Here is a 54827-nt window from a genome sequence, read left to right on the forward strand (position 1 = left end):
GGCGGCGGGCGGCGGAGGACTCGAACGCCTCCAGCCGGCGCTGGGTCTCGGCGGGCGCGGCGTCGCAGATGGCCTGAAGGACCACCATCGCCAGGGTCATCGGTGCGGTGTGCAGGTCGAACACGAGGTCGGTGCCGACGGCGGCCGGGAGCACCACCTCGGCGTGCTCGGTCGCGGGGCTGACCGGCGAGTCGGTGATGGCCACCACCGTCAGCCCGGCGGCCCGCGCCTCGGCCAGCGCGTCGAGGGTCTCCCGGGGGTAGCGGGGCAGCACGAAGGCCAGCAGGGCGGTCGCGCCGGCCGCCGCGGCCTGCTCCAGGCGGTCGGCGAGCAGGCTGCCGCCGTCGTCGAGCACCCGCACGTCGGGGTGCACCTTGGCGGCGAAGAACGCGAAGTACGCCGCCAGCGGCGCGGCGGCCCGCAGCCCGAGCACCGGCAGGGGGCGGCTCGCGGCGAGCAGCTTGCCGACGGCGGCGATCCGGTCGGTGTCGGCAAGCTCGCCGGCCAGTCGCTCCAGGTTGGCCACCTCGGTGCCGACGGCGCGTTGCAGTTCGTTGCCGCCGCCGGAGGGCTCGCCGGCACCGGCGGCGCCGGTCAGCTCCCGCAGCCGGCGGCGCAGCGCCGGGTAGCCGTCGTGGCCGAGCGCCACGGCGAACCGGGTCACCGACGGCTGGCTGACGCCGGCCAGCTCGGCCACCTCGGCCGCCGAGAGGTACGCCGCGGCGGCGGCGTGCTGCACCAGGCTGTGCGCGATGCGCCGCTGCGTCGGGGTGAGCCGGACGCCCTGGAAGAGGTCGAGCACCCGGTCGGCGGACGCCCCGACCGTGCCTCCTTCATTCATGGCCCGACCCTATGCATGAAAACTTTCAGGGGCAACCCCGCGACGGCCTCCCGCGTCGTGCCGCCTCGGTACTATCCGCACGGCGGGTGAACAGAGGAGTGGGGCATGCAGCCGGAAGGTCCGTACAGGTTCACCGAGGCGTCGGGCGTCTGCCAGGTCGGCAGCGCCTGGTGGGCGGTGGACAGTCAGGACCGGCTGCTGACCGTCGCCGTGCTGGAGGGCGCCGCCGCCGCCGACCAGCCCTGGCGGGAGGCGTTCACCAACGCGGCGGACACCCTCGCGCAGACCCCGGGCGGCCCCCGCTACGTCAACGCCGACTTCGCCGCGGCCCGCCCCTGGGTGGCCTATCCGGCCGAGGTGGAGAACGCCGCCGACAAGCTCTTCGGCCTGCTCGGCATGCCGCTTCGCTCGCCCCACCTGGAGCCCGTCGGCGACCTGGCCACCCGGGCGATGCCGGCGACCACCCCGGTCGCCCCGGCCACCCCGACCTCGGGCGTGCCCAGCTCGGCCGTGCCCGCCTCCGGCCAGCCCGCCTCGGGCGTCCCTGCCTCGGGCGTCCCTGCCTCGGGCGTCCCGGCTTCCGGCGTCCCCGCCTCGGGCGTCCCGATCTCGGGCCCGCCCGGCTCGGGGATCCCCAGCTCCGGGGTGCCCGTGTCCGGGGCGCCCAGCTCGGGGGCGCCGCCGGTCTGGGCGGCGCACGCCACCGGTTCGCCGGTCGTCGCGACCCCACCGGCGGACCCGCCGGCCGCCCACCCCGGGCCCGCCGACCCCGGGCCGCCGCACGACCCGTTCGCGTCGCCCGCCCGGCGCATCCAGCCGTCCCCGCCGCCCCGCCCGCGCACCGGGCTGCGGCTCGGCGTCGCGGCGCTGGCCCTGGCCGTGCTCGCCGCGGGCGGCGGGCTCGCCGTCTGGGCCGTCACCCGGGGCGCGGACGCCCCGCCGCCGGCCGGCCCCGCCGGGGCGTTCCCGACCGCCACCCCCGCCGCCGGCTTCCGCCCGTGGAGCCAGGCGGCCCCCTACAGCGCGCAGGAACGGGCGCTCGCCACCGCCGCGCCGGGGCTCGTCTTCGTCGAGGCCGTCTTCAACGGATACCTGCGCGACGGGCGGACCGGGGCGCTGCTCAACCCGACGCCCGTCACGTTCCAGCGGCGGTGCAGCGGCTTCGTGGTCGACCCCGCCGGGCACGTGCTCACCAACGGCCAGTGCGTCGCCCCCGACGAGCCGGTCGCCCGGGAGCGGGCCCTCTACACCCTCGGCCGCATCCTCGTCGCCGGGAAGAAGCTCACCCCGGGCGCGCTCGACGGCTGGGTCCGGTCGCGGACGGCCGGCACCCGGTTCACCGGCAAGGAACCGGACCGCCCCCCGTCGAGCCAGGTCTTCGTGCAGCTCAACCAGGCCACCGGCGGGCTGACCGGCACCCCCGCGATCGCCGGCGAGGTGGTCCGCACCCGCGCCGCCGACGCCGGGGACCTGGCCCTGGTCAAGGTCGCCCGGCCCGACCTGCCCGGCGTCGAGCTGGGCGACGCCGCCGCGCTGACGCCGGGCGGCGTGGTGGTGGTCGCCGGCTACCACACCGTCGACGCCGACTTCCGCGACGCCACCTACACGCTGCGCTCGAAGACCGTGCAGGTCACCGCCACCGACACCGGCCAGGGCGCCGTGCCGCTGTTCCGGATCGGCGACGACATCGGCATCTACTCCCACGGCGGCGTCGCCCTCGACCCGGCCGGCCGGGTCGTCGGCGTGCTCACCAACGACCGGTCCGGGGCGGGCGGGGCCAACCGGGCCGTCGTGCCGGTCACCGCCGCCCGGGAGCTGCTCGCCGAGGCCGGGGTCGCGCCCACGCTCGGCGACGCCGACCGGCTCTACCGGCGCGGGCTCGACGCGTACTTCACCGGACGGGACGCCACGGCGGTGTCCCAACTGGACGCCGTTGCCCGGGGCGGCAACGGCAACGAGCTGGCCGAGGCGTACCGGCGGAGCGCGGCCGACCGGCAGCAGCTCACGGCGGCGGCACCGGAGCAGTCCAACCTGCCCACGGTGCTGTTCTCGGGGCTCGGCGGCGCCCTGCTCGCCACGCTCGCGATCGGCGTGGTGCTGCTGGCGAGGCGCCGATCGCGCCGCTGATCCGCCGCCGCGCCGGGCGCGCTCCAGGCCCGCCGCGCCGCCGTGCCGGCCGCGCCCCGTGCCGTCGCGCCGGGGCGGTCAGCGGGTCGAGGCGTCCCGGCCCCACGCGCCGCGCGGGTGCCGGCGGGCGCGCAGCGCGGCGGCGAGCGTGACGGCCACGTAGACCACCGCGGCCGGCGCGAGCCAGGGGCGGGGCAGCACCACGTCGCGCAGCCAGGACGACGGGACCGACGGCCGGATCCCGGCATGCGAGGCGCGCAGCATGGCGTTGCCGGCCCGCACCCGGGCCAGCGTGCGGACCAGGTCCCGCAGCGTCCGGGGGGTCTGCACGAGCGACGCCACCGACGACACCTCGCGCTTCTCGGCCGAGGCGAACCGGGAGTCCAGGAAGAGGTCGTCGGCGATCTCGGCCGGGAACCGGTCGAAGCGCTCCCGTCCCGCCGCCGACACGCCCAGCACGCCCCGGCCGAACAGCGCGTCCGCGAAGATCGGCAACCGGGTGTTGATCGCGTAGTAGGCGCGCACCAGCAGCGGCCGGCCGGTGGTGACCATCTCCCGGCGGGGCGTCACGGCCAGCGGCGGGTCCACCGGGGCGGTCAGCGTGGCGGCCATCGCCGGCAGCGCGCCGGGGCCGAGGACCACGTCGGCGTCCAGATAGAACCGGGGGAAGCCGCGCACCACCGCGTCCCCGGCGTTCAGCGCGCCCGCCTTGCCCGCCTCGGCCAGCTCCACCACGCGTACGCCGGGCCGCGCGGCGGCCACCCGCGCCGTGTCGTCGGTGCAGCCGTTGGCCACCACGACGACGTCCAGCTCGACGCCGGCGTCGATGCCCGCGTCGGCGAGCAGCGCGTCCAGGCAGCCGCCGATGACGTTCGCCTCGTCGTGGGCGGCGATCACCACACCGATCGGGCCGGGGCGGGGTGGGGGGCTCGACACGGCTGACCAGCTTGCCGGACGGGACACCGCGCCGCAAGGCGGGGTCGCGCCGCCCGCGCGCCCCGCCGGGCGGCCGTGGGGTCAGCGGGCGGGGCCCCCGCGTTGGTATCGTCCTGGTGTTTTGCTCCTTACCGACGGTTGGACAAGGTGGACAGTCCCGCGCCGCTCACCGCCCCCGGCACCCGGCTCGGGGGCGGCGCTCCGGAGCGGCTCGACCGGGCCGCCGGCCACCTCGCCACCGCCGCGCTGGCGCTGATCGCGGTCAAGCCCCTGCTCGACATCGGCGAGCGGGACGCGGGCGGCGGCGTCGACCTGGGCGTCCTGCTCAGCGCCGTCGGGGCGGGCTGCATGCTGGCGGCCCTCACGGCGGCGGTCCTCGCGGCCCGCCGGCTGCCGCCGCGCCCCGTGCAGGCGATGCTGCTCGCCCTCGCCCTGCTGCTGGTCGTCTCCGGATTCAGCTACCTGGCGGCCGGGCCGCGCGCCGACCTGCTGGCCCTGTTCGACATCCGTCGCTACCCCATCTACGGCCCGCGGCTCGACCCCGCCACGGCGATCCCCGCCGAGGCGGTGCGCCTGCTGGTCAGCTTCGCCCCGGTGGCGCTGATCGGGATGGCGCTGATGCGCCCGGCCCGGTTCCCCGTCCGCCGCCTGGCCGTGGTGGCGGCCGTCGTGCTGGCCGGCGCGGTCGGCCATTGCGCGCTGGCCTGGCTCCAGGTCGCCGGCGTCGTGCCCTACTCGTTCTACTTCGAGCTGCCGGGCCAGAAGATCGGCCGGGCGTCGGGGGGCTACTACCACCCGATGTCGCTCGGGCGGCTGCTGATGTTCTCGGTCTTCCTCTGCTATGTGCTCGGCGACCGGCTGCGCCTGCCCGGCGACCGGCTGCGCCTGACCCCGCTGCGCCGGTACGCGCTGGTCGGCCTCTTCGTGGCCACCGGCGCGGTGTCGCTGCACCGGCTCACCATCGGCTGCCTGCTGGTGATCGTGGCCGCCTTCGAGGCGCGGCGGCTGGGGGCCCTGCGGGCCACGCTGCGCACCCGCGTCGGCCGGCGGCGGGTCGTGGCCGTGGCCGCCGGCCTGGTCGCGGCCGGCGGGGTCGCCGTCGCGCTCGCGGGCGACGCCGTCCGGGAGCGGGCCGGGGTGGCGCTGACGGAGGTCGGCTCGCTGGACGTGCGCTCCGACACGTTCATGCACGGCCGGGGTGCCATCTGGAACGACGTCGCCCGCGTCCTGCACCGGTCCACGCCGGACGTCTGGCTCTTCGGGTTCGGCTACGAGCCGTGGGACATGCACAACGACCTGCTGCGCGTCCTCGTCGTCTGGGGCGTCGTCGGCCTCGTCGCGGTCGTCGGGACCGTCGCCGGCCTCCACGTCGTCGTCCGGCGGCGGTGCGCCGATCCGGCGCAGCGCTGGGCGCTCGGCGTGCTGTACGCGGTCTTCGTGCTCTTCGGGCTCACGCAGAAGCCGATGGCGTACCCGTACTTCATGTGGCTGTTCCTCTTCGGGCAGCTGGTGATCCTGTCGCTGGGCGGCGCGCCGGGCGACGACACGGTCACGGCCGATGTCGAACGGGGGGAGGAGGGGCGGCTCGATGAGGCATCCACTGCCGGCGTCCGTCCAGGGTGAGCAGGACGCGGACGGGGCACCGCACGCGGGCGACGACGCGGCCGTGGTGCCGACGTTCTCGGTCTGCATCGTGGTCCGCGACCGCGCCGAACTGCTGATCGACGCCGTGCGCAGCGTGCTCGCCAACCATCACCGCGACTTCGAGCTGGTCGTCGTCGACGACGGCTCGGCCGTCCCGGTCACCCGGGTCCTGGCGGAGGCGGGCGTGTCCGCCGACCGGCGGGTCCGGGTGCTCAGCCTGCCGCCGAGCGGCATCGCCCGCGCCCGCAACGTCGCCCTGCGCGCCGCGACCGGCCGCTACATCACGGTGCTGGACTCCGACGACGAGCTCTCCGCCGACGCGCTGGGCCGGCTGCACGACCTGCTCACCGCCACCGGCGGCGCCTGGGTCTACGTCGACTACCACGAGGTGCGCGGCGACGCCTCCCGGCGCATCCGGCTGCCCGAATACACTTCGGCGCGCACCATGCTGCTGGGCGTGCTGACCCGCCCCCGGCTGCCGTTCAAGCACTCCGGCACCACCATCGACCGGCGGGTGCTGGAGCACATCGGCGGGTACGACGAGAGCTTCCGCCTCTTCGAGGACGTGGAGCTGATGCTGCGGGCGCTGCGCGCCGGCGTGCACCCCCGGCACCTGCCCCACCCGGTGGTCCGGTTCCGCCGGCACGACGGCAACATCACCCGGGGCCGCCTCGGCGGGCTGGTCTTCTGGTTCCGGCTGGTCGACATGTACCGCCCGTCGCGGGCGCCCGGCGTGGCGCTGGGCATCAAGGCGCTGCGCACCCTCAGCGAGACGGGCAAGTGGCTTGTCAGCCTCGGCCGTTGACGCCGGGCGCGGCGGCGAACCGCGGCGCGGGCGGGAGCCGGGCTCCGGCCCCGGGCCGCACCCGAAGCCCGGGCGCGGGCCGGGAGAACGGCCCGGGCGCGGGCGGGCAGCCACCATGCTGGCCCAGGTCGGCCTGCTGGGGCTGAGCCAGGCCGGCGTCACCGTCGCCGCGTTCGGCAGCCAGGTCCTGCTCGCCCGCACGCTCACCCGGGAGGACTTCGGCTCGTTCACCGCCGTGCTGGCCGTGGTGTCGTTGACCGCTCCGGTGGCCGTCTTCGGCGTGTCCGAGCTGTGGTTGCAGGTGTTCGGGCAGGAGGGCGCGCGGGCGTACCGCTGGGTGGGGCCGTCGCTGCGGCTGGCCGGCGCGGTATGCGCGGCGCTGCTGCTCGGCGTGCTGGCCTGGAGCGCCGCCGAGCTGCCCGACACCACGGCGGCGGCGGTGCGGGCCCTGCTCGCCACCGTCGTGGTGGCCCAGGCGGCGCTCGCCCTGGCCGGTGCGGTGCGGCAGCTGCGCGGCGACTACCGGGGGCTGTCCGCCCTCCAGCTGGCCCCCCACCTGGGCCGGGTGCTGGTCACCGGCGCGGTCTGGGCGGCCGGGCTGTCGGTCGTCGCTGCGGCGGCCGGGTACGCGGTCGTCGCCGTGGCGACGGTCGCCGCCTGCCTGCTGGCCTCCCGCGAGTTCCGGCGCGGCGCGATGCCGCTGGAGGGCCACCCGGCCCCCACCGCCCGCGCCACCGCCCCCGCCGCCCCCGCCGCCCCCGCGGACGTCGACACCGGCCCCCGGCCGCGCGAGCTGCTGGGGGCGGCCACCCCGTACGTGCTCGGCAACGTCTGCTACCTGCTCGGCATCCACTTCGGCACGGTGCTCGCCGCCGAGCTGCTCGGCGGGGCGGAGGCGGCCCTGCTCGCCGTGCCGATGGCCGTGCTCACCGCCGTCTACCTGGTGCCCCGGGTCGTCTACCAGCAGTATCTGCTGGGCAAGCTGCACCGCTGGGCCGGCTCGGACGCGGAGGCGGTGCTGCTGGCGTACCGCTGGGGCAGCGCCGGGATGGTCGCGCTCGGCGCGGTCGTCGCGGCGGCGGTGGCGGTCGGCGGCCTGGTGGCCCTGCCGCTGGTGTTCGGCCCGGCATACCGCGACGCCGCGCCGGTGCTGGCGGTGCTGGCGCTGGCGGTGCCGTTCCGGTTCGGCGGCGCCGCCGTGGCCGCGCTGCTGACCAGCGGCGGGCTGCTGCGCCGCAAGGTGATGTACCAGGCCGTGGGCGCCGTGGTGCTGCTTGCGGCGCTGGCGGTGGCCGTCCCGGCGTGGGGCGTGCGCGGTGCCGCCGGGGCGACCGTGCTGGCGGAGGCGGTACTCTGCTGCCTGCTCTGGGTCGCCGCCCGGCGGGGCGTCGTGGGCGACGCCCCGCTGCCCACCTGGCGCGACCTGCGCAGGCGCCTGAGCAGGGAGGCTCCCCGTGCGTCCTGAACCGGCACCCACCCGTCCCGCGCCGGCCGCCGTGGCCCGCCGGCCCCTGGTCGTCGGCTACTACGGCATGGAGAACGTCGGCGACAACGCGTTCTGCATCGTCATGGACTGGGCGACGCGGGTCTACTGGGGAGCCGAGGAGCCCGTCTTCGCCGCACCACCCATGGTGGACCTGCCGCCGGAGCGCACCGGCATGGACCCGCGCTGGTACCGCTCGCGGGGCACCGCCGACCGGGCCGGCTGGGTGCTCAACAAGGCCGCCCTGCTGCGCCGCTCCACCATGCTGGTCTTCGGCGGCGGGTCGGTGTTCCGCGAGATGGGGCCGCTGAGCGAGAAGAAGGTCTTCTCGCTGTTCTCCGGGGTGTCCGGGCACCCGATGGCCGCCGTCGGGGTCTCCGTCGGCCCGTTCGTCTCCGCCGCCTCCGAGCGCCGGCTGCTGCGCGTCCTGCGCCGGGTCGCCTTCATCGGCGTACGCGACATCGCCTCCGCCGAGGTCCTCGAACGGGCCGGCTACCCGGGCGTGCTGGTGCCCGCCGGTGACCTCGCCGGCCTGCTGCCCGAGGCGCTCGGCGAGCCGGTCCCGCCGCGCCGGCCGCGCCCCACCGGCCGGGCCCGCCTCGGCGTGACCCTGCTCGGCGTCGACCACGAGGCCGCCGACGCCGACGTGCGCCACCGCGAGGACACCCTGGTCGAGGGGGTACGCGCGCTGGTGCGCGCCGAGCCCGTCGACGTCACCGTGTTCGTGTTCAACACCCACCCGCTGCACGGCGACGAGCGGGTCAGCGAGCGGCTGCGGGCCGCCGTCGCGGGGCACTGCGACGTGCGGGTCGTCACCGCCCGCGACGGCGTGCGGGCCTGCTGGGACGAGATGAAACGCTGCGACCTCGGGCTGCACATGCGGCTGCACGGGGCCGTCTTCGCCTACCTGGCGGGGGTGCCGTTCACCCTCGTGCCGTACCAGCAGAAGTGCGACGACTTCCTCGACGAGATCGGGCAGCCGGCGGCGCTGCGCACGCCCCGGGTGCCCGGCGACGCGGCGGCGGTGGCCCGCACGCTGACCGGCCTGCTCACCACCGAGGAGGTGCCGGAGCTGCCCCGCGCGATCTACGCCGAGCGCGCCCGGCGCAACTTCACCGCCGCCCCCTGGGCCCGTGGGTGACGGCGGCCGGAGCCTCGATCGGGCGTCGCTGCCCCACCCTGACGCCGCCGCCGGGGCCGTGGCCGGTGCGCCCACCCGACCCCGGCCGGTTCCGGCGGTGACCCGGCCGCGCCCGCTCACCGCCGCCGGCCTGCTGGTGGCGGCGGCGCTGGTCGTCGCCACCGTCCTGCTCGCCGGCATGGCCGCCGTCGGCACCGGCCGCGCCGGGGACCCGGGCGGGGCCGGGGCCGCCCGGTCCGCCCCGGCCTACACCCCGTCGGCGGCCGGCACGCTGCGCGGCCTCGCCCCGGCCGGGACGCTGATCGGCACGGCCGTCGACCCGAGGGGCCTGAACCTCGACCCCGCCTACCCGGGGGTCCTCGCCGCCGAGTTCAACGCGGTCACCGCCGAGAACGCGATGAAGTGGCGCAACCTGGAGCCCTCGCCCGGCGTGTACGCCTGGGCGGGCGGCGACCAGATCGTCGACCTGGCCCACCGCAACGGCCAGGCCGTCTACGGCCACACCCTGGTCTGGCACAACGACGTGCCGGACTGGGTGTCCCCGGACTGGCCGGCGCAGCGGCTGCGGGAGGTGCTGCGCCGGCACGTGACCGCCGTCGTCGCGCACTACCGGGGCCGGGTGTGGGCCTGGGACGTGGTCAACGAGGTGCTCGCCGAGGACGGCTCCCTGCGCGACACCCTCTGGCTGCGCAAGCTCGGCCCCGGCTACGTCGCCGACGCGTTCCGCTGGGCCCGGCAGGCCGACCCCGACGCCAGGCTGTTCGTCAACGAGTACGGCACCGAGGGGCGGACCGCGAAGGCCGACGCGCTGCTGGACCTGGTGCGGCGGCTGCGGGCCGACGGCGTACCGGTCGACGGGGTGGGCTTCCAGGGGCACCTGGACGCCGAGCGTCCGCCCGACGACGTCCGGGGCAACCTGCGCCGCTTCGCCGCGCTGGGCGTGCGCGTCGCCGTCACCGAGCTGGACGTGCGGGTGCGGCTCCCCGCGACGGCGGAGGGGCTGCGCCGCCAGGCCGCCGTGTACCGGGAGGTGCTGCGCGCCTGCCTGGACGTGGCCGCCTGCGCGTCGGTCACCGTGTGGGGCTTCACCGACGCCCGCAGCTGGATCCCCGGCTACCACCGCGGCTTCGGCGCGGCCTGCCTCTTCGACGCCGACTTCCGGCCGAAGCCGGCCCACGCGGCGCTGCTCGACGAGCTGGCGGCCCGGCGGCGCACCGGCGGCTGACGCCGCGCGGGACGTGGGCCGCCGACGGTCAGTCCCACCAGAACGACCAGTTCTGCATGCCCCGGATCTCCTGCGCGTACGCGGCCAGCGAGCCGCTGCCCTGCCGGACGTTGTCGGGGCAGAAGGCGAGGTGCTCGGCGGCGACGCGCAGGGCGTGCTCGGGCGTGGTGGGCGGGGCGGCCACGCTGAGGTGGAGGGTGTCGAAGCCGACCCCGATCACCAGCGCGCCGAAGCGCTCCGCCCAGCTGCGCAGCACCGCCGTGAGCTGGCCGCCGGAGTCGAGGTGGTGCACCGGCCCCGTCCAGCCGGTGGCGGCCGGCGCGTCCGCGCCGCCGGCGGCCGGCACCAGCCCCAGCCGGGTCTCCCCGAGGTATTCGGTGTCGCTGAGCAGGAAGTCCACCAGGTCGTCGGCGACGTCGCCGACCGGTTCCTCCGGCTCGCCGGGCGCGGCCAGGCCGGGCCAGCGCCGGCCGAACGGGGCGGTGGCCTCGGCCAGCTCGGGGTCGTCGTCCTCGGACACGCAGCCGTCCCACCAGTGCGCCAGCAGCTCCGCCGGGTCGTCCCCGCCCCGTGGCGGCCGGCGGGCCGGGGCCACCTCCCCGTCGACCCAGGGGCGGTGCGGCTGGCCGCCCAGGCCGCTCAGCAGCAGCGGCCACAGCCCCGTGCCGGGGTGGTTGCGCCGGAACTGCGCCCACAGCGCGGGCTCGGCCGGTGCGTCGCTCAGCCAGTAGCGTGGCGGCCCGCCCGCCTGCGGCGTGATCAGGCGGCCGGGGGGCAGCTTTCCGGCGGGCAGCGCGGCCAGCAGCCGGGGCAGGTCGTCGTCGGGCATGGGCGGCAGCCTACGGACCGGGTCCGACGTTCCCCGGCCGCCCAGCCCGGGCTCCTGGCGGCGTCACGAGCCGGCGGCGACGATCTCCTTGACGGCGTCGCGGCGGACGGCGTCGTAGAGGGTGCGCGCCCGGCGGTCGTCGGCGAAGACGACGCTCTCGCTGCCGACGGTGCCCGTGCCCCGGCTGGGCGAGGTGAAGAAGAACAGGTTGCCGCCGCGCAACCCGCGCAGCTGGGTCGCCATGTCCAGCAGCGACATGCCCCGGTCGACGGAGACCGAATCCGACGTGGCCCGCACGAACGCGTTGAGCCGGCTGGGGTTGGCGAGGATGCCGCCGGACGCGGCCCGGTCGAGGATCGCCTTGATGACCTGCTGCTGGTGCCGGATCCGGGCGAAGTCGCCGTCGGCGAACTGCTTGCGCTGCCGGGCGTAGTCCAGCGCCGTCTGGCCGTCCATGAGCTGCGGCCCCTGCCGGAAGGTGCGGAACGGCGGGTGGATGGAGGTGAACGTCTTCTCCGAGGTGATCTCGACCCCGCCGAGGGCGTCGATGATCTCCCGGAACCCCGCGAAGTCGACGAGCACCACGTGGTCGATGCGGACGCCGGTGAACTGCTCCACCGTCCGCACCATCAGCGGCACCCCGCCCCAGGCGTACGCGGCGTTGATCTTCGCCTCCCGGCCGCCGTGCCGGCCGTCGGCCGAGCGGGGGACCGGGACCCAGGTGTCCCGGGGGATCGAGATCAGCTCCGCGCTCGACCGGTCCTTCGGCAGGTGCGCCACGATGATCGTGTCGGTGCGCGACCCCCCGGTGCCGTCCGGGTCCCGCGAGTCGCTGCCCAGGACCATGATGTTCAGCGCACCCCGGGCCACCGCCGCCGGCCGCTCCTGCTCCGGCACCTCGGCGAACGCGTCGACCCGGTCGACGCCCCGCTCCACCGACCGCAGCCACAACGCCCCGGCGACCGTGCCACCCGCGCCCAGCAGCACCACGGCGAGCACCGCGACCAGCGCGATCCGCCCCCACCGGCGGCGCTTCGGGCGTGCCCCGGCACCCTCCGGCGTGGACGCTGCGGCGGGCGGGTCGGGCGGGCCGCCCGGGGTCGGTGCGGCCACCTGCTCGGGACGGGACATGGCGGCGATGCTATCGACGCGTCGCGCCCCGCACGTGCCCGTACCGGCCGGTCCGGGCCGGGGCGAGGGTGAAGTTCGCCACCCGTTGTTTCCCCGGACCTGGTACAACCCTCCCGTGGACGCAACGAAGCTCCGGCGGGCCGTCGCCCGCACCCGGTTCGCCCCGGTCGCCGCCTTCCCCAGGCGGCTCGCCCGGGTGGCCCGGTACGACGCCAAGGTGCTGCGCGCCTCCGCCCGCTGGCTGGTCACCTCCCGGGAGCACCACAACTACACGTACGAGCTGACCACGCTGAGCCGGCACCACCTGTCCTGGTTCGTCAGCGTCGTCTGCGACGTGCCGGTGGGCCGGGTGCGCGGCTGGTTCGCCGAGATCGAGGGCGACGACGAGCTGCGCCGGCACATCGAGCGGGCCACCGCGGAGGCGGCCCGCCGGGGCCTGGCCGACCGCCAGGTCCGCTACGCCCGCCGGATCGGCTGGTACGCGATGGTCCGCGCCGCCCGCCCCGCCCACGTCGTGGAGACCGGCGTCGACAAGGGGCTGGGCAGCTGCGTGCTGGCGGCGGCCCTGCTGCGCAACGCCGCCGAGGGCCACCCCGGCCGGGTCACCTCGCTGGACATCAACCCCGAGGCCGGCTACCTGGCCCGCACCGCACCCTGGTCCGAGGTCGTCGACCTGGTGGTCGGGGACTCCGTCGCCTCGATCGGCGCGCTCGACCGGCCCGTCGACCTCTTCCTGCACGACAGCGACCACAGCCGCGCCCACGAGAAGCGCGAGTTCGACGCCGTCGAGCCGAAGCTGGCCCCCGGCGCGCTGCTGCTCACCGACAACGTCACCGCCACGAACGTCCTCGCCGAGCACGCCGAACGCACCGGCCGGCGGTTCCTCGCGTACCGGGAGACCCCGGCCCGGCACTGGTATCCGGGCGACGGCATCGGGGCCGCCTGGTGACGCCCGGCGTCTTAGCTTTGGCTTAGCCGGCTTGTCCCCGACGCCGGGGGTCCGGCAGCATCGACCGGCGTGACCGACGGAAGCGCGCCCCCGGACGCCCCCCAGCCCGCCGGCGGCCCCGGCCGCCGCCGCGCCCCGCGTCCCGGCCGGTCCCGCTGGCTCGCCGCCGGTGGGGTGGCCGTCCTCGCCGGCGTCCTCGGCCTGACCCTCGCCCTGCGCGCCGGGGCCACCCCGGCCTGCGCCGCCCCGCCCGCCGCCGTCCCGCTCGGTGTCGCCGCGCCGGTCGCCGCCGCGCCGCCGGTCGGCGGGACCGTCCACAAGGGCAAGGCCACCTTCTACGACTCCAAGGGCGCCGGCGGCAACTGCTCCTACCCGAGCGCCCCGGCGAACCGGCTCTACGTGGCGCTCGGCCCGTCGGAGTACGCCGCCGGCGCGGCCTGCGGGGGCCACCTCGACGTGACGGGCCCGCAGGGCACGGTCCGTGTCCTCGTCATGGACCAGTGCCCCGAGTGCGCACCCGGTCACCTGGACCTCTCGCGCGAGGCGTTCGCGCGGATCGCCGACCCGGTGCAGGGCATCGTCTCCGTCAGCTACCGCGCGGTGGTCGACCCGCCGCTGCCCGGCCCGCTCACGTTCCGGATCAAGGAGGGCGCCTCGCGGTACTGGTTCGCCGTGCTGGTCGCCGACCACGGCAACCCGCTGCGCGCCGTGGAGGTGCGCCAGGGCGACTCGGGCGGGTGGCGGGCCGCCGCCCGGCAGGACTACAACTACTGGCTGGTCGAGTCCGGCGTCGGCCCCGGCCCGTACTCGATCCGGGTCACCGACGTCTACGGCCACCGCGTCACCGCCGGTGGCGTCCGGCTGGCACCCGGGCAGGTCCAGCGCGGCACGGTCAGGATGTACGGCGGCGGCGCGTCGGCCGGCGGCGGTCGACCGGCCGCCCGCTCGGCGTCGCCCCGGCCCAGCGCCTCGCCGACGCCCCGCGCGACGTCCCCGCGCCCGTCGCCGTCGGCCGCCCCGGCCTCATCCAGCCCGTCGGCCCCGGACGCGCCCGTCGTGCCGCTCGCCGCCGAAGCGCCCGCCGCCGGCTGCCGCACCTGACCCGGAGTCTCGTCGGCGTCCCCACCTGGCCGGGCGGGGATGTTGGCTGGCTCCACTACGCGACACGCCGACGCGATTGCACCGCAACCGGCCATTGATCGGACTACCGCGACGCCTTCCCCGGATCGGGGCTGCCGGCGGTGAGGTTGAGCCACATCAGGATCTCGTCGCGGTCGTCGCCCGGGGCGACCCGCAGCGCGCCCGGCAGCCGGCCCACCTCCCGGTACCCGAGCCGCGTGTAGAACCGCTCCAGCCCCAGCCCGCCCCGCACGGTCACGTGCAGCGCCTCCCGGCCCAGCTTCCGGCCGAGCCGTTCCGCCTCCCGCATCAGCGCCGACCCGTACCCCCGGCCCTGCGTGCCCGGGTGCACCATCACCCGCTTCAGCACGCACCAGTGGGTCTTGAGGTCGAACCGGTTGTCGGCGAAGACCAGCACGGCCTGCGGCCGGTCGCCGTCGTAGCCCACGAGCAGCCGGTCCGGGCCGTCGACGATGCCGGCGAACGTCGCCTCGGCGACCGGTCGGACGTCGGCCGCGGTGACCGGCGGCACGAAGCCGACCGCGCCGCCGGCGTTGGTGACGTCCACCCACAGGGCGACGATCTGTGCGCGCAGCTCGGCGGTGAGGTCGGGGTCGAGGACGAAACGTAGGCTCACGTCGCCATCCTGGCCCCGCCGCCACCCGCCGGCCGCACGATCGTGACACGCACAACAGCCGCACCAGGTGCCGGACGGGTTGCTGGGGTCGGCGGGTCGCGACGGAGCCGGCCGGAGCATCGACCGACCCGTCGACCGCGATGACGCGCGCGATGGAACCCGTGGTGCGGGAGAGGGGACTCGAACCCCCACGTCCTCACGGACACAGGAACCTAAATCCTGCGTGTCTACCCAATTCCACCACTCCCGCCTGCCCGAGGAGTCTAGAGGGTTCGGCGTCCCTCGTGTTAGCACCGTCCGGCAGGCGGACCGCCCGGATCCCGCCCGGACTCAGGTGACCGGGACCGGCGCGCCGCCGCTGCCGCCGTGCGCCGGGTTGTGGGCGGGCGCGTTGATCTCGACCGGCGGCGGGAACCGGGTCACGAAGTCGCACAGCGTGACGTGGGTCGGCTTGATGGTGATCACCGCCATGTCGGTCGTGTGCGCGCGTTTCTGCTGCTCCCAGCCCGGGGCCAGGCTCTTGTCCGCGAACATCCGCCAGGACGCCTTGACGTGCACGTCCGGGACCCCGGGGTGGACCTCGATGGACGCCGTGCCGCGCACCAGCATGACGACGGGCGTGTAGTCGGAGACGGTCGGGCCGAGCTGCGCCGCGACCTTCCGCCGCACCTCCGGCGAGTACGTGTCGACGCTGAAGGAGACCTGCGGATGCGCCGCGATCGCCCGCACCTTGTACGCGGTCGTCGGGCTGGCGAACTGGAACGCCTCGCCGTTCCACAGGTACGCGACCGGCACCGTGCGCGGGTGACCGTCCAGGCCCACGTAGCCGAGCCGCATCGCGACCGGCGACTCCAGCAAGATCTGGGCCACCGGATCGGTGTTCACCAGGTGCACGATTTCGGCGTAGTCCACAGCTGCCCCTTCCCCGCGCGGATGCCGGCAGCCGCCTTCGTCCCGGTGCCCGTGTGCGGCGGGCCCGCGATCCCCGGCGTGACCGGCCGTAGTCTGATCGCTACGTGGAAAGTATCGACGGCGGGTGGTGCCCCGGCCATCTCGCTGCTTGCCGTTGTGACCCGGCGTGCGGCGCGGGGCGTGGGGGTGTCGGGCCTGCGGCGCGGGCGTCACCCGGTCGCCGGGTCGTCGCCCGGTCGCCCTCCCGCTCAGTCGAGGCCGAGGTCGCGGCGCAGCTTGGCGACGTGGCCGGTGGCCTTGACGTTGTAGAGCGCCCGCTCGATCTTGCCGTCGGGGTCGATGACGAAGGTGGACCGGATCACCCCGGTCACCGTGCGCCCGTAGGACTGCTTCTCGCCGTACGCGCCGTAGGCGGTGAGCACCGCCCGGTCGGTGTCGGCGACCAGCGGGAAGGTGATGGCGTCCCGCTCGCGGAACTTCGCCAGCTTCTCCGGCTTGTCCGGCGAGATGCCGACCACCTCGTAGCCAGCGGACCGGAGCGAGGCGAGCGAGTCGCGGAAGTCGCACGCCTGCTTGGTGCAGCCGGGGGTCATCGCGGCGGGGTAGGCGTACAGGATCACCGTCCGGCCGCGCAGGTCGGCCAGGGAGAGGGTCTCGCCGGTATCGGTCGGCAGGCTGAACTCGGGCGCGGGGTCACCGGGGCTGAGGCGGGCTGGCGCGGTCATGGCCGAACCCTACCGCCGCCCTGGGCTGCCGGTCCGACGCCGCCCTGGGCTGCCGGTCCGACGCCGCCCGCCATGTCGCCGACATCGCGGGATCCCGGGGGCGGTGATGGCCCCATGTCCCCGACATGGCGGGCGGGGCGCGCGCGGCGGTCCGGGCGGGGCGCGCGCGGCGGTCCCGGGCGGGGCGCGCGGCGGTCCCGGCCCCGCGCGGTGGTCCCCGGCCGGGCGGTGATCAGCGCCTCGACGCTGTTGCCAGGGATTGGCAACAGCTCATCCGTGGAAATAGGCTGGGCCGAGCCGGCGTGGACGCTCCCGCCGGGCCTGCGGGAGGTCGAGTGGAAACCCTGGCGATGCACATCTCCAACGGCATCGTGAACGGCCCGGTCGCTGCCGTCTTCGCCGCGTTCGCCCTGGCCGTGCTGACCCTCTGCGTGCTGCGCGGCCGGCGCGACCTCGACGACCGGCTCGCCCCGATGGCCGGGCTCGTCGCCGCGTTCATCTTCGCCGTCCAGATGCTCAACTTCCCGATCTTCACCGCCGGGGTGAGCGGCCACCTGCTCGGCGGCGCGCTCGCCGCGCTGCTGGTCGGCCCGTGGGTCGGCGCGCTCTGCGTGGCGGTCGTGCTGGTCGTGCAGGCGCTGGTCTTCGGCGACGGCGGGGTGGCGATGCTCGGCCTCAACGTCACCAACATGGCGGTCCTCGGCACCGCGGCGGCGTACCTGCTGATCGCCCTGCTGCTGCGGGTGCTGCCGCGCACCCCGGCCGGCCTCGCCGTGACGGCCTTCGTCTCGGCGCTGGTCAGCGTCGTGGTCGCGTCGCAGGGCTTCGTGCTCCAGTACTGGCTGGGCGGCACCACCGACCTGGGCGGCAACCTCGCCGGCCTGGCCGGCACGATGGCCGGCGTCCACCTGCTCATCGGCATCGGCGAGGGCCTGATCACCGCGACCACGGTGGTCACCGTCGCCAAGGTCCGCCCCGATCTGGTGTACGCGCTGCGCGCCCTCAGGCCGGCCGCGCCGGCTCCCGTCGTCCCGGTCGCCGGAGGTGCCCGATGAGCAAGCGTCCCTGGGGTTTCGTCGTCGGCGGGCTGCTGGTCGCCCTGCTGCTGGCGGGCGTGGTGAGCAACTACGCCTCCTCGCACCCCGACGGGCTGGACTCGTCGCTGCTCAAGGGCTGCACGGTCGACGCCGAGGGGGAGATCACGGGCGGCAGCTGCCCCGCCCAGCAGGAGCGCGACCACGAGCTGGCCGACAGCCCGCTGGCCGACTACGGCGTCCGCGGCCTCGACAACGACTTCCTCTCCACCGGCCTGTCCGGGGTGCTCGGCGTGCTGCTCACCTTCGCCGTGGGCGGCGGCGTCTTCTGGCTGCTGCGCCGCCGCGGCGCGCAGCCACCGACCGCCGGCGCGCAGTCGCCGACGGCCGACGCGCAGTCGACGACCGCCGGCCCGCAGCCGCCGGCCGACGACGCGTCGCGCGCCGCGCGGTCCCGGTAGGCGGCCCGTCGATGGGGGCCGGTCACGCGCACGTGCTCTACCGGGAGGCGACCTCCCCGGTGCACCGCCTGCCGCCGGAGGTGAAGATCGCCGCGATGGTGCTGTTCACCCTCGCCGTGGTGGCCACCCCGCGCACGGCGTTCTGGGCGTTCGGCGGGTACGCCTTGCTGGTCGCCGCCGTGGCCGCGCTGGCCCGGGTCGGGCCGGGCTGGCTGCTCAGCCGCGCGGCGATCGAGCTGCCGTTCGTGCTCTTCGCGGTCGCGCTGCCGTTCCTCGGTGCGGGCGAGCGGGTCGAGGTGGCCGGGCTGGCCCTGTCCGTCGACGGGCTGCTCGGCGGCTGGAACATCGTCGCGAAGGGCACGCTGGGGGTGCTCGCGTCGCTCCTGCTGGCCGCGACCACGACGACGCGGGACCTGATCGTCGGCCTGGACCGGCTGCGCTGCCCGCAGATCGTCACCCAGATCGCCACGTTCATGCTCCGCTACCTGGACGTGCTGGTCGGCGAGGCCCGCCGGATGCGGGTGGCCCGGGTCTCCCGGGGCGACGACCCGCGCTTCCTGTGGCAGTTGCGCGGCTTCGCCGCCGGGGTCGGCGCGCTGTTCCTGCGCGCGTTCGAGCGCGGCGAGCGGGTCTACCTGGCGATGCTGTCGCGCGGCTACTCCGGCCGGATGCCGGCGGTGTGGCAGGGGGCGGGCGCGGCGAGCGCGGGGCAGTGGCTGGTCGGGGCGACGGTGCCGCTGGTCGCGGCCGGGATCGCCGCGACCGCCGTCGCCCTGACATGATCGGGGACGTGCAGAACCCGGCTCCCCCCTCCCTGGACGTGCGCGGTGTCCGGTACGCGTACCCGGACGGGCACGTCGCCCTGCACGGGGTCGACCTGACCGTGGCGCGCGGCGGACGGGTGGCGCTGCTCGGGCCCAACGGCGCGGGCAAGACGACGCTGGTGCTGCACCTCAACGGCATCCTCACCGCCGCCGAGGGCTCGGTGAGCGTCGGCGGGCTGACGGTGAGCCGCGACCGGGACACCCTCGCGGAGATCCGCCGCCGGGTCGGGATCGTCTTCCAGGACCCGGACGACCAGCTCTTCCTGCCCACGGTCGCCGAGGACGTGGCGTTCGGCCCGGCCAACCTGGGCCTGCGCGGGGCCGAGCTGGCCGCCCGGGTCGACGAAGCACTCGCGGCGGTGGGGATGGGCGAGCACCGGGACCGGGCCCCGCACCACCTGTCGTTCGGGCAGCGCCGCCGGGTGGCGGTGGCCACCGTGCTGGCCATGCACCCGGAGATCCTGGTGCTGGACGAGCCGTCGTCCAACCTCGACCCGGCGGCCCGCCGGGAGCTGGCCGAGATCCTGCGCGGCCTGCCGGTGACCCTGCTGATGGTCACGCACGACCTGCCGTACGCGCTGGAGCTGTGCGACCGGTCGGTGATCCTCGACGGCGGGCGCATCGTCGCCGACGCCGACACCCGGGAGTTGCTGGCCGACCGGGAGCTGCTGGCGGCGCACCGCCTGGAGCTGCCCTACGGCTTCACCCCCTGACCGGCTCCGTCACGTCGGGGGTGGGGCGGGGACTCCCCGGGTGGGCGGCGGCGCGGAGGCGGAGCAGGCCGGCCGCCGTGGCGCCGGCCCCCGTGGCCAGGATCACCACGAGCAGGGTGCGGGCCAGCCCGCCGGGCCAGGGGAGCGGGGGGACCGAGCGGGCGAGGACGGCGACGTTGGTGACCCCGGCGAACAGGGCGAGGCACCCCCCGGCCAACGCGAGGGCGAAGTCGGCGGCGGGGCGGCGGGCCAGCGCGTACCCGCCCGCCGCGAGCGCGCCGAGGCCGGTGAGCAGCGCCCAGATCTGCCCGCCGAGCAGGCCCAGCAGCACGCCGCCGACGCCCGTGGCGCCCGCGTCCAGCTCCCGGCCCACGGTGAACACGATCGCGGCGACCCCGCCGGCCGCCAGCGCCGCGCCGGCGCCGGCGAGCGCCCGCGCCCCGAGCGGGGTGCCGGCCGCCAGCAGCCCGGCGGAGCCGACCAGCAGGAAGCCGAGCGTGGTCGCCACCCACCAGGGGTACGCGTCGGGCGGCGGCACCCAGTCGAGGGTGCCCCGGATCTCCACCGGCTCGGCGCCGTCGCGCAGCGGCACCACCCAGTCCCGCACCCGCTGCTCACGGGTCGGGTCGGCGCGCACCACCGCCGGCGGGGCCGGCTCCTGCCAGCGGGCCCGCCGGTCGTGCCAGCGGGCCGTCGGCCCGTCGCCGACGCGCCGCCAGTCCGGGGCGGCGGCCGGGTCCGCCTGGGCGGGCAGGGCCGTGTCCCCGGCGAGGGTCCGGTTCAGGTACGTCGCCGGGGAGCGGCTGTTCTCGTAGACCCCGTCCGGCCCGACGCGCAGGTACGGCTCGCCGGTGTAGCCGATCACCTCGATCGGCCGCCCGGTGCGGTTGACCAGCTCCAGCCGCGCCCCGCCCTCCACGACGCGGGCGGTCAGCCCGGGCCGGTCCGGTGCGACGCCGGTCACCTCGGCCCGGTAGTCCGTGCCGTCGGGCGACTCCCCGCCGTGCGCGGCGGCCGGCGTCGCCGTGGCGAGCGCGGCGACCAGCCCGACGAGCACGCCGGCCAGCCGGGCGACGACGGCCGGCCCGGCCACGCCGGCGCGGCGGTCCAGCCCGGCCGGGCGGTCCAGCCCGGCGCGGCGCGGCGGAGCGGGGATCACTTGCTGGCCGCCGCCACCGCCGCCGTGAGGCCCGCGGGCGACCGGTCGGCGACCTCCGCGCCGTTGACCTTGACGGTGGGCGTGCCGGTGACGCCGGCCCGGCTCGCGTCGTCGGTGACGTGCTCGGTCCACGCCTTGTACGTCCCGTCGGAGACGCAGGAGGCGAAGTCGTCCCGGTTCAGCCCGACGCCCGCGCCGATGTCGACCAGCTCGTCGTCGCTCAGCCCCGCGCCGCCCTCGGGCGGCTGCTTGGCGAACAGCGCCTTCGCGTACTCCTGGAACTTGCCGCCCTTCGCGGCGCAGCCGGAGGCGGCGGAGGAGCGGGTGGAGTATTCGGTCGTGGAGAACCGGTTGAGGTAGGCCACGGGGTGGAACACCACCCGCGCCTTGCCCTCGCTGACGAGCTGGTCGATCGTCGCGCCGCTGGTCTGCTGGAACTGGTTGCAGGCGGGGCAGAGGAAGTCCTCGTACAGGTCGATGGTGACCGGGCCCGTCCCGTACGCGATGCCGGTGCCGGCCTCGGTCGCGCCCGGCGGGGCGGTGAAGGTGTCGGAGCGCTGGCTGGACCAGACGGCCCAGCCGATCCCGCCGGCGATGACCAGCACGGCGACCGCCACCAGCGACGTCCAGAGGGTGCGCTTGCGCCGGCGCTCCCGGGCCAGCTGCTCGCGGACCACCCGGGCGGCGTCCTTCTGCCCCTTGCGACTACTCATCATCGTCCTCCACCGGTGGGCCCGCGAGCCAGCCGTCGACGGAGACGGGGGTGCGGGGCCAGATCAGCAGGAACCCGGCCAGGGCCAGGAATCCCAGGTCCCGGAGGATCTCCGGGAGGTAGCTCGGTGCCTGCCCGGCGGCGAGCTGCCCGCCGCTGCCGAAGCAGCCGCAGTCGATGGCCAGGCCGCGCGACCAGGCCGAGGCGATGCCGGCGACGAAGACGACCAGCAGGGCCGCCGAGATCCCGGCGGCCAGGCGGGTGGCCAGGCCGAACAGCAGCAGCGCCCCGAGGGCCAGCTCGACGAAGGGCAGCGCCGCGCCGATCACGGTCGCGACGTCGTACGGCATGACCTGGTACGCGTTGACGGCACGCCCGGAGGCGGCCAGGTCGCCGACCTTGGCCCCGCCGGCGATCAGCCAGACGGCGGCCAGGCCGAGCCGGGCGGCGACGCCGAGCCAGGGCCGGACGGCGGCCCAACGGGCGGCCCCGGTGTGCGATGCGGTCACGGTCATTGGTCGTCCCGGGCCCGGCGGAGGTTCCCCGTCGCGCAGGAGTTCCCGGTCACGGCCGGCGTTTCCGGTCATCCGGCCAGGGCGTCGCCGGCCGCCTCGACCAGGTCGTGGCGGGCCCGGGCCACGCGGGAGCGGATGGTGCCGACCGGCACCCCCTCCACGGCGGCGGCCTCGGCGTACGACAGGCCGAGCAGTTGGGTGAGCACGAACGCCCCCCGCCGCTCGGCGGGCAGCCGGCGCACCAGGTCGGCTGCGCCGAGCTGCCCGGCGGGGTCCGGGTGCGGCAGGTCGGTGTGGGCGTGGCTGGCCAGCCGTTCGGCGAGCCGGCGGCGGCGGACCACGACGCGCAGGTGGTCGGCGCAGGCGCGGCGGGCGATGCCGAGCAGCCAGGTGCGGGCGCTGGACCGCCCCGCGAAGGCGGGCAGCGCCCGGAACGCCCGCAGGTAGGTCTCCTGGGTGAGATCGTCGGCGGTGTCGGGGTCGACCAGCGCGGCGGCGAACCGCCACACCTCGGCCTGGGTGGCCCGGACGAACGCCGCCTGGGCGGCCGGGTCGCCGTCGCGGGCGGCCAGCGCCCAGCCGGTCGCCGGGTCGGGCTCGCGTGCGGTCGCCGGGTCGGGGGCACGACTGCGGGCCGGGTCGGTGGGACCGTCGGCGGCGGGCTCGCGCGGCGCGGGGATCACGTCAGACCACGGTACGCGGCGTGCCGGCGGTGGGCAGGGTCCTTCGACCCTTCCGATGACGTGGCACACTCCGGGAACTTTTCCGGTGCGCCGCCCGACCACCCTCCTATGACTTGCGACGACGTCCGCGTGGCACTGTCGGCGCGGCTCGACGGCGAGGACCCACAGGCGTCGCCGGCGGCGCTGGACGCACACACCGGCTCCTGCCCCGACTGCCGGTCCTGGCTGGCCAGCGCCGAGCAGGTGACCCGGTTCACCCGGCTGCGCCCGGTGCGGGTGCCCGACCTCACCGCGTCCGTGCTGGCGGCGGTCGCCGCCGAGCGGGCCACGGCACGGGCCGCCGCCGCCGCGACCGTGCGCGCCCGACGCCAGCTCCTGCGGGTGGCCGTGGCGGTGGCCGCGGTCGCCCAGCTCGCCGTGGCGCTGCCCGTCCTGGTCGGCGGCTTCGGGGTGGGCGCGGACGCGCACACCGGCCGCGAGATGGCCTCGTTCGACGTGGCGCTCGCGGTGGGCTTCGCCCTCGCGGCGTGGCGGCCGGAGCGGGCCCGGGCCTTCCTGCCGGTGGCCCTGGTGCTGGCGCTCTGCCTGGCGGCCACCAGCGCGCTGGACATCGCCAACTCGACCACCGCCCTGGTGCACGAGGCCGGACACCTGGCGGCCGTCGTGCAGGCGGGCCTGCTGTGGGCCCTGGGGCGCGCCGGCGGCGAGCCGAACCGCCCGCTGGGGCTCGCCGATCGGCCGGTTCATCGGCGAGCATGGCCGGCATGACTGCTGCCACTCTCCGGCCCCCCCGCCGGCTCGCGCGCCTCGGCGCGCTCGCCGGCCTGCTCGTCACCGTCGTCGCCCTGCTGCTGGCCCCCGCCACCCCCGCGAGCGCCCACGCCGTGCTGGTGAGCAGCAGCCCGGCCGCCTCCGCCGTGGTGCCGAGCGCGCCGTCCGAGGTGGTGCTGACGTTCAGCGAGCCGGTGCGCAAGGTGGCCGGGAAGATCCGGGTGATCGCCCCGGACGGGGCGCGGGCCGACCGGGGCGAGCCGTCGTTCTCCGACACGGTGGTGACGATCCCGGTGGACCCGTCGGCGGGGCGCGGGACGTACCTGATCAGCTACCGGGTGATCTCGGCGGACAACCACCCGATCTCCGGCGCGTTCACCTGGTCGGTGGGCGCGCCGTCGACCCCGCCGACGGACAGCGGGTCGGACACCCGGGCCGACCCGGTGGTGGAGACCGGCGTCAAGGTCGCCAAATACCTGGGCTACGCCGGTCTGCTCCTGCTGGTCGGCCCCGCGCTGGTGCTCGGCGCGCTGTGGCCGCGCCGGCTCGACCGCCGTGGCCCGGCCCGGCTCGCCTGGGTGGGGCTCGGCGTGCTGGCGTTCGCCACGCTGGCCGAGCTGTGGCTCCAGGTGCCCTACACCGCCGGCGGCGGGCTGTTCGACGTGACCGGCGCGGGCTTCGGCGACGTGCTCGGCGGCACGTACGGCACGACGCACCTGGTCCGGCTCGGCCTGCTCGCGGCGGCGGCGTTCCTGCTCCGCCCGCTCTTCGCCGGGCCGGTGGGGCGCACCGACGCGATCATCCTGGCGGTCCTCGGCGGCGCGGCGCTGTTCACCTGGCCGCTGGCCGGGCACCCGGCGGCCTCGCCCGCACCGGCGGTGTCGGTGGTGGTCGACGCGGTGCACCTGGGCAGCATGGCCGTGTGGCTGGGCGGGCTGGTGATGCTCGGCGGCTTCCTGCTGCGCCTGGCCGACGAGCGGGAGTTGGGCGCGATCCTGCCCGTCTGGTCGCGCTGGGCGGCGCTGTCGGTCGCGGCGCTGCTGCTCGCCGGCACCGTGCAGGCGCTGATCGAGGTGGCCACCCCGTCGGCCCTGGTCGACACCACGTACGGGCGGCTGGTGCTGGCCAAGATCGCGCTGTTCGCGCTGGTGATCGGCGTGGCCGCGTACTCCCGGGCGCTGGTGCGCCGGCGCACCGCCGCGGCCCACCCGGCCCCGGTGCGCCGGGCGGTCTGGGTCGAGCTGGCGATCACGGCCGTGGTGCTCGGCGCGACGGCGACCCTGGTGCAGACCCCGCCGGCCCGCAGCGCCGCCGAGGTGGCCGGTACGCCGGACACCTTCTTCACCACCACGCTGTCCAGCCCGATCTACTCGCTCCAGGTGGAGCTGGACCCGGCCGGGCGGGGCAACAACTCGATGCACCTGTACGCGTACACGTCGGACAACCGGCCGCAGCCGGTGGCCGAGTGGAAGGCGACCGCGGCGCTGCCGTCGGCGGGCATCGAGCCGATCGACATCCCGCTGCTGCCGCTGACCGACAACCACGCGTCCGGGGAGATCAACCTGCCCGCCTCGGGGGAGTGGCAGTTCCGCTTCACCGTCCGCATTTCGGACATCGACCAGGCCACGGTGAGCGCCACCGTGCCGATCCGTTAACGAAAGGTATTCCCATGCTCCGTCACCGGCGTTCCGTAACCGCCGCCGCCCTGGCCCTCGGTGCCGTCGCCGCCGTCGTGCTCGGCGTGGCCGCGCCCGCCTCGGCGCACGTCTCGGTCAACCCGAAGGAGGCGACGCAGGGCGGCTACGGCCGGTTCGCGTTCCGGGTGCCGAACGAGGGCGACGAGGCCTCGACGACCAAGGTCGAGGTGGTGCTGCCGGAGAACGCGCCGGTCGGCTCGGTGTCGACGATGCCGGTGCCGGGCTGGACGGTGGCGGTGGAGAAGCGCAAGGTCGACCCGCCGGTGCAGGTGCACGGCAGCGAGGTCACCGAGGCGGTGGCGAAGATCACCTGGACGGCGACCGGGGACGCGGCGGTGAAGCCGGGCCAGTTCCAGGAGTTCCCGGTGTCGATGGGGCCGCTGCCGCAGGTGGACACGATGGTGTTCAAGGCGCTCCAGACCTACTCCGACGGCACGGTGGTGCGCTGGATCGAGGAGCCGACCGCCGGGGCGGAGGAGCCGGAGAACCCGGCCCCGGTGCTCACCCTGACCGCTGCCGCCCCGACGGAGGGTGCCCCGGCCCCGGCGGCGCCCGCGGCGGCGGCGGACGACGATGACGACTCCGAGGGCGGGGCGGGCCTCGCGTTCGGCGTCGCGGGGCTGGTCGCCGGGCTGGCCGGGCTGGTCCTCGGCGGGCTCGCGTTCGCCCGTACCCGGCGGGGCCCGGCCGCGACGAGCTGACCCGGGAGCCCTCGCCCGTCGGCCCGCCGGTCCACCCGGCGGGCCGGCCCGTTTCCGGCCCCCGTCGTACGCCGTTGCTGCTGATATCGGGCCGATTGCGCCTTTTGCGCCGGTAAGGTCGGCCGGGTACTCAGGCCACGGAAGGGAACGACACGGATGCGGATCGCTCGCGCGCTCGTCGGCATGCTGCTGCTCACCATCGGTCTCCCGGCGCTACTGGCCGCGGGTGTGCTCGGCGTCCTGTCCCGGCACTCCGACGCCGCCGGCGGGTTCACCGTGGGATTCGGGGTGGTCGCCCTCCAGGCGCGCGCGGGCGCCGACTGGTTCCCGGCGGCCGCCTGGCTGCTGGGCGTCCTCGGCGTCCTGCTGGTGGCGTCCGCCGCGCTGCTGCTGCGCCCGGCGCGACCGCGCGAGGTGGTCTTCGTGGTCGAGCCCGACCAGGTCCCGGTGCTCGCCGACCGGCTCGGGGTGACCTCGCTCAGCGGGCTGGGCGCGCGCCCCGTGTCGGCCCCGGCCGTCGTCGCCGACCGGCAACTGGTCGCGGTGGGTGCGTCGGCCGAGCGGCCCCGCCCCGCGCTGGGGCCGGCACCGGCCCGCCGCCCGGTCACCCTCGCCGACCTGGCCCCGCCGCCCTTCCCGTCCGGTTCGCCGTCCGGTTCGCCGGCCCGCCCGGCGTCGCCGGCCTGGCCGCCGGCCGCGCCGGAGGCCACCACCCGTCCGGTACGCGTCGAGCCGCGCCGCGTCGAGCCCCGCCGTATCCGCCCCGCCGCGCCCGGCGCCCGCCGCCAGCATCCCTGATCGGCACCCGGTGGCCAGCTCCGCCCAGCTCTGCCCCCGGGCCGGTGAGAAGGGGACCCCTCTCTACCGAATGCGTTAACAGGGGGCCCCTCCTTACGCGGCAGGCGAGCGGCCCTCCGTGCTGCCGACACGGAGGGCCGCCTGCACCGGGGGATCGGTGCCACGGGGGATGCCCGAGGTATGGGTAAGATTAACCGGTAACGACGCTACTCGGGAGAAGTGTCCATTTGGCGCGATTTTTCGCCCTGGTGGGCGGACGCCGGGGCGGGGCGTGCGACGGGCAGGGCCACCACCAGCAGCAGGCTCAGCAGCACGTACGTGTTGCGCGCCAGGAACTCACCGGGCGAGTCGGTGGGCACCGGGGCCACCCCCCAGTCGTGGAACGACACCACCCCGTAGACGATCAGCGCGCCGGTGCCGACGGCCAGGCCGGCCAGCCACCGTCGCCGCCGCGCCCCGGCCGGCGTCGTCGGGTCCGTGCCGAGCGCCGCGTCGGCCAGCAGCACCACCGTCGGCACGAACCAGTAGATGTGGTGGGTCCAGGTGATCGGGCTGACCAGCGCCCCGACCAGGCCCGTCAGCGTCAGGCCGGTCAGCGCGTCCCCGGCGCGGGCGGCGCGGGCGGCCCGCCACAGCCCGTACCCGGCGACCAGCAGGGCCAGCGCCAGCCACAGCACCCGGCTCGGCTCGGCGGGCGCGGTGAGCCGGCTGAGCAGACCGAACAGCGACTGGTTGCCGGTGTAGTCGGTGCGCCCGACCCGGTCGGTCGCCCACAGCTCGTGGGTGAAGAACCGCCACGAGTCCGCCGGCGCCACGGCCGCGGCGAGCAGCGTGGCGCCGGCGGCGGTCGCCGAGGCCACGGCCGCGTCCCGCCACCGCCGGGTGGCCAGGAGGTAGACGATGAAGATGCCGGGATAGAGCTTCAGCGCGGTGGCCAGCCCGACGCCCACGCCCGCCCAGCGCCGCCCCTGCGGCACGGCGAACAGCAGGTCGGCCAGGATCAGCACGACCAGCAGCATGTTGATCTGACCGAAGGTGATCGTCTCCCGGGTGCTCTCCACGGCGAAGACCAGCAGCACCCCGACGGTGACGGTGAACACCCGGGGCAGCCCGTGCCGGGCGATGACCGGGGCGAGCAGCCACCGCGTGGTCACCACCACGCCGAGCACGGTGAGCACCGTGAAGACTGCGATCGTCAGCCCCAGCGGCAGCAGCGCGAACGGGCGCAGCAGCAGCGCGCTCACCGGCGGGTAGGTGAAGTACAGCTCGCCCTGCACCCGGTCCGGCTGCACGTAGTCGTAGAGCGGGTGGCCGGCGGCCCACCAGTCCATCGCCCGCATGTAGATCTTGAGATCGAGGAAGTCGTGCTTCAGGCCCGGCAGGTACAGCGCCGGCAGCACGGCCGCCAGCGCCAGCACCGTGACCAGCCGGCGGACCCGGCGGCCGCCCGGTTCGGCGGCGGTCACGGAGGGTGGCGCGATCGGTTCAGCTGGCACGGGGAAACCCTAGCGGTCCATCCCGCGTACGGTGCCGAGGCGCGAGGGTGCGGGCTGCGCGTAGGCTGTGCCCGTGGCTGATCTTCTCGTCTGGATCGACTGTGAGATGACCGGGCTGGACCTCGGCAGGGACGCCCTGATCGAGGTCGCCGCGCTGGTCACCGATCCCGACCTCAACGTGCTCGGCGACGGGGTCGACGTGGTGATCCACGCCGACGAGGCGGCGCTGGCGGCGATGCCGGAGATCGTCCGGACCATGCACGGCAAGTCCGGGCTGACCGAGGAGGTCCGGCGCTCCACCGTGACCCTCGCCGAGGCCGAGGACCTGGTGCTCGACTACGTCACCAGCCACGTGAAGGACGCCCGCTCCGCGCCGCTGTGCGGCAACTCGATCGCCACCGACCGGGGCTTCATCGCCCGGGACATGCCGCGCCTCGACGCCCACCTGCACTACCGGATGATCGACGTCTCCTCCATCAAGGAGCTGTGCCGGCGCTGGTATCCGCGGGTCTACTTCGGGCAGCCCAAGAAGGGGCTGGCCCACCGGGCGCTGGCCGACATCCGGGAGAGCATCCGCGAGCTGGAATACTACCGGCGGACGGTCTTCGTCCCGCTGCCCGGCCCGGACGTGGACAGCGCGAAGGCCATCGCCGCCCAGCTCTGAGCCCACCCGGCCCGCGTCGGTCCGGGGCGGGTCAGCGGGCCGTGAGGCCGCGCCGGGTGGAGAGGCCGGCCGGCAGTCGGTTCAGCTCCGCCCAGGACAGCGCCGGCCGCACGCCGCGCACGTTGCGCGCCTCCCGGTACGCCGGCTGTGCCGGGAACCACTCGCGCGCACCCCGCCAGCGCCGCTCGGCGTCCTGCTCGTGTCGGTCCTCAGGCAGTTTCGGCATGACCATACCGTCCCAAATAAAGTTGTACATGTATGGAAATAGATATGACGTGGTCAAAGCGCCTCGGGTTCCCGCCGTCGGCGGCGTGACGACGCACCGTCGGCCGGCGGCGGTGCCGCCCCACGTCTACCCGTCCGCCCCGGGCCTCAACCAACCCGCGCACCATCGCGAGCCCACCGGCGTACCGTGATCATGGCGGCGCCCCCCGGCGGGCGCTGCGGAGGGAGGCGACCGGTGGGCGACCGGCGGCTGTACCTGCACCTGGTGACCTGGCTCGGGCAGTGGCCGCCGGGCCCGGGGCTGCACGTGGTCGGCTCGTACCGGCGTGACCTGCCCGCCTGGGACGGCCGGCTCCGCCCGGCGATCGCGGTCGGCGACGGGCGCGGCACGGTGCTCTCGGTCGCGCCCCGGCACGTCCCGGAGGTCCGGGCGCTCGCCGCCCGGTCGCAGCGGCGGTTGCTCGCCGGCCTGCCGGTCGCCGTCGCGCATCCCCGCTGGGTGTCCAACGACGACGTGTTCCGGTGGACCCTGGCACCGGCCCCGCTGCCGGAGGTGGGGGAGTGGATCGCGCCGACCGAGCCGGGGCTGCCCCGGTGGCTGGGGCTGTTCGACCGCGAGGTGCTGGTGGTGCGGGACGCCGACGGGCGGTACCTGGCGGGCGTGGCGATCAAGCGGCACGACGCGCACGGCCACGAGCTGGCCGTCGGCACCGTGCGGGCCGCCCGGGGCCGGGGGTTGGCCCGGCGGCTGGTGGCCCAGGCCGCCCGGCGGGTGCTCGACGAGGGGGCCGTGCCGACGTACCGGCACGACCCGGCCAACGGCGCGTCGGCGCGGGTGGCGGAGGCCGCCGGCTTCCCCGACCGGGGCTGGCGGTCGTACGGGGTCTATCCCCCGTGAGCCGGGCGCGGACCGTGGATCCCGGGCCGGATCCACGGTCCGCGTGGCCTCCCCCCAGGTCCTCCCTCGGCGCGACCGGTCGCTCCCGCCGGCCGCCGTCCCGCCCATGACGCTACGTAATGAGATCGGCGGTGGGCAAGGGCGGCCGGCGGGTCGGCGGTGTCGTCTAGTGGACTTGACCTGCGACTTGACCTGCGGCTTGGCGTGGCGCCGGGTCGCGCGTCAGTGACGCAGCGTGCGGATCAGGCTGATCGCCTGGCGGGTGGCCGGCCGCAGCACCCGCAGCCGGGACAGGCCGACGAGGCGGTCGACCAGCGGCACCGCCCCGTCGACGAGCTGCCGGGTCTTCGCCTGGCCGGGGGAGCGGTCGTGCACCCAGTAGAGGATCACCCCCAGGTACGCCAGCCAGAGCAGCTCGGGCAGCTCCGGGCGCAGCTCGGGGTCGACCTTCGCGGTCGAGCCGTCGAGCACCTCGCGGAACAGCGCCACCGACGCCTGCCGGGGCGCGGCGGACTCGGCGGAGAACGGGCTCAGCGGCGACGTCGGCTCGGCCGCGGTCTTGAAGAACGTCCCGGCGAACTCGTGGTACGGGGTGAGCACGTCGATGCCGGCGTGCAGCACCCCGGCCAGCCGTTGCCCGAACTCGGTCTCCCGCGCCAGCACCGCCGCCGCGGCGGCCCGGTGCTCCACCTGCGTGCCCGCGTAGAACTCCTGGATCAGGTGGTCCTTGGAGCCGAAGTAGTAGTACGCGTTGCCGACCGCGACGCCCGCCTCCTGGGCGATGGCCCGCATGGTGGTGCGGGCGTAGCCGCGTTCGCGGAACATCCGCAGCGCGGTGTCCAGGATCAGCCGCCGCGTCTGCTCACCCCGGACGGTCGCCGCCTCGCCCGCAGCGGTCGTCGCCGCACTCTGCTCGGTCATCGTCGTCACCGTATCCCGGGTCGGGGCCGACCGATCCGTCCCACTCTTCGCGGACCAGCCCGCGGACCGACGAGGCGGCGGCCACCACCCGTCGGGCCAGCGGCATGAGGTGCGGCCGGGCCAGCCGTTCGGCCGTGGCCCGGTGGTCCGCCAGCGCCCACAGGCAGGCGAACCAGGCCCCGTCGCCCGCGTACACCTCGCCGGTGTCGGCCACCACGGTCAGGTCGCGCAGCGTGGCGTCGTGGTCGAGGCCGGGGAAGCGCCGCCGGGCCTCGACCGACCCGGCCGGCACGAATTCCAGGGGTACGAGCTGGGCGCGCGTGGCCAGCCAGCGCCGGGCGGCCCGGCACAGCGGGCAGTGCGCGTCGTAGAGGACGGTGAGGCCGCCGATCCCACCGCCCCCGTGTGCGGTGGGACCGGCGTCGCCCACCGGAACGGGAGAGTGGCCGCTCATCGGGCCGGCGGGACCGGGCCGGCGCCCGTCGCGCCACCGTGCGGGGCGGCCGGGGGCCCGGCGGGCTGCGGGCCAGCGGGGTGCGGGGCGGCGGGGTGTGGGGCGACCGGGTACGGCATGTGTGGCACGTGTGGCGCGTGCGGGCCCGGCTGGGCGGGCGGCGGGGCGAGCCGGGCGACGGGTGCCACCGGGGGGTGCGTGGCGAGCTGGCGCAGCCGGCCCCGGCGGTAGCGGCCGAGCGCGAACACGTTGAAGAAGTGCAGCGCGCCGAGCACCAGCAGCACCAGCCCCACCTTCAGGGACAGCTCCTCCATCGCCTGACTGGTGCCGGTGACCGGGTCGCGGTGCCGCATCGCCACCGTCACGTAGCCGAGGTTGAGCAGGTAGAAGCCGACCACCAGGAGGCTGTTGACGGCGCGGGCCAGCCGCTCGTCGGCGAAGACCTCCTCCAGGAAGACCAGCCCGTTGCGGGACAGCGACCGCGCCACCCAGACGGTCAGGCCGATGCTGACCGCGAGGTAGACCAGGTACATCCAGACCTTGACGTCCATCCCGACACCTTTCTTGAACGCGTTCAAATTCAGGCCGCCCTCAGCGTAGGGCACAACTTGAACACGTTCAAGAGCGGGTTAGCGGTGGTGCGCGGGTCAGGCGGTCAGGTCGTCAGGGGTCAGGCCGAGGGCCTGTGCTGCGGCGCGCCCGTTGGCGTGGCTCGCGCCGTACGTGGTGACGAACGCGCGGGCGCTTGCCGGCCTCCACCGCCCCGGCCAGCCCATCTCGACCACGACCACCGGGTGCACGGCGGTCAGCGCGTCCACCAGCGCCGCGCCGCCCGGCAGCCGGTGCAGGTGCCGGCCGACCAGCACGATCGGCCGCTCCCCGGCGCGGGCGCGCAGCGCGGCCGCGTCCGCCTCGGCGGCCAGCACCAGGATCTCCTCCGACCCGGCCAGGTGCGGGCCGAGGCCCCACGGCACCCGACCCTGCGCGATCGTGGTCGCGGCGTCCAGCCGTACGACGAGGGGCCGGCCCAGCCCGGCGACGTCGCCCTCCACGCGGACGGCGCGCCGCGCGGCGGCGTACCCCAGGTCGGTGGGGGTGATCGGCGACGGGCCGGCGGCGCGGGTCGCGGCGGCGAGCGCGGCGGCCCGGCCGGCGGCCCGTTCGACCCGGGCCCGGTCGAGCCGGCCGTCGCCGAGCGCGGCGACGATCTCGGCGGCGACCCGCTCGACCAGGCCGGCGTCGACCCGCGCGCCGATGCAGAGCAGGTCCGCCCCGGCGGCGAGCGCCAGGACGGCGGCCGGGCCGATGCCGCCGGCGGCCAGCGCCGCGCCCTTCATCTCCAGCGCGTCGGTGATCACCGCCCCGGTGAAGCCCAGCTCACGGCGGAGCAGGTCGACCAGGACCGCGCGGCTGAAGGTGGCCGGGCCGTCGCCGGTGAGCGCGGGCACCCGGATGTGCGCGGTCATGATCGACGTGACGCCGGCGTCGACGACCGCCGCGAACGGGGGCAGGTCGCGCTCGCGCAGCACCGCCGGGGACGCCTCCACGGTGGGCAGCTCGTGGTGGCTGTCGGCGACCGTCGCGCCGTGGCCGGGGAAGTGCTTGGCGCAGGCGGCCACGCCGGTCGACTGGAGGCCGGCGACGGCGGCGGCCGAGTGGACGGCCACCCGGGCCGGGTCCGCGCCGAACGAGCGGGTGCCGATCACCGGGTTCTCGTCGGCGGTGTTCACGTCCACGGTCGGGGCGAGGTCAACGGTGATCCCCAGGGCGGCCAGCTCGGCGCCGATCGCCGCGTACACCCGCCCGGTCAGCGCCGGGTCGTCGACCGCGCCGAGGGCGGCGTTGCCCGGGTACGGGCTGCCGGTCGCGTGGGCGAGGCGGGTCACGTCCCCGCCCTCCTCGTCGATCGCGACCAGCACGTCGGGGCGGGCGGCGCGCAGCGCGGCCGTGCTCGCCGCCACCTGGGCCGGGTCGTGCACGTTCGTGCCGAACAGGGTGTGCCCGGCGAGCCCTTCGGCGACCAGGTCGACGGCCCAGCCGGGCGGGACCGGCCCCGGGTACGCGGCGAGCAGCGTGCCCAGCGCGAGCCGGCGCAGTCCAGGATCGGTCCCCACGGAGGTCTCCCCTCTGCCGTGCCCGGTCGGGCACGGTCGTCGTACCGGAGGCGTCGGCCGGTGCCGGGTCGTCCGAGTACCCAGGTTCGGGGTGGCCGTTACGCTACGGTCACCCGCGTGTCGGTTTGGTTAGCAAAGTTTGCGAAAAATAGAGGACGTGGCATGAGTGCGACCCGGCTGCCCGGCACCCCCCGCCTGTTGCGGGCGCTCAACGACCGCGCGGCGTTGGAGCTGCTGCTGGAGCAGGGGCCACTGACCCGGGCCCGGCTCGGCGAGCTGACCGGGCTGTCCAAGGTCACCGCCTCCCAGCTCGTCGAGCGGCTGGAGGAGCGCGGCCTGGTCGCCCGGGTCGGCGAGCAGGCCGGCGGGCGGGGCCCGAACGCCCAGCTGTACGCCGTCCGGCCGGGCTCGGCGTACGTGGTCGGGGTGGACGTCGGCGCCGAGCGGGTCGTGGCCGCCTGCGCGGACATCACCGGCGCGGTCGTCTCCCGCGTGGAGCAGTCCACCCGGGACACCGACGACCCGGTCGGGGTGGTGCACAACGCCGTCGTGCAGGCCGCGAGCAGCGCCGGCGCGGAGCTGTCCAGCGTGCGCCGGGTGGTGCTGGGCACCCCCGGCCTGGTCGACCCGGCCAGCGGCGACATCACGTTCGCGTTCAACCTGCCGCGCTGGCACCGGGGCCTGCTCGCCGCGCTGCGCGAGGACCTGGCCACGCCGGTGGTCTTCGAGAACGACGTCAACCTGGCCGCCGTGGCCGAGGCGCAGTCGGGGGCGGCCCGGGAGAACCGCGACTTCGTGCTGGTCTGGGTCGGCGCGGGCGTCGGCCTGGCGATCATGCTCGGCGGCCGGCTGCACCACGGCAGCAGCGGCGCGGCCGGCGAGATCGGCTACCTGCCGGTGCCCGGCGTGCCCATCCCGCGCGACGTGTCGCGCCGCGCCAAGCCGGCCTTCCAGCAGCTCGCCGGGGCGGACGCGGTGCTCGCGGTGGCCCGGGAGCACGGGCTGCCCGCCGACTCGGCGGCCGACGCGGTGCGCGCGGCCATCGCCGCCGGCACCGCGGGCGGCCCGCTGCTCGACGAGCTGGCCCGCCGGCTGGCCCTGGGCGTGGCGAGCACCTGCGTGGTGCTCGACCCGCCACTGGTGGTGCTCGCGGGCGAGGTCGGTCAGGCCGGCGGGGCGGCGCTCGCCGAGCGGGTGCAGCACGAGGTGGCCGCGATCACCCTGGTGCGCCCCCGGGTGGTGCCGACCGGGCTGACCGAGGAGCCGATCCTGCACGGTGCCCTGCGCACGGCCCTGGACGCGGTGCGCGACGAGGTCTTCGGCAGCACCGTGGGCTGACCCCGCGCGGCTCATGTGAAGGAATTCTTCACCACCGCGCGGGGTGCTGCAAGGTGCTGCCTGGCCTTGCGGCAGCTCAGCTGAGGTCGCGGCGGCGGAACGCGCCGAACGCCGCCATGGTCAGCACGCCGACGAGCGTCAGCAGCACCGCCAGCCCGAGCCCCCACCCGATCTGGTAGTTGCCGTCGCAGTAGCCGCTCACCCCCCGACAGGCGGTCGCGTCGGAGAGCCGGGCCTGGCCCGTCAGCCACGCGTCGAGATACGTGGAGAGCATCCAGTCCTCGCCGCGCGGCAGGCCCACCACCTCCACCACCACCCGCAGGCCCAGCTCCCACACCACCGCGTACGCGGTCACCGCGCCGAGCGCGGCGGCCGTCCGCCGGCCCAGCGTGGCCAGGGCGAAGCCGGCCGCCGCGGCGAGCAGCACCAGCACCAGCCCGCGCAGCCAGATCAGCCCCAGCCCAGGCCAGAAGTCGCCGCCCGTCGCCCCGGGCAGCCCGGCGCCCTGCCCGATCAGCCAGAACACCCCCAGGTACGCCGCCGAGGCCAGCACCGACAGCAGCGTCAGCGCCCCCAGCAGGGTGCCCAGCTTCGCGCCGAGCACAGCGAGCCGCCGGGGCCGCCAGATCAGCAGGTTCACCACCCCGCCGGTGGACAGGTCCGCCCCGATGTACGACGCCCCCACCAGGAACCCGAACAGCACCAGGAACGCGACGAGGAAGTAGAGCAGCGGCCGGGCCTGGTCGGCGAAGGTGAACACCCCCTGCAGATGGTCGGCGGCCACGGGCAGCCGGTCGCGCTGGCCCGGATCGAACACCGAGCAGTTCGGCGGGTAGTCCTGGGCCTCCTCCGGCGGCAGCGTCCCGCGTACGGCCGCCAGGCACTGCTGGAACGTGTCCTCCAGCGCCTGCCGCTGCTGCGCCGCCGACTGCTGCGCCGCGACGATCTCGTCCGGCGACGGCCGGTGCGAACCCACCAGCGTGGTCACCGCCGTGACCGCGAACGCCAGCACCAGCAGCACCAGCATGAGTCGCATGAAGCGGCGGGTGGCCAGCCGCTCCCACTCGGCCCGGACCAGGTTCACGCCCCCGCCTCCTCGTCCCGCACGCCGCCGTCGGTCAACTTCAGGAAGACACTCTCCAGGTCCGGCCGCAGCGGGACCAGTTCGCGTACCCACAGCCCCTGCTCGCCGAGCAGCCGGCTGACCTCGCCGGCGTCGGAGACCCCGCCGACCACCAGGTGCTCGGGGCGCTCGTCCACCGCCAGGCCGGCGGCGCGCAGCAGCTCCGCCGCCCGGTCGGGCTCCGGCACGCGGACCAGCCACTCGTGCTGGTCGTGGCCGGCCAGCACCTCCGCGACCGGGCCGGCGGCCACCCGCCGCCCCGCCGAGACGATCGTCACGTGGTCGCAGATCAGCTGGATCTCGCCGAGGATGTGGCTGGACAGCAGGACGGTCACCCCCGCGTCGGCCAGCGACCGCATCAGGTCCCGCATCTCCCGGATACCGGCCGGGTCCAGCCCGTTCGCCGGCTCGTCGAGGATCAGCAGCTCCGGCTCCTTGAGCAGCGCCGAGGCCACGGCGAGCCGCTGCCGCATGCCCAGCGAGTAGCCCCGCACGTCGTCCTCGCCCCGGTCGAGCAGCCCCACCTGTGCCAGCACCTCGTCGACCCGCCGGGTCGGCACCCCACCGGCCAGGGCGAGCAGCCGCAGCGTGCGGTGCCCGGTGAAGTTGCCGAAGAACTGCGGGGTCTCCACGATCGCGCCGACCCGGGCGGCCACCCGCGCCTGCGCACGCGGGACGTCCTCGCCGAACAGCCGCATCCGGCCGGAGTCGGCACGGACCAGGCCGAGCAGGGCGCGCAGCGTGGTGGTCTTGCCCGAGCCGTTCGGCCCAAGGAAGCCGTGGATCTCACCCCGCCCCACCAGCAGGTCGAAGCCGTCCACGGCGACGTGCCGACTCCGGTACGGGCCGTGGAACGTCTTGCGCAGCCCCTCGATCTCGATGACCGCGCTCATCCGATGTGCTCCCGGTGTGACATCCGCGTCTCCCCCCGTGCGGTGACCAACGACACGGCGCCCCACCCTAGGGTGTGGACGCTGCCCGTGGGGGGCGGTGCGGCGGTGCGTGGTTGGATGGGAGGGTGACTGGTGACCTGATCCCCGGCGCCCCGGGCGCCGCCCCCGCCGCCACCCCCGTGGACGCGGATCTGGTGGTCAGCCTGGACGGTGTCGGCGTACGCCGGTCCGGCACCGCGCTGCTGCACGACGTGCACTGGCGGGTCGAGCTGGACGAACGCTGGGTCGTGCTGGGCCCGAACGGTGCCGGGAAGACCACGCTGCTGAACCTGGCCGCCGGCCGGCTGCACCCGACGACCGGCGTCGCCCACGTGCTGGGGGAGCGCATCGGCCGCACCGACGTCAACGAGCTGCGGATGCGCATCGGCCTGTCCACCGCCGCCCTCGCCGGGCAGGTGCCCGCCGAGGAACGGGTCGCCGACGTGGTGGTCACCGCCGCCTGGTCGGTGGTCGGGCGCTGGCGGGAGAGCTACGACCCCGGCGACGAGGCGCGGGCCCGCGCCCTGCTCGGTCAGCTCGGCGTCGGGCACCTCGCCGACCGACCCTTCGGCACCCTGTCCGAGGGGGAGCGCAAGCGCGTGCAGATCGCCCGCGCGCTGATGACCGACCCCGAGCTGCTGCTGCTCGACGAGCCCGCCGCCGGGCTCGACCTGGGCGGGCGCGAGGACCTGGTGGCCCGGCTGGCCGAGCTGGCGTACGACCCGGACGCCCCGGCGCTGGTTCTGGTCACCCACCACGTCGAGGAGATCCCGCCCGGGTTCACCCACGCGTTGCTGCTGCGCGAGGGCGCCGTGGTGGCCCAGGGGCTGCTCGGCGACACCCTCACCGCCGACAATCTCGCCAAGACCTTCGGCCTGCCGCTGACGGTCGAGCGGCACGGCGCCCGCTGGACGGCCCGCGCCGCCTGAGTCGCGAGTTGGGCGCAACCGGAGCGGCCGGAGCAAGGGAGGCAACCGTGCGGCAGACTCGCGTCGCCGTCGTGGGCAGCGCCAACATGGACCTGGTGGCCACCGCCGGGGCCCTGCCCCGCCCCGGCGAGACGGTGCTCGGCAGCGACTTCGTCATGGTGCCCGGCGGCAAGGGTGCCAACCAGGCGGTCGCCGCCGTGCGGGCCGGGGCGTCCTGCGCCTTCCTCGGCGCGATCGGCTCGGACGCGTTCGGGGTGACCCTGCGCGCCCGGATCACGGCGGCCGGCGTCGACACGGGCCACCTCCGGGTGGTCTACGGGGCGTCCGGCGTCGCCCTGGTGATGGTCAGCGCCGACGGCGAGAACGCCATCCTGGTCACCCCCGGGGCGAACGCCGCGTTCACCGGCCTCACCGAGGGCGAGCTGACCGCCGTACGCGACGCGGACGTCCTGGTCGCCCAGCTGGAGATCCCGGTGGCGACGGTGACGGAGGCCGCGCTGGCCGCCCGGGCCGCCGGCACCCGGGTGATCCTCAACGCCGCGCCCGCCCGGCACGTGCCGGCCGAGCTGCTCGACGCCGTGGACCTGCTGGTGGTCAACGAGAACGAGGCGCGGACGCTCACCGGCGCGGGGCGCGACGATCCGGGTGCCCTGCTCGCGCTGGTGCCCCGCGCGGTGCTGACCCTCGGCGGCGAGGGCGCCTGGTACGTCGAGCGCGACGCCGCGCCGGTGCACGTCCCGGCGGTGCGGGTCGACGTGGTCGACTCGACCGCCGCCGGGGACGCGTTCACGGCCGCGCTCGCGGTGGCCTGGGGCGAGGGGCGGGACCTGCGGGCGGCGGTGCACTGGGCGGCGGCGGCCGGCGCAGCCTGCGTACGCCGGCTGGGCGCGTCCGTGGCCCTGCCCAGCCGGGCCGAGATCGACCAGCTCTACGCCCCGCCGGCCTGAGCTGACCGCCCGGCCGGTTCACCCGCCGGGGCGACTCACTCGTCGGTCAGCTTCTCGCCCCGGCGGCGGAGCATGCCGAGGCCGGGGATGCCGGCCACGGCGAGCTTCAGGTCCCGGGTGACGTCGAGCAGGTCGTGCAGGTCGGGGCCCACCCGGTCCAGCGTCGCCAGGATCGGCAGGATGTCGGCGGTCAGGTGCTCCTTGAGTTTGGGCAGCTCGTCGACGAGGCGGATGGCCGCGGTCACCTCCTCGTGGCTGAGCTGCTCGACGAACCGGGTCGCCATCGGCGCGCCCCGACGTAGCGCCGGCTCGTACGCGGCCAGCAGCTCGGCGGCGGTGCCGGCCGCCTCGGCGGCGGCGGTCACGGTCCCCGCGGCGCGGTGGGCCACCGCGCCGGCCTCGGCGACCACCGTGCCGGCGGCGGCGGAGACCCGCTTGGCCTCGCCGACGACCACGGCCGCGGCGGCGGCGACCGCGGTGGCGGTGTCGATCGCGGTGGTCGCGGCGGCGCTGATCACGGCGACCTCCCGGACGGCGCTCTCGGCGTCGTCGAGCACCCGGTCGGTGCGGTCCAGCGTCCCCTCGATCCGGTCCACCACCCCGTTGATCCGGTGCAGCAGCGCCTCCACCCCGTCCAGCACCGCGAAGGCGCGGGCCGGGACGGCGGCGAACGAGGCGGCCGAGCCGAGCGCCTGGTCGAGGGCGGTACGGGTGAGGCCGACGACGGCGGACGGCCGGGGGAGGGGAATCACCATGCCTCCCAGTGTGCGTCGGACGGACCAGTGCCGCCCGGTCAGCCCCTTTCGCCCTGCTGCTCCACGGCCCGCTGCACGGCGCGGTAGATCTGCCCGAACCGCAGCGCGTCCGGCGTGCTCAGCAACATCACCTCCCGCCCGTGGTGCTGCACCCACAGCTCGTTGACCCGGTTGCCGCGCTCGTACGAGCGGTCCAGCCAGCCGAGCGGCAGCTCCAGGAACGGGACCAGGGCCAGCGCACCGACCGCGCAGGCGGCCAGGATGATCAGGGCGAGGGTCCAGTTGCCCCGGTCCTGCGCCGACCAGGCGAGCGACACCACGCAGACCAGCGCCACCAGCGGCGGCAGCGACAGCAGAAGCACCAGCACGCCCCGGCCGATCACCCGGCCGCGGACGGCGAGGGTGGTGCGCCCGCGCGCGTGCCAGACGTACGTGACGTCGGCGAGCGCGATGGTGTGGCCACCCACCCGGATCGACTCGGAGGTCACCTGCACCGCGTCGTCCTGGTAATAGATGGCCATCACCAAGCCTAACCGCCGCCGGGCGCGCTCGCCCAGCCCGGCGAGGGACGTTCGGGTCCTAGGGAGCTGAGTCATCTACGACATCGCCCGCCCCGGGCACGGCATCCCTCCCCGGTCGGACACCGCACCGCACTGCACCCCACCGCACCGCACAACGCCGCACAGCACCGCCCACCCCGGGGCCTGATCCATCCACGACATCAGCTCGCTAGTCGGGCTGAAGCCCCTGCTGGGGGCCCGGGGGCGGCGCGGGAGCCGCCTCCCCCGGCCGGCGAGGTGCGGCGCGGGCCGGGGTGGGACCGCGCGGGGTAGGGCGGGGGCGGGGTCCGCGCCGGGCGCTACGGCCTGACGGCGTTCCCCGGCGGGCGGCCGCCGGTCTGACCGGACCGCTCCGCCTGCCCTGCCGGGCCGGCCTCCACCGCCCGCTGCACCGCCCGGTAGATCTGCCCGAAGCGCAGCGCGTCGCCCGTGCACACCAGCCGCACCGGCTGGCCCCGCCAGCGGGCCCACAACTCCAACTGGCGGCTGCCCCGGGCGTACGAGCGGTCCAGGTGCTCGAAGAGGAAGTCGGCGACCGGCCCGACGGCGAGCCCGACCAGCACGGAGGCTCCCACGATGGCGATCGTGACGGTCAGCGAGCGGTGCAGCCACAGCGCGAGCGCCACCCCCAGCGCGGCGGCGACCAGCGGGCCGGCGAGCGCCGCGCCGATCGCGCCCCGGCCGGCGAGCACCCGCCAGGACCGGCTGCCGCGCAGGTGCCAGACCATGCTGATCTCGGCCAGCGGGTACGTCCGGCCGTCCACCCGCACGGAAGTGGAGGTGACCTGCACCGACCTGTCGTCGTAGTACGTGACCATGGCGGACTCCGGTGGGGCGGGGCGGACATCAGACTATCTGCCCCAACGATCCGGGCCGTAAGGTTGGCACGCGACTTCGACGAGGAAGTGAGGGCAAGTGTGAGCGAGTTCGTGCGGCTGGAGACCAAGGACGGCATCGGCACCATCCGGTTGGACCGGCCGCCGATGAACGCGCTGAACAAGCAGGTCCAGGAGGAGTTGCGCGCCGCCGCGGCGGAGGCCACCGCCGACCCCGAGGTCCGCGCCGTCATCGTGTACGGCGGCGAGAAGGTCTTCGCGGCCGGCGCGGACATCAAGGAGATGGCCGTCATGTCCTACGTGGACATGGCGGAGCGGGCGGCGGACCTGTCCAGCGCGCTCGGCGCGTTCGCCCGGATCCCCAAGCCGGTGGTCGCCGCGATCACCGGGTACGCCCTCGGCGGCGGCTGCGAGCTGGCCCTCGCATGCGACTGGCGGGTGGTGGCCGAGGACGCGAAGCTCGGCCAGCCGGAGATCAAGCTGGGCGTCATCCCCGGCGCGGGCGGCACCCAGCGGCTGGCCCGGCTCGTCGGCCCGGCCCGCGCGAAGGACCTGATCATGTCGGGCCGGATGGTGGACGCCCAGGAGGCGCTGCGGATCGGCCTGGCCGACCGGGTCGTGCCGGCTGCCGACGTGTACGCCGCCGCCGTCGAGCTGGTCACCCCGTACCTGAACGGGCCGGTGCAGGCGCTGCGGGCGGCGAAGCTGGCGGTCGACGCCGGCCTGGACATGGACCTCACCTCGGGCCTGGCCTGGGAGACCCAGCTCTTCGCGGCGCTGTTCGCCACCGACGACCGGCGCGAGGGCATGGCCGCCTTCGTCGAGAAGCGGAAGCCCGACTTCACCGGCCGCTGACCCGAGCCCGGTTCACATTCCGCCTACCGGCCAGTAGCGTGTGACTCCGGCCACGGCGAGGGGAGCGGCGATGACGGAGCGGGTCGAGGGTCACGGCGGACAGTTGGCGCTCGCGGCGCTGCGCGCGCACGGCGTACGCGAGATGTTCACCCTCTCCGGCGGGCACGTCTTCCCGCTCTACGACGCGGCGCACACCGCCGGCTTTCCGCTCTACGACGTGCGGCACGAGCAGTCGGCGGTGTTCGCGGCCGAGGCGGTGGCCAAGCTCAACCGCCGCCCCGGCCTCGCCGTGCTCACCGCCGGCCCCGGCGTCACCAACGGTGTCTCCGGGCTGACCAGCGCCTTCTTCAACGCCTCGCCGGTGCTGGTGCTCGGCGGCCGGGCCCCGCAGTTCCGCTGGGGCTCCGGCAGCCTGCAGGAGATGGACCACCTGCCGCTGGTCGCCCCCGTCACCAAGCACGCCGAGACGGTGTTCGGCGCCGACGACATCCCGCGCGCGGTCAGCGCGGCGCTGACCACCGCGCTCACCCCGCACCGGGGCCCGGTCTTCCTCGACTTCCCGCTGGAGGCGATCTTCTCCGTCGGCGACGCCGAGCTGCCCGAGGCGGTCGCGCCCGCCCCGATCGAGGCCGACCCGGAGGAGGTGGCCCGGGCCGCCGGACTGATCGCCGCCGCCCACCGCCCGGTGATCATCGCCGGCTCCGACGTGTACGCCGGGGACGCCGTCGACGCCCTGCGCGCCGCCGCCGAGGCGCTGCGGGTGCCCGTGTTCACCAACGGGATGGGGCGCGGCGCGCTGCCCCCGTCGCATCCGCTGGCCTTCGCCAAGGCCCGCCGGGTCGCCCTGTCCGGTGCCGACGTCGTCGTCGTGGTCGGCACCCCGCTGGACTTCCGGCTCGCCTTCGGCGACTTCGGCGACGCCCGGGTGGTGCACGTGGTGGACGCGCCCAGCCAGCGGGCCACCCACGTCACCCCGGCCGCCTCGCCCGCCGGTGACCTGCGGCTGATCCTCACCGCGTTCGCCGAGCACCCCGGCGACCGGGCCGACCACGACGACTGGGTCGCGCGGCTGCGCGAGGCCGAGGACGCCGCGAAGGCCCGCGACGCCGAGGCGATGGCGGCCGAGACCGACCCGATCCGCCCGGCCCGCGTCTACGGCGAGCTGCGCCGGGTGCTCGCCCCCGACGCCATCACCGTCGGCGACGGCGGCGACTTCGTCTCGTACGCGGGGAAATACCTGGAGCCCGCGCAGCCCGGCACCTGGCTCGACCCGGGCCCGTACGGCTGCCTCGGCACCGGCATGGGCTACGCGATGGGGGCCCGGGTCAGCCACCCCGACCGGCAGGTCTGCGTGCTGATGGGCGACGGCGCGGCCGGCTTCTCGCTGATGGACGTGGAGTCCCTGGTGCGCCAGAAGCTCCCCGTCGTGATCGTGGTCGGCAACAACGGCATCTGGGGGCTGGAGAAGCACCCGATGCGCGCCATGTACGGCTACGACGTCGCCGCCGACCTGCAGCCCGGCCTGCGCTACGACAAGGTCGTCGAGGCCCTCGGCGGGGCGGGCGAGACGGTGGAGAAGGCCGGCGACCTCGCCCCGGCCCTGGAGCGGGCCTTCGCCTCGGGCGTGCCGTACCTGGTCAACGTGCTCACCGACCCGGCCGACGCGTACCCCCGCTCGTCGAACCTGGCCTGAGCGCCACCGCTTAATTCGGGGGACTCCCGGCGTCTGTCGTCGTAACGTCAGCCGAGGCTCGGCAGTTTGTCAGTGCCGTCGGCCAGTTGGCGTGACACATGCACAGACGACGGGAGTTTCCATGACGTACGCGATCCGGGCGGAGGGCCTGGTGCGACGCTTCGGCGCCACCACGGCCCTCGCCGGAGTCGACCTCGCGGTCCCCAGCGGGACCGTGTACGGGTTGCTCGGGCCCAACGGGGCCGGGAAGACCACCACCGTGCGGGTGCTCGCCACCCTGCTCGCCGCCGACTCCGGCCACGCCACCGTCGGCGGGTACGACGTGCGCCGCGACGCCCACCGGGTGCGCCAGCTCATCGGCCTCACCGGCCAGTACGCCTCGGTCGACGAGGCGCTCACCGGCACGGAGAACCTGCTGCTCATCGGCCGGTTGCTCGGCCTCTCCCGGGCCGACGCCCGGGCCCGGGCCCGGGAGCTGCTCGCCCGGTTCCAGCTCGCCGACGCCGCCGACCGGGCGGCGAAGACCTACTCCGGCGGCATGCGCCGCCGCCTCGACCTGGCCGCCAGCCTGGTCGGCCGCCCGCAGGTGCTGTTCCTCGACGAGCCGACCACCGGGCTCGACCCGCGCAGCCGCAACGACCTGTGGGACACCGTGCGCGGCCTGGTCACCGACGGGGTGACCGTGCTGCTGACCACGCAGTACCTGGAGGAGGCCGACCAACTGGCCAGCGAGATCGCCGTGGTCGACCACGGGCGGGTGATCGCCCAGGGCACCCCGGAGGAGCTGAAGGCCAAGACCGGCGGCCAGGTCCTCGCGATCCGTCCGGCGGACCCGGCCGACCTGGCGACCGTGGTGGCCATCGCGGGGGAGGCCGCCGCCGCCAGTCCCGAGGTGGCCCAGAGCACCGTCACCGTCGCGGTCAACGGCCCCGGGGTGCTGCCCGCCGTGGTCCGCCGCCTCGACGACGCCGAGATCCCCGTGGCCGAGCTGGCCCTGCGGGGCGCCAGCCTCGACGAGGTCTTCCTGCACCTCACCGGCCACCGTGCCGAGCCCGACGCGCCGACCGGCGACGACACCCCGTCCGGGGCCGACCTGGAGAGGACCCCGGCATGACCGCCGCCACCGTCACCGCCCCGCTCGCCCTGGCCCGCCGCCTCGGCGTGGGCGCCGGGGTGCGGCACACCCTCACCCTGGCCTGGCGCAGCCTGGTGCAGATCAAGCACAACCCGATGGAGCTGCTCGACCTCAGCATCCAGCCGGTGATGTTCGTGCTGCTGTTCACGTACGTCTTCGGCACGGCGATCTCCGGCTCGCCGGGGGAGTACCTCACGTTCGCCCTGCCCGGCATCATCGTGCAGAACGCCCTGTTCGCCACGATGACCACCGGCTTCGGGCTCAACAACGACCTCACCAAGGGGGTGTTCGACCGGCTGCGCGCCCTGCCGATCGCCCGCTGGGCCCCGCTGGCCGGGCGGATCCTCGCCGACACCGTGAAGCAGGCGTGGTCGGTGTCGCTGCTGATCGGCGTCGGGGCGATCCTCGGCTTCCGGCTCGGCAACGGGGTGCTCGGGCTGCTCGGCGCGTTCGCCCTGCTGCTCGCGTTCTCGCTGGCCGCGGCGTGGATCTCGGTGCTGGTCGGGGTGCTGGTCAGCGAGCCCGACAAGGTGCAGATCTTCGGGTTCACGGTGATCTTCCCGCTCACCTTCACCAGCAACGTCTTCGTCCCCACCGACCGGATGCCGGGCTGGCTCCAGCACTGGGTCGAGGTCAACCCGGTGACGATCCTGGCCGACGCCCTGCGCGGCCTGCTGGTGGGCGGCCCGGTGGTCGGTCCGGCGATCCAGGCGATGATCTGGGCCGTCGCGCTCGCCGCCGTCTTCGCGCCGCTGGCGGTCCGGGCGCTGCGGCGTCGCGTCTGACGCCTGCGGGGGCGGCCCGGTCACACCTCGGGGCGGTTCTCCTCCCGGGGCGGGTCGCCCTCGCGGTGGCGCAGGTCGTCCTCGCGCCGGCGGAGGTCCTCCTCCCAGCGGCGGAACAGCTCGGCGTCCTGCCGCCGGGTGCGTTCGGCCAGGGAGTCGAGGAACTCCGGGTCGTCGTCCGGGGCGAGCGGCCGACGCGGGCCGCCGGGGGCCGACCGGGGCGCGCCCGGCCCTGCGGCGGGGCGCTGCCGGCCGGCGAGGAACCAGGCGATCGAGCCGACCAGCGGGAAGAACAGGATGATCAGCACCCAGGCGATCCGGGGCAACCCGCGGATCGCCCCCTCCTCGGCGGAGAGGCAGCTGATCAGCGCCAGCACCGCGAGCGCGATCTGGACCAGGAAGAGCAGGACGTACAGGCGGGCCATCTCCCCATCATGGCGCACCCGCGCCCGTCACCCCAGTCCGCGTAGGGCCAGCAGCACGCCCAGCGTGGCCTGCCACGCGGCGGCGAGGGCCAGCGCCGGCATGGTGCGGGAGGTGGCGCGCACCGGGCCCGACCCGACGGCCCGCCCCCAGCACAGGGCGAGGGCCGCCGCCCAGCCGGCGACCGCCGCGCCGGCCAGCACCGCCCCGGCGGCGTCCCCGGTGAGCGCCAGCCGGACGGTCAGCACGGTGACGGCGGTGAGCGCGAGCAGGCTGCGCCGCCAGGCCAGGCGGGTGCGTTCGGGTTGCAGCCCCGGGTCGCCGGCCGGGCCCGGCCCGACCGTCACCGGCCGCCGATCGCGCGGGCCAGCACCGCGATGACCAGCAGCACCGCGCCCAGCCCCACGGCGAGGGCGAGCACGGCGGGGAAGCGGGACGCCGGCAGTTCCTCGCCGAGCCGGATGGCGCGTTCGGTGCGGGCCCAGTGGTCCACGGCCCGCACGGCGACGGTGCCGCCGAGCAGCAGCAGCGCGACGGCGATCGCCTCGCGCAGGTGCGCCAGCGGCAGCGGCGGGAGGAACTGGGCGGCGGCCAGCCCGCCGGCCACCAGGGCCAGCCCGGTGCGCAGCCAGGCCAGGAACGTCCGCTCGTTGGCCAGGGAGAAACGGTAGTCGGGCGTGCTGCCCACCGACCGCAGCTCCCGCGGGTCGAACCACCGCCGTACCGTCTCCCACACGCAGCCGATTATCCGCTTTGTCCAGGGCATAGGTTGGACGGGTGACTGATCTTGACCCGACGACGCTGCGCGAGGCGTACGACAACCAGCTCAAGGCGTGGGCCCCGGACCCGCTGCCGGAGGGCGTGACGGTGGAGCGGGACGGGCCGCTGGTGCGCATCCTCGGCCTGGACCACGGTGGCTTTCTGACGTACCGCGACCTGGGTGGCCTGACCGGGGCGGCGCTGGACGCGCTGATCGCCCGCCAGGTGGAGTTCTTCCGCGCCCGGGGCGAGTCGGTGGAGTGGAAGCTGCACGGCCACGACGAGCCCGCCGACCTGCCGGACCGGCTGCGGGCCGCCGGGTTCGTGCCCGAGGAGCGGGAGACCGTCGTGATCGGCCCGGTCGCGCCGCTGGCGGCCACGCTCCCGGTGACCCCCGAGGGGGTACGCCTGCGTGAGGTCACCGCCCGCGCCGACCTGGACCGGATCATGGCCATGGAGGAGGAGGTCTGGGGCGAGAGCCGGGATCACTTCGCCGACGGGCTGGAGAAGGAGATCGCCGCCGACCCGCAGTCGATCACGGTGGTGGTCGCCGAGGCGGGGGAGACGGTGGTCAGCGCTGGCTGGGTGCGCTACGTGGCGGGCACCGGCTTCGCGACGCTGTGGGGCGGCTCGACGCTCGCGCAGTGGCGTCGTCGGGGCATCTACCGGGCGCTGGTCGGCTATCGGGCGCGGCTGGCCGCCCAGCGGGGCCGGACCCTGCTGCAGGTGGACGCCTCCGAGGACAGCCGGCCGATCCTGGAACGGCTCGGCCTCGTCCCGGTCACCACGACCACGCCCTACATCTACACTCCGTGACCATGAGCCAGCCGCTGACGGACGAGGAACGACTCACCCTGAAGACGGGCGCGTTCGGCGCGGTCTTCCTGGTGTCGAACGCCGACCCGGGCATGTTCGCGATGCTGCGGGAGAGCTTCGCCGCTTCGGGGGCGATGGCGGGGGCGAGCGGCCCGGTGAAGGAGGCCCTGACGACCGGCCCGCTGCCGAGGCTGCCCCGGGACTCGGCCCTGGAGGTCGAGGCGGTGGTGCTGCCGGCGCTGGGTCGGGCGGTGGAGATCCTGCGCGCGAAGTCGCCGGGGGACGTGGCGGCGTACCGGTCGCTGGTGCTGGCCGCCGCCGACCGGGTGGCGCGGGCGCACCGGGGGGTGACGCCGGCCGAGGCCGAGGTGATCGACCGGATCCGGGGCGCGCTGGCCGAGCCGGCCTGAGTCCGCGCGTGTCCGGTGCGCCCCGGAGTCGGGGCGCGCGGTGAGCTGTGTCACCCTGAGGCCCCCGGGAGCCGATGCTACTTGCGGGTAACATTGGCGCGTGGGCAAGTGCACAGCAGCCCGTGGTTGACCGATCGTTAAGTTTCGCGGGAGGCTGCGCCCGTGACCTGGCGAGGGATCGCCACACCAACAGGAGGGGTCGTCGAAGCGCGATGAACATCGTCGTACTCGTCAAGCAGGTGCCCGATTCGGGCGCGGACCGCAACCTGCGTCCTGACGACAACACCGTCGACCGCGGTTCGGCGAGCAACGTCATCAACGAGATGGACGAGTACGCCATCGAGGAGGCGTTGAAGATCAAGGAGGCGCACGGGGGCGAGGTGACGATCCTGACCATGGGTCCGGACCGGGCGACCGAGTCGATCCGCAAGGCGCTGTCGATGGGGCCGGACGCCGCCGTGCACGTCGTCGACGACGCCCTGCACGGGTCCTGCGCCGTGGCCACCTCGAAGGTGCTCGCCGCCGCCCTCGGTCAACTCAACGCCGACCTGGTGATCTGCGGCGCCGAGTCGACCGACGGCCGGGTCCAGGTCATGCCGCACATGATCGCCGAGCGCCTGGGTGTGGCCGCGCTGACCGGCGCGCGCAAGCTCACCGTCGACGGCTCCACCCTGACCGTGGAGCGGCAGACGGAGGAGGGCTACGAGGTGGTCACCGCCTCGACCCCGGCCGTCGTCTCCGTGTGGGACACCATCAACGAGCCGCGCTACCCGTCCTTCAAGGGCATCATGGCCGCCAAGAAGAAGCCGGTGCGCACTTTGTCCCTGGCCGACCTCGGCGTCGCCCCGGCCGAGGTGGGCTTCGACGGCGCGACCAGCACCGTGCTGGAGCACAGCAAGCGCCCGCCGCGCTCCGGCGGCGCGAAGGTCACCGACGAGGGCTCCGGCGGCGCGCAGCTGGTCGAGTTCCTCGCCACCGAGAAGTTCGTGTGAGGGGTGCAGGTCATGTCTGAGGTTCTCGTCGTCGTCGAAGCCACCCGCGAGTTCGGCGTCAAGAAGGTCACCCTTGAGATGCTCACCCTCGCCCGCGAGCTCGGCACGCCCAGCGCGGTCGTGCTCGGCGGCCCCGGCGCGGCCGAGGCGCTGAGCGCGAAGCTGGGCGAGTACGGCGCGGAGAAGATCTACGCGGCCGAGAGCGAGGAGATCGACGGCTACCTGGTGGCCCCGAAGGCCACCGTGCTGGCCGACCTCGTCAAGCGGGTGCAGCCGGCCGCCGTGCTGCTCGCCTCCGCCCAGGAGGGCAAGGAGATCGCCGCCCGGTTGGCCGTCAAGCTGGACAACGGCATCCTGACCGACGTGGTCGCCCTCGCCGCCGACGGCACCGCCACGCAGGTCGCGTTCGCCGGCTCGACCATCGTCACGTCGAAGGTCACCAAGGGCCTGCCGCTGGTCACCGTGCGGCCGAACTCGCTCACCCCGGCCCCGGCCCCCGCCACCCCCGCCGTCGAGCAGCTCACCGTGACCGTGGGTGAGGCGGACAAGCTGGCCAAGGTCGTCGACCGGGTCGCCGAGCAGAAGGGCTCCCGCCCCGAGCTCACCGAGGCGTCCGTGGTCGTCTCCGGCGGCCGAGGCGTCGGCAACGCCGACAACTTCAAGCTGGTCGAGGAGCTGGCTGACCTGCTCGGCGGGGCCGTCGGCGCGTCCCGTGCGGCCGTCGACTCCGGCTTCTACCCGCACCAGTTCCAGGTGGGCCAGACGGGCAAGACGGTCTCCCCGCAGCTCTACGTGGCGTTGGGCATCTCCGGCGCGATCCAGCACCGGGCCGGCATGCAGACCTCGAAGACCATCGTCGCGGTGAACAAGGACGGCGAGGCCCCGATCTTCGAGCTGGCCGACTTCGGTGTGGTGGGCGACCTGTTCAAGGTCGTGCCGCAGGCCGCCGAGGAGATCCGCAAGCGCAAGTGAGCCACCCCCCCCGGGGGACCCGGGGCGAAACGCCGAAGGGGGCCACCCGGGATCGGGTGGCCCCCTTCGACCGTGCCTGTCACGGGGAGCTGATCGGCGGGCCGGGGAGCTGATCCGGCCCGCCGATCAGCCCGTCAGGGTGCCCCTCAGCAGGCTGTCGCCGGAGTGGGCGGGCTTGTTGTCGTACTGCTCGGCGGAGACGTCCAGCACCGAGTAGGTCCGGAGGTCGACGTTCGGCGGCAACGGTAGCAGCGCGTCCCCCGTGCCGGAGTTCAGCACGCCGACCGAGAACATCCGCATGGTCGCCGGGTCGATGAGCCAGACCTCGTAGTACCCCGGTACCGCCGGGAGATTCGCCACATGCAGGTGCAGTTGGTTGTCGGTGAACACCCGGGCGTCCCCGTTGGCGTCGCGCGGCGTCGTCCCGTACGCGGTCAGGGCCCCGCTGGCCAGCACCACGCGCTCCGGTGGCCGGGGCTCGTCGGCGGAGCCCGACAGCACGGCGAAGGTGCCCACCACGCCGACCGCGGCGGCGGCTGCCGCCGTCACCGCCGTGACCGCCCAGCGGGGCAACCGGCGACGCCGCCCACCGGCCCCGCCGGGCCGCGCCGCGCCGTTCGCCGGTGTCGGGGCGGTCTCCGGCGGCCCGGCGGCGCGGCGGTCGCCGAGCGAGGGCAGCGCCTCGGCCGCCGCGACCTCCGCGACGATCCCCTGCCACACGTGCTCGGGCGGGTCGGGCAGGTCGCCCAGCCCCTGGGTGCCGGCGCCGAGGCCGGCGACGTGCCGTAGGCCGTCCACCTCGGCCCGGCAGTGCGCGCAGGCGTCGAGGTGGCGGGCCTCACCGTCGTCCGCCTCGCTCTCACCGAGCGCCAGGAAGACCAGCCGGTCGTGGTCCAGGTGCTGCACCGTCCACCTCCCATCTGCGTTTCAGGCTCGCCATACCTCGCCGGATGTGACTCTTGACCGTCCCCAGCGGCACGCCGGTGACCGTCGCGATCTGCTGGTGGGTCAGGTCGTCGTAGAACGCCAACTCCAGCATCCGACGCTGGTCGTCGGGAAGCCGGGCCAGCTCGTCGGCCACCACCAGCCGGTCGACGACCGTGTCCGGGTCCGGGCCGGTCGGGGCCGGATCGGGCAGTTGCCGCACCGTCTCCACCACGCGGTTCTCCCGCGCGGAGGCGCGCAGCCGGTCGACGACCTTGCGCCGGCCGATGCCGAGCAGCCAGCCGATCAGCGACCCCCGGGACGGATCGAAGGTGTCCCGCCCCAGCCAGGCCGCGACGAAGGTCGCCTGGGTCACGTCCTCCGCGTCGCTGCGGTTGGCCAGCGTGCTGGTGGCCAGGTGCAGCACCGCCCGGCCGTACCGGTCGTACGCCTGGCGCAGGGCGGCCTCGTCGCCCGCGCGGAACCGCTCGGCGAGGTCGTCCTGGGGTGGTGGCTCGGGTTCCTGTTGCACCGCTGTCACCGGGCGGTTCGCCTTCCGTGGAGCATGCCCGACTGTAACCCCCGCCGTCATCGCCCCACCTTCGCGCCTCGTGCGTCCGCACCTGTCTCACCTGCTCTTCGCCGTCGAGGGCCCCCGTGGATGCGCCCGCCGGAAAGAAAAAGAAGTCGTCGGAGGGCGCATCCGGGGCGGCGGGAGCCGGCGTAACCCGTTCTGCAAGCCAGGCCTGACGAACCAGCACGAACCACCAGGAGGCAGACATGCAGCTCTCGTACTTCCGTCGGGTCGCCGCGGGCGGCGCGGTCGCCGCGCTGACCTTCGCCGGTGCCGGCGCCCTCACCGCCACGCCGGCCTACGCCGCCACCAGCAAGGTCTCCGTCGTGCACGGCATCCCCGACACCCCCGTCGACGTGTACGTCAACGGCAAGAAGACCCTCGACAACTTCAAGCCCGGCGACGTGGCCGGCCCGCTCGACCTGGAGCAGGGCGCGTACGACATCGCCCTGACCAAGCCCGGCGAGGCGCTCGACAAGGCGATCCTCACCGTCGACGACGCCGAGGTGCCGGGCGGGGCGAACATCAGCCTCGCCGCGCACCTCGACGAGGCCGGCAAGCCCAGGATCACGCCGTTCGCCAACGACACCGCCAAGGTCGACGCCGGCAAGGCCCGGCTGATCGTCCGGCACACCGCCGCCGCCCCGGCCGTGGACGTGCGGGCCGGCGGAAAGCCCGTCTTCGAGGACCTGACCAACCCGAACGAGGCGAAGGCCGACGTCGACGCCGGCACCGTCTCCGCCGACGTGGTGCTCGCCGGCACCGACACCGTGGCGATCGGCCCCGCCGACCTGGACCTGAAGGAGGGCACCGCCACCATCGTCTACGCGATCGGCTCGGCCGAGGCCAAGAACCTCGACCTGGTCGCGCAGACCATCACCGGCCTGCACTCCGCCCCGGGCGGCGTGCCCAGCGGCACCGGCGGCCAGGCCGGCACCGGCGTGCAGACCTGGTGGTACGTGCTGGCCGGCGCCGGCGTCCTGCTGCTGGTCGGCGGCGGCGTCCGGGTGGCCGCCACGGCCCGGACGTCCCGCCGGTGACGGTGCGCAACCGCGGCGCGCTGGCGGCGATGGCCGCCGGCGCTGCCGCGCTCACCGTCGCCGCCGTGGTCGCCTGCGGCTCGCAGCCCGCCGAGGACGTCGGCGCGGACGACGCGGCGGCCCTGGCCGTGGCCACCGGATCGCCGGCCGCGAGCGCCCCCGGTGGCCCGTCGGTGCCGGTCACGGCCGGCGAGCTGCCCGCCGGCGACGCGACCGTGCCGCCGGTGCGGCTGCGCATCCCGGCGATCGACGTCACCGCCCGCGTCGACCCGGTCGGGGTCAACCCGCGCACCGACGAGTTCGAGGTCCCGCCCAGCGTGGACCGGATCGGCTGGTACCGGTACGGCCCCGGCCTGTCCGCCGACGCCGGGTCGGTGGTGATCGCCGGCCACGTGGACAGCGCCGAACAGGGCAGGGGGGCGTTCTTCCGGCTGCGGGAGCTGGACCGGGGCGACACCGTCACCGCCACCGGCGGCGACGGGACGACGCGCGAGTACCGGGTCGTCGCCCGCGAGGAGTACGCCAAGACGAAGATCCCGCTGGACCGGTACTTCGCCCGCGACGGCAGCCCCCGGCTCACGCTGATCACCTGCGGCGGCCCGTTCGACCCGCAGACCCGCCGATACCGGGACAACATCGTCGTCACCGCCGTCCCGGTGTGAGCGGTCGTGCCCCGGGGTCCTGGCGCCCCGGGGCGCGGGTGACCTCCGGAGTCGGGCCGGCGCGAGGCCGGTCAGTAGGCTGAGCGGCGATGGCATACCTGGATCACGCGGCGACGACTCCGATGCTCGACGAGGCACTGGAGGCGTACGTGGCCGCCGCTCGCGAGGTCGGCAACGCGTCGTCACTGCACGCGGCGGGCCGGCGCGCCCGCCGCCGGGTGGAGGAGTCCCGCGAGCGGGTGGCCGCCGCGCTGGGCGCCCGCCCCTCCGAGGTGATCTTCACCGGCGGTGGGACGGAGAGCGACAACCTGGCGGTCAAGGGCATCTTCTGGGCCCGCCGGGCCGCCTCCCCGGCCCGCCGCCGGGTGGTCTCCAGCGCCGTCGAGCACCACGCCGTCCTCGACACGGTCGACTGGCTGGCCGAACGCGAGGGCGCCGAGGTGGGCTGGCTGCCGGTGGACGCCGCCGGCCGGCTCGACCCGGAGGCGCTGCGCGCCGAGCTGGCCGACCACGGCGACGCCGTCGCCGTGGTCACCGCGATGTGGGCCAACAACGAGGTGGGCACCCTGCAGCCGGTGGCCGCGCTGGCCGCCGTGGCCGCCGAGCACGGGGTGCCGTTCCACACCGACGCGATCCAGGCGGTCGGCCAGGTGCCCGTCGACTTCGCCGCCAGCGGCGTCTCCGCGCTGACGGTCACCGGGCACAAGCTCGGCGGCCCGGCGGGGGTGGGCGCGCTGCTGCTCGCCCGCGACGTCGCGGCCACCCCGCTGCTGCACGGCGGCGGCCAGGAACGCGACGTGCGCTCCGGCACCCTCGACACCGCCGGCATCGTCGCCTTCGCGGTCGCCGTCGAGGCGGCGGTGAAGGGCCAGCAGGAGTACGCGGCCCGCGTCGCCGCCCTCCGCGACGACCTCGTGCGGCGGGTCCGGCACGCCGTGCCCGAGGTCGTCTTCAACGGCGACCCCGACGACCGGCTGCCCGGCAACGCGCACTTCTCCTTTCCCGGCTGCGAGGGCGACGCGCTGCTGCTGCTGCTCGACGCCCAGGGCATCGCCTGTTCCACGGGCTCGGCCTGCTCGGCCGGGGTGGCCCAGCCTTCCCACGTGCTGATCGCGATGGGCGCCGACGACGACCGGGCCCGCTCCTCGCTGCGTTTCAGCCTCGGCCACACCAGCGGCCAGGCCGACGTCGACGCGCTCGTGGCGGCCCTGCCGGCGGCGGTGGAGCGGGCCCGCCGCGCCGCCGCCCTGCGCGCTCCCCGCTGACCGGTACGCTCGGAGCGGGGAAGGGAGCGTGACGGGGTGAGGGTGTTGGCGGCCATGTCCGGCGGGGTCGACTCCGCCGTGGCGGCGGCGCGGGCCGTGGAGGCCGGGCACGACGTCACCGGCGTGCACCTGGCGCTGGCCCGCAACCCGCAGACGTACCGCACCGGGGCGCGCGGGTGCTGCACGCTGGAGGACTCGCGGGACGCCCGCCGCGCCGCCGACGTGCTCGGCATCCCGTTCTACGTGTGGGACATGGCCGACCGGTTCCACGCCGACGTGGTCGACGACTTCGTCGCCGAGTACGCGGCCGGCCGCACCCCGAACCCCTGCCTGCGCTGCAACGAGAAGATCAAGTTCGCGGCGGTGCTGGACCGGGCCGTGGCGCTGGGCTTCGACGCGGTGGTCACCGGCCACCACGCCCGGCTCGGCCCCGACGGGCTGCTGCGCCGCAGCGTCGACGCGGCCAAGGACCAGTCGTACGTGCTCGCGGTGCTGACCCGCGCCCAGCTCGACCGGTCGGTCTTCCCGCTCGGCGACTCGACCAAGGCCCAGGTCCGCGAGGAGGCGGCCCGGCGCGGCCTCGCCGTCGCCGACAAGCCCGACTCGCACGACATCTGCTTCATCGCCGACGGCGACACCCGGGGCTTCCTCGCCGGCCGGCTCGGCGAGGCGCCGGGCCAGGTGGTCGACGCGCTCACCGGCGCGGTCGTCGGCAGCCACACCGGCGCGTACGCGTACACGGTGGGGCAGCGCCGGGG

The 54827-nt window shown here is 75.7% G+C and carries 60 protein-coding genes and 1 tRNA gene (2 of these 61 cut by a window edge); 33 read left to right on the forward strand and 28 right to left on the reverse strand.

Annotated elements, in window-relative coordinates; genetic code table 11:
• On the reverse strand, positions 1–841 hold the 5' portion of the coding sequence (locus GA0070558_RS00555; protein ID WP_091274296.1) for a MurR/RpiR family transcriptional regulator. 17 nt of this gene lie to the left of the window's left edge; 841 of the gene's 858 nt are visible here — the first part of the coding sequence; it begins with the start codon at positions 839–841; its stop codon lies beyond the left edge, outside the window.
• A gap of 105 nt (positions 842–946) precedes the next feature.
• Here GA0070558_RS00555 and GA0070558_RS00560 point away from each other — a divergent pair, with 105 nt between their 5' ends.
• Complete coding sequence (locus GA0070558_RS00560) at positions 947–2968, forward strand: trypsin-like peptidase domain-containing protein (protein WP_091274298.1); 2022 nt, start codon at positions 947–949, stop codon at positions 2966–2968.
• A gap of 78 nt (positions 2969–3046) precedes the next feature.
• Here the strand turns inward: GA0070558_RS00560 and GA0070558_RS00565 are convergent, their stop codons facing one another.
• Complete coding sequence (locus GA0070558_RS00565; RefSeq protein WP_176734043.1) at positions 3047–3904, reverse strand: glycosyltransferase; 858 nt, start codon at positions 3902–3904, stop codon at positions 3047–3049.
• A gap of 147 nt (positions 3905–4051) precedes the next feature.
• Between GA0070558_RS00565 and GA0070558_RS32665 the strand changes: the two genes are divergently transcribed.
• The 5 genes from GA0070558_RS32665 (at position 4052) to GA0070558_RS00590 (ending at position 10202) form a co-directional block, all read left to right on the forward strand.
• Positions 4052–5527: a hypothetical protein gene (locus GA0070558_RS32665; RefSeq protein ID WP_141722147.1), complete on the forward strand. Its 1476-nt coding sequence runs from the start codon at positions 4052–4054 to the stop codon at positions 5525–5527.
• Positions 5493–6353 carry a glycosyltransferase family 2 protein gene (locus GA0070558_RS00575; RefSeq protein WP_176734044.1) on the forward strand — a complete coding sequence of 287 codons (861 nt, stop codon included), beginning with the start codon at positions 5493–5495 and terminating at the stop codon, positions 6351–6353. Before GA0070558_RS32665 ends, GA0070558_RS00575 begins: the two co-directional genes overlap by 35 nt.
• Positions 6354–6468: 115 nt before the next feature.
• Entirely contained in the window at positions 6469–7818 is a 1350-nt protein-coding gene (locus tag GA0070558_RS00580) for a lipopolysaccharide biosynthesis protein (protein WP_091274307.1), read from the forward strand.
• Positions 7808–8977, forward strand: coding sequence for a polysaccharide pyruvyl transferase family protein (locus GA0070558_RS00585; protein WP_141722148.1), 1170 nt, complete (start codon positions 7808–7810; stop codon positions 8975–8977). The genes GA0070558_RS00580 and GA0070558_RS00585 overlap by 11 nt, the downstream gene beginning before the upstream one ends.
• Before the next feature lie 97 nt (positions 8978–9074).
• The gene (locus tag GA0070558_RS00590; RefSeq protein WP_218106941.1) at positions 9075–10202 is read left to right on the forward strand and encodes an endo-1,4-beta-xylanase; all 1128 of its coding nucleotides are present in this window, start codon (positions 9075–9077) and stop codon (positions 10200–10202) included.
• Positions 10203–10230: 28 nt separating this feature from the next.
• Here the strand turns inward: GA0070558_RS00590 and GA0070558_RS00595 are convergent, their stop codons facing one another.
• Together GA0070558_RS00595 and GA0070558_RS00600 are read right to left on the reverse strand one after the other, a co-directional pair.
• Complete coding sequence (locus tag GA0070558_RS00595; RefSeq protein WP_091274314.1) at positions 10231–11031, reverse strand: DUF4253 domain-containing protein; 801 nt, start codon at positions 11029–11031, stop codon at positions 10231–10233.
• Between the two features lie 63 nt (positions 11032–11094).
• Positions 11095–12162: an LCP family protein gene (locus GA0070558_RS00600; RefSeq protein ID WP_256091669.1), complete on the reverse strand. Its 1068-nt coding sequence runs from the start codon at positions 12160–12162 to the stop codon at positions 11095–11097.
• A 115-nt stretch (positions 12163–12277) separates the two neighbouring features.
• Here GA0070558_RS00600 and GA0070558_RS00605 point away from each other — a divergent pair, with 115 nt between their 5' ends.
• Both GA0070558_RS00605 and GA0070558_RS00610 read left to right on the forward strand, forming a co-directional pair.
• On the forward strand, positions 12278–13111 hold the full coding sequence (locus tag GA0070558_RS00605; protein ID WP_091274317.1) for a class I SAM-dependent methyltransferase: 834 nt from the start codon (positions 12278–12280) through the stop codon (positions 13109–13111).
• 69 nt (positions 13112–13180) lie between these two features.
• On the forward strand, positions 13181–14212 hold the full coding sequence (locus GA0070558_RS00610) for an expansin EXLX1 family cellulose-binding protein (protein ID WP_091274320.1): 1032 nt from the start codon (positions 13181–13183) through the stop codon (positions 14210–14212).
• Between the two features lie 103 nt (positions 14213–14315).
• Here the strand turns inward: GA0070558_RS00610 and GA0070558_RS00615 are convergent, their stop codons facing one another.
• The 4 genes from GA0070558_RS00615 to bcp form a co-directional block, all read right to left on the reverse strand.
• The gene (locus tag GA0070558_RS00615) at positions 14316–14867 is read right to left on the reverse strand and encodes a GNAT family N-acetyltransferase (RefSeq protein WP_091274323.1); all 552 of its coding nucleotides are present in this window, start codon (positions 14865–14867) and stop codon (positions 14316–14318) included.
• 162 nt (positions 14868–15029) lie between these two features.
• Positions 15030–15117 (reverse strand) — tRNA-Leu (locus GA0070558_RS00620).
• Between the two features lie 80 nt (positions 15118–15197).
• Positions 15198–15779 (reverse strand): pyridoxamine 5'-phosphate oxidase family protein, encoded by a 582-nt coding sequence (locus tag GA0070558_RS00625; RefSeq protein ID WP_091274326.1) that lies wholly within the window; start codon positions 15777–15779, stop codon positions 15198–15200.
• A gap of 248 nt (positions 15780–16027) precedes the next feature.
• A complete protein-coding gene (gene bcp, locus GA0070558_RS00630) occupies positions 16028–16504 on the reverse strand; it encodes a thioredoxin-dependent thiol peroxidase (protein ID WP_043962198.1) in 477 nt (158 codons plus the stop codon).
• Between the two features lie 335 nt (positions 16505–16839).
• Between bcp and GA0070558_RS00635 the strand changes: the two genes are divergently transcribed.
• From GA0070558_RS00635 to GA0070558_RS00650, 4 genes are read left to right on the forward strand one after another with little or no spacing between them, the layout of a single operon-like run.
• Positions 16840–17559 (forward strand): energy-coupling factor ABC transporter permease, encoded by a 720-nt coding sequence (locus GA0070558_RS00635; RefSeq protein WP_043962199.1) that lies wholly within the window; start codon positions 16840–16842, stop codon positions 17557–17559.
• A complete protein-coding gene (locus GA0070558_RS00640) occupies positions 17556–17999 on the forward strand; it encodes a PDGLE domain-containing protein (RefSeq protein ID WP_091274329.1) in 444 nt (147 codons plus the stop codon). The genes GA0070558_RS00635 and GA0070558_RS00640 overlap by 4 nt, the downstream gene beginning before the upstream one ends.
• Positions 18000–18010: 11 nt before the next feature.
• Positions 18011–18781, forward strand: coding sequence for a cobalt ECF transporter T component CbiQ (cbiQ, locus tag GA0070558_RS00645; RefSeq protein WP_043962201.1), 771 nt, complete (start codon positions 18011–18013; stop codon positions 18779–18781).
• Positions 18778–19536 (forward strand): energy-coupling factor ABC transporter ATP-binding protein, encoded by a 759-nt coding sequence (locus tag GA0070558_RS00650; RefSeq protein WP_091274333.1) that lies wholly within the window; start codon positions 18778–18780, stop codon positions 19534–19536. The genes cbiQ and GA0070558_RS00650 overlap by 4 nt, the downstream gene beginning before the upstream one ends.
• Here GA0070558_RS00650 and GA0070558_RS00655 read toward each other — a convergent pair.
• The 4 genes from GA0070558_RS00655 to GA0070558_RS00670 all read right to left on the reverse strand — a co-directional run bounded on the left by GA0070558_RS00655 (position 19526) and on the right by GA0070558_RS00670 (position 22605).
• Positions 19526–20695, reverse strand: a complete 1170-nt coding sequence (locus GA0070558_RS00655) for a hypothetical protein (RefSeq protein WP_256091671.1) — start codon at positions 20693–20695, stop codon at positions 19526–19528. The genes GA0070558_RS00650 and GA0070558_RS00655 overlap by 11 nt on opposite strands.
• Complete coding sequence (locus tag GA0070558_RS00660) at positions 20692–21408, reverse strand: DsbA family protein (RefSeq protein ID WP_077936516.1); 717 nt, start codon at positions 21406–21408, stop codon at positions 20692–20694. Before GA0070558_RS00660 ends, GA0070558_RS00655 begins: the two co-directional genes overlap by 4 nt.
• Positions 21401–21922 (reverse strand): MauE/DoxX family redox-associated membrane protein, encoded by a 522-nt coding sequence (locus tag GA0070558_RS00665; protein WP_091274337.1) that lies wholly within the window; start codon positions 21920–21922, stop codon positions 21401–21403. Before GA0070558_RS00665 ends, GA0070558_RS00660 begins: the two co-directional genes overlap by 8 nt.
• 68 nt (positions 21923–21990) lie before the next feature.
• Entirely contained in the window at positions 21991–22605 is a 615-nt protein-coding gene (locus GA0070558_RS00670; RefSeq protein ID WP_077936518.1) for a sigma-70 family RNA polymerase sigma factor, read from the reverse strand.
• Between the two features lie 108 nt (positions 22606–22713).
• Between GA0070558_RS00670 and GA0070558_RS00675 the strand changes: the two genes are divergently transcribed.
• The 4 genes from GA0070558_RS00675 (at position 22714) to GA0070558_RS00690 (ending at position 26572) form a co-directional block, all read left to right on the forward strand.
• Positions 22714–23373 (forward strand): zf-HC2 domain-containing protein, encoded by a 660-nt coding sequence (locus tag GA0070558_RS00675; protein ID WP_091274340.1) that lies wholly within the window; start codon positions 22714–22716, stop codon positions 23371–23373.
• The gene (locus GA0070558_RS00680; RefSeq protein ID WP_091274770.1) at positions 23370–25031 is read left to right on the forward strand and encodes a copper resistance CopC/CopD family protein; all 1662 of its coding nucleotides are present in this window, start codon (positions 23370–23372) and stop codon (positions 25029–25031) included. The genes GA0070558_RS00675 and GA0070558_RS00680 overlap by 4 nt, the downstream gene beginning before the upstream one ends.
• Positions 25032–25045: 14 nt before the next feature.
• Entirely contained in the window at positions 25046–25774 is a 729-nt protein-coding gene (locus GA0070558_RS00685; protein ID WP_077936520.1) for a YcnI family copper-binding membrane protein, read from the forward strand.
• A 156-nt stretch (positions 25775–25930) separates the two neighbouring features.
• Complete coding sequence (locus GA0070558_RS00690; RefSeq protein ID WP_091274343.1) at positions 25931–26572, forward strand: hypothetical protein; 642 nt, start codon at positions 25931–25933, stop codon at positions 26570–26572.
• A 206-nt stretch (positions 26573–26778) separates the two neighbouring features.
• Here GA0070558_RS00690 and GA0070558_RS00695 read toward each other — a convergent pair whose 3' ends face one another.
• Positions 26779–28068: a glycosyltransferase family 87 protein gene (locus GA0070558_RS00695; protein WP_091274346.1), complete on the reverse strand. Its 1290-nt coding sequence runs from the start codon at positions 28066–28068 to the stop codon at positions 26779–26781.
• Between the two features lie 67 nt (positions 28069–28135).
• On the opposite strand from GA0070558_RS00695, the gene orn reads away from it, so the two are divergent.
• A complete protein-coding gene (gene orn / locus GA0070558_RS00700) occupies positions 28136–28732 on the forward strand; it encodes an oligoribonuclease (RefSeq protein ID WP_077936524.1) in 597 nt (198 codons plus the stop codon).
• 31 nt (positions 28733–28763) lie between these two features.
• On the opposite strand, the gene GA0070558_RS00705 is transcribed toward orn, so the two are convergent.
• Positions 28764–28958, reverse strand: a complete 195-nt coding sequence (locus GA0070558_RS00705; protein ID WP_091274774.1) for a hypothetical protein — start codon at positions 28956–28958, stop codon at positions 28764–28766.
• Positions 28959–29192: 234 nt separating this feature from the next.
• Between GA0070558_RS00705 and GA0070558_RS00710 the strand changes: the two genes are divergently transcribed.
• The gene (locus GA0070558_RS00710) at positions 29193–29855 is read left to right on the forward strand and encodes a GNAT family N-acetyltransferase (protein ID WP_091274349.1); all 663 of its coding nucleotides are present in this window, start codon (positions 29193–29195) and stop codon (positions 29853–29855) included.
• 222 nt (positions 29856–30077) lie between these two features.
• Here the strand turns inward: GA0070558_RS00710 and GA0070558_RS00715 are convergent, their stop codons facing one another.
• From GA0070558_RS00715 to GA0070558_RS00730, 4 genes are all read right to left on the reverse strand, one after another.
• The gene (locus GA0070558_RS00715; protein WP_091274352.1) at positions 30078–30776 is read right to left on the reverse strand and encodes a TetR family transcriptional regulator; all 699 of its coding nucleotides are present in this window, start codon (positions 30774–30776) and stop codon (positions 30078–30080) included.
• Positions 30718–31206: a thiol-disulfide oxidoreductase DCC family protein gene (locus GA0070558_RS00720; RefSeq protein WP_256091675.1), complete on the reverse strand. Its 489-nt coding sequence runs from the start codon at positions 31204–31206 to the stop codon at positions 30718–30720. The genes GA0070558_RS00715 and GA0070558_RS00720 overlap by 59 nt, the downstream gene beginning before the upstream one ends.
• Before the next feature lie 20 nt (positions 31207–31226).
• Complete coding sequence (locus GA0070558_RS00725; RefSeq protein ID WP_091274359.1) at positions 31227–31781, reverse strand: hypothetical protein; 555 nt, start codon at positions 31779–31781, stop codon at positions 31227–31229.
• A 96-nt stretch (positions 31782–31877) separates the two neighbouring features.
• A complete protein-coding gene (locus GA0070558_RS00730; protein WP_091274362.1) occupies positions 31878–33344 on the reverse strand; it encodes a glycoside hydrolase family 3 N-terminal domain-containing protein in 1467 nt (488 codons plus the stop codon).
• Positions 33345–33506: 162 nt separating this feature from the next.
• Between GA0070558_RS00730 and GA0070558_RS00735 the strand changes: the two genes are divergently transcribed.
• The gene (locus tag GA0070558_RS00735; RefSeq protein WP_091274366.1) at positions 33507–34682 is read left to right on the forward strand and encodes an ROK family transcriptional regulator; all 1176 of its coding nucleotides are present in this window, start codon (positions 33507–33509) and stop codon (positions 34680–34682) included.
• 76 nt (positions 34683–34758) lie between these two features.
• On the opposite strand, the gene GA0070558_RS00740 is transcribed toward GA0070558_RS00735, so the two are convergent.
• Both GA0070558_RS00740 and GA0070558_RS00745 read right to left on the reverse strand, forming a co-directional pair.
• The gene (locus GA0070558_RS00740) at positions 34759–35766 is read right to left on the reverse strand and encodes an ABC transporter permease subunit (RefSeq protein WP_091274369.1); all 1008 of its coding nucleotides are present in this window, start codon (positions 35764–35766) and stop codon (positions 34759–34761) included.
• Positions 35763–36698 (reverse strand): ABC transporter ATP-binding protein, encoded by a 936-nt coding sequence (locus tag GA0070558_RS00745; protein ID WP_091274373.1) that lies wholly within the window; start codon positions 36696–36698, stop codon positions 35763–35765. The genes GA0070558_RS00740 and GA0070558_RS00745 overlap by 4 nt, the downstream gene beginning before the upstream one ends.
• A 125-nt stretch (positions 36699–36823) precedes the next feature.
• Between GA0070558_RS00745 and GA0070558_RS00750 the strand changes: the two genes are divergently transcribed.
• Positions 36824–37666 (forward strand): ABC transporter ATP-binding protein, encoded by an 843-nt coding sequence (locus GA0070558_RS00750; protein WP_077936532.1) that lies wholly within the window; start codon positions 36824–36826, stop codon positions 37664–37666.
• Positions 37667–37713: 47 nt separating this feature from the next.
• Positions 37714–38613, forward strand: coding sequence for a ribokinase (locus GA0070558_RS00755; RefSeq protein ID WP_091274377.1), 900 nt, complete (start codon positions 37714–37716; stop codon positions 38611–38613).
• A gap of 35 nt (positions 38614–38648) precedes the next feature.
• Here the strand turns inward: GA0070558_RS00755 and GA0070558_RS00760 are convergent, their stop codons facing one another.
• The 3 genes from GA0070558_RS00760 to GA0070558_RS00770 form a co-directional block, all read right to left on the reverse strand.
• Positions 38649–39368, reverse strand: a complete 720-nt coding sequence (locus GA0070558_RS00760; RefSeq protein WP_091274380.1) for a hypothetical protein — start codon at positions 39366–39368, stop codon at positions 38649–38651.
• A 38-nt stretch (positions 39369–39406) separates the two neighbouring features.
• Entirely contained in the window at positions 39407–39889 is a 483-nt protein-coding gene (locus GA0070558_RS00765) for a DUF6232 family protein (protein WP_077936535.1), read from the reverse strand.
• A gap of 338 nt (positions 39890–40227) precedes the next feature.
• Entirely contained in the window at positions 40228–40746 is a 519-nt protein-coding gene (locus GA0070558_RS00770; RefSeq protein ID WP_091274382.1) for a DUF6232 family protein, read from the reverse strand.
• A gap of 99 nt (positions 40747–40845) precedes the next feature.
• Between GA0070558_RS00770 and GA0070558_RS00775 the strand changes: the two genes are divergently transcribed.
• From GA0070558_RS00775 to GA0070558_RS00790, 4 genes are all read left to right on the forward strand, one after another.
• Positions 40846–41619 (forward strand): enoyl-CoA hydratase/isomerase family protein, encoded by a 774-nt coding sequence (locus tag GA0070558_RS00775; RefSeq protein WP_043962224.1) that lies wholly within the window; start codon positions 40846–40848, stop codon positions 41617–41619.
• A 70-nt stretch (positions 41620–41689) separates the two neighbouring features.
• Complete coding sequence (locus GA0070558_RS00780; RefSeq protein ID WP_091274387.1) at positions 41690–43312, forward strand: acetolactate synthase; 1623 nt, start codon at positions 41690–41692, stop codon at positions 43310–43312.
• A 121-nt stretch (positions 43313–43433) separates the two neighbouring features.
• On the forward strand, positions 43434–44426 hold the full coding sequence (locus tag GA0070558_RS00785; RefSeq protein WP_077936539.1) for an ATP-binding cassette domain-containing protein: 993 nt from the start codon (positions 43434–43436) through the stop codon (positions 44424–44426).
• On the forward strand, positions 44423–45232 hold the full coding sequence (locus tag GA0070558_RS00790) for an ABC transporter permease (protein WP_091274390.1): 810 nt from the start codon (positions 44423–44425) through the stop codon (positions 45230–45232). The genes GA0070558_RS00785 and GA0070558_RS00790 overlap by 4 nt, the downstream gene beginning before the upstream one ends.
• 20 nt (positions 45233–45252) lie before the next feature.
• Here the strand turns inward: GA0070558_RS00790 and GA0070558_RS00795 are convergent, their stop codons facing one another.
• Genes GA0070558_RS00795 through GA0070558_RS00805 form a run of 3 tightly spaced genes read right to left on the reverse strand, consistent with a single transcriptional unit; the run spans position 45253 to position 46421 of the window.
• On the reverse strand, positions 45253–45657 hold the full coding sequence (locus tag GA0070558_RS00795) for a PLD nuclease N-terminal domain-containing protein (RefSeq protein ID WP_077936541.1): 405 nt from the start codon (positions 45655–45657) through the stop codon (positions 45253–45255).
• Between the two features lie 27 nt (positions 45658–45684).
• The gene (locus tag GA0070558_RS00800; protein WP_091274393.1) at positions 45685–46002 is read right to left on the reverse strand and encodes a DUF202 domain-containing protein; all 318 of its coding nucleotides are present in this window, start codon (positions 46000–46002) and stop codon (positions 45685–45687) included.
• The gene (locus tag GA0070558_RS00805) at positions 45999–46421 is read right to left on the reverse strand and encodes a YidH family protein (RefSeq protein ID WP_255704076.1); all 423 of its coding nucleotides are present in this window, start codon (positions 46419–46421) and stop codon (positions 45999–46001) included. Before GA0070558_RS00805 ends, GA0070558_RS00800 begins: the two co-directional genes overlap by 4 nt.
• A gap of 11 nt (positions 46422–46432) precedes the next feature.
• On the opposite strand from GA0070558_RS00805, the gene GA0070558_RS00810 reads away from it, so the two are divergent.
• From GA0070558_RS00810 to GA0070558_RS00825, 4 genes are all read left to right on the forward strand, one after another.
• Positions 46433–47230, forward strand: coding sequence for a GNAT family N-acetyltransferase (locus tag GA0070558_RS00810; protein WP_091274396.1), 798 nt, complete (start codon positions 46433–46435; stop codon positions 47228–47230).
• Positions 47227–47640 carry a hypothetical protein gene (locus tag GA0070558_RS00815; protein WP_176734047.1) on the forward strand — a complete coding sequence of 138 codons (414 nt, stop codon included), beginning with the start codon at positions 47227–47229 and terminating at the stop codon, positions 47638–47640. The genes GA0070558_RS00810 and GA0070558_RS00815 overlap by 4 nt, the downstream gene beginning before the upstream one ends.
• Before the next feature lie 212 nt (positions 47641–47852).
• Entirely contained in the window at positions 47853–48632 is a 780-nt protein-coding gene (locus GA0070558_RS00820; RefSeq protein ID WP_077936545.1) for an electron transfer flavoprotein subunit beta/FixA family protein, read from the forward strand.
• Between the two features lie 12 nt (positions 48633–48644).
• Positions 48645–49604: an electron transfer flavoprotein subunit alpha/FixB family protein gene (locus GA0070558_RS00825; protein WP_077936553.1), complete on the forward strand. Its 960-nt coding sequence runs from the start codon at positions 48645–48647 to the stop codon at positions 49602–49604.
• A 126-nt stretch (positions 49605–49730) separates the two neighbouring features.
• Here the strand turns inward: GA0070558_RS00825 and GA0070558_RS00830 are convergent, their stop codons facing one another.
• Together GA0070558_RS00830 and GA0070558_RS00835 are read right to left on the reverse strand one after the other, a co-directional pair.
• Positions 49731–50510, reverse strand: a complete 780-nt coding sequence (locus GA0070558_RS00830; protein ID WP_091274400.1) for an anti-sigma factor — start codon at positions 50508–50510, stop codon at positions 49731–49733.
• Positions 50464–51120: an RNA polymerase sigma factor gene (locus GA0070558_RS00835; RefSeq protein WP_176734048.1), complete on the reverse strand. Its 657-nt coding sequence runs from the start codon at positions 51118–51120 to the stop codon at positions 50464–50466. The genes GA0070558_RS00830 and GA0070558_RS00835 overlap by 47 nt, the downstream gene beginning before the upstream one ends.
• 188 nt (positions 51121–51308) lie before the next feature.
• Between GA0070558_RS00835 and GA0070558_RS00840 the strand changes: the two genes are divergently transcribed.
• From GA0070558_RS00840 to mnmA, 4 genes are all read left to right on the forward strand, one after another.
• The gene (locus tag GA0070558_RS00840; RefSeq protein WP_077936547.1) at positions 51309–52142 is read left to right on the forward strand and encodes a DUF4397 domain-containing protein; all 834 of its coding nucleotides are present in this window, start codon (positions 51309–51311) and stop codon (positions 52140–52142) included.
• A complete protein-coding gene (locus GA0070558_RS00845; RefSeq protein WP_077936548.1) occupies positions 52139–52804 on the forward strand; it encodes a class F sortase in 666 nt (221 codons plus the stop codon). Before GA0070558_RS00840 ends, GA0070558_RS00845 begins: the two co-directional genes overlap by 4 nt.
• Before the next feature lie 89 nt (positions 52805–52893).
• Complete coding sequence (locus tag GA0070558_RS00850) at positions 52894–54069, forward strand: cysteine desulfurase family protein (protein ID WP_091274403.1); 1176 nt, start codon at positions 52894–52896, stop codon at positions 54067–54069.
• A gap of 36 nt (positions 54070–54105) precedes the next feature.
• A protein-coding gene (gene mnmA / locus GA0070558_RS00855) for a tRNA 2-thiouridine(34) synthase MnmA (protein WP_091274406.1) crosses the window boundary here: on the forward strand, positions 54106–54827 show its 5' portion. It continues 352 nt past the right edge of the window; 722 of the gene's 1074 nt are visible here — the first part of the coding sequence; it begins with the start codon at positions 54106–54108; the stop codon falls past the right edge of the window.

Source organism: Micromonospora haikouensis, assembly GCF_900091595.1.
Classification (GTDB): Bacteria; Actinomycetota; Actinomycetes; order Mycobacteriales; family Micromonosporaceae; genus Micromonospora; species Micromonospora haikouensis.

Coding starts and splice junctions, on each gene's coding strand:
- GA0070558_RS00595 (WP_091274314.1), bottom strand. CDS start 11,031: ATGCCCGACGACGACCTGCCCCGGCTGCTGGCCGCGCTGCCCGCCGGA.
- GA0070558_RS00785 (WP_077936539.1), top strand. CDS start 43,434: ATGACGTACGCGATCCGGGCGGAGGGCCTGGTGCGACGCTTCGGCGCC.
- GA0070558_RS00660 (WP_077936516.1), bottom strand. CDS start 21,408: ATGAGTAGTCGCAAGGGGCAGAAGGACGCCGCCCGGGTGGTCCGCGAG.
- GA0070558_RS00765 (WP_077936535.1), bottom strand. CDS start 39,889: ATGGCCATCTATTACCAGGACGACGCGGTGCAGGTGACCTCCGAGTCG.
- GA0070558_RS00805 (WP_255704076.1), bottom strand. CDS start 46,421: ATGCCCTGGACAAAGCGGATAATCGGCTGCGTGTGGGAGACGGTACGG.
- GA0070558_RS00715 (WP_091274352.1), bottom strand. CDS start 30,776: ATGACCGAGCAGAGTGCGGCGACGACCGCTGCGGGCGAGGCGGCGACC.
- GA0070558_RS00725 (WP_091274359.1), bottom strand. CDS start 31,781: ATGGACGTCAAGGTCTGGATGTACCTGGTCTACCTCGCGGTCAGCATC.
- GA0070558_RS00780 (WP_091274387.1), top strand. CDS start 41,690: ATGACGGAGCGGGTCGAGGGTCACGGCGGACAGTTGGCGCTCGCGGCG.
- GA0070558_RS00690 (WP_091274343.1), top strand. CDS start 25,931: ATGCGGATCGCTCGCGCGCTCGTCGGCATGCTGCTGCTCACCATCGGT.
- GA0070558_RS00825 (WP_077936553.1), top strand. CDS start 48,645: ATGTCTGAGGTTCTCGTCGTCGTCGAAGCCACCCGCGAGTTCGGCGTC.
- GA0070558_RS00665 (WP_091274337.1), bottom strand. CDS start 21,922: ATGACCGTGACCGCATCGCACACCGGGGCCGCCCGTTGGGCCGCCGTC.
- GA0070558_RS00685 (WP_077936520.1), top strand. CDS start 25,046: ATGCTCCGTCACCGGCGTTCCGTAACCGCCGCCGCCCTGGCCCTCGGT.
- GA0070558_RS00820 (WP_077936545.1), top strand. CDS start 47,853: ATGAACATCGTCGTACTCGTCAAGCAGGTGCCCGATTCGGGCGCGGAC.
- cbiQ (WP_043962201.1), top strand. CDS start 18,011: ATGGGGGCCGGTCACGCGCACGTGCTCTACCGGGAGGCGACCTCCCCG.
- GA0070558_RS00760 (WP_091274380.1), bottom strand. CDS start 39,368: ATGGTGATTCCCCTCCCCCGGCCGTCCGCCGTCGTCGGCCTCACCCGT.
- GA0070558_RS00840 (WP_077936547.1), top strand. CDS start 51,309: ATGCAGCTCTCGTACTTCCGTCGGGTCGCCGCGGGCGGCGCGGTCGCC.
- GA0070558_RS00735 (WP_091274366.1), top strand. CDS start 33,507: ATGAGTGCGACCCGGCTGCCCGGCACCCCCCGCCTGTTGCGGGCGCTC.
- GA0070558_RS00675 (WP_091274340.1), top strand. CDS start 22,714: ATGACTTGCGACGACGTCCGCGTGGCACTGTCGGCGCGGCTCGACGGC.
- GA0070558_RS00600 (WP_256091669.1), bottom strand. CDS start 12,162: ATGTCCCGTCCCGAGCAGGTGGCCGCACCGACCCCGGGCGGCCCGCCC.
- GA0070558_RS00790 (WP_091274390.1), top strand. CDS start 44,423: ATGACCGCCGCCACCGTCACCGCCCCGCTCGCCCTGGCCCGCCGCCTC.
- GA0070558_RS00795 (WP_077936541.1), bottom strand. CDS start 45,657: ATGGCCCGCCTGTACGTCCTGCTCTTCCTGGTCCAGATCGCGCTCGCG.
- GA0070558_RS00835 (WP_176734048.1), bottom strand. CDS start 51,120: ATGACGGCGGGGGTTACAGTCGGGCATGCTCCACGGAAGGCGAACCGC.
- GA0070558_RS00705 (WP_091274774.1), bottom strand. CDS start 28,958: ATGCCGAAACTGCCTGAGGACCGACACGAGCAGGACGCCGAGCGGCGC.
- GA0070558_RS00745 (WP_091274373.1), bottom strand. CDS start 36,698: ATGAGCGCGGTCATCGAGATCGAGGGGCTGCGCAAGACGTTCCACGGC.
- GA0070558_RS00850 (WP_091274403.1), top strand. CDS start 52,894: ATGGCATACCTGGATCACGCGGCGACGACTCCGATGCTCGACGAGGCA.
- GA0070558_RS00770 (WP_091274382.1), bottom strand. CDS start 40,746: ATGGTCACGTACTACGACGACAGGTCGGTGCAGGTCACCTCCACTTCC.
- GA0070558_RS00640 (WP_091274329.1), top strand. CDS start 17,556: ATGAGCAAGCGTCCCTGGGGTTTCGTCGTCGGCGGGCTGCTGGTCGCC.
- bcp (WP_043962198.1), bottom strand. CDS start 16,504: ATGACCGCGCCAGCCCGCCTCAGCCCCGGTGACCCCGCGCCCGAGTTC.
- GA0070558_RS00580 (WP_091274307.1), top strand. CDS start 6,469: ATGCTGGCCCAGGTCGGCCTGCTGGGGCTGAGCCAGGCCGGCGTCACC.
- GA0070558_RS00575 (WP_176734044.1), top strand. CDS start 5,493: ATGAGGCATCCACTGCCGGCGTCCGTCCAGGGTGAGCAGGACGCGGAC.
- GA0070558_RS00560 (WP_091274298.1), top strand. CDS start 947: ATGCAGCCGGAAGGTCCGTACAGGTTCACCGAGGCGTCGGGCGTCTGC.
- GA0070558_RS00680 (WP_091274770.1), top strand. CDS start 23,370: ATGACTGCTGCCACTCTCCGGCCCCCCCGCCGGCTCGCGCGCCTCGGC.
- GA0070558_RS00650 (WP_091274333.1), top strand. CDS start 18,778: ATGATCGGGGACGTGCAGAACCCGGCTCCCCCCTCCCTGGACGTGCGC.